Genomic DNA, 57,671 nt, shown 5'->3' with positions numbered 1-57,671 from the left:
TGTGCTGAACATGACGGTGGAGGAGGCGCTGGATTTCTTCCGGAATGTGCCCTCGATTACGCGGAAGATCCAAACGCTCTATGATGTCGGACTCGGCTATGTCCGGCTCGGCCAGCCCAGCACGGAGCTCTCCGGCGGAGAGGCACAGCGCATCAAGCTCGCGACGGAGCTCTCCCGCCGCGGTACCGGCAGAACCATCTACATTCTGGACGAGCCGACGACAGGGCTTCATTTTGAGGATGTGCGGCGTCTGGTGGCAATGCTGCAGCAGCTCGCGGAGAACGGCAATACCGTCGTTGTCATCGAGCATAATCTGGATGTTATCAAGTGCGCGGACTATATCATTGATATGGGTCCGGAGGGCGGAGACGGCGGCGGAACGGTAATTTGCACCGGCACGCCGGAGGAGGTTGCGCGCTGTGAGAGCTCCTATACAGGGAAATATGTAGCGCGCTATCTGCGTTAAGGAAGCATTGCATTACTCGTAGTGTATGTGCCATGGAGGAATTGATATTTCCCTAAGCTTACGTTTTTCTGAAATCCACCGTCGGCTTATTTACAGGAGACAGTTTTTTCGATAGAATGAAGATGCTCGGAGGACACTTTCTCTGAGTATCTTCTATATCGTATGGGCTTGTACCGGTTTCGACGGGGACGATGCAGCTTTAGAAGCTATCCGAAAGACAGTTGCGTTAAACTTCAAACTTAAATACAAACGCTAACGACAATAGTTACGCATTGGCAGCCTAAGCGCTGCCGGCCAGTTCCGGATCACTCACAGCCCGGGGTACTGACCTCATCTATGTGAGAAACGACGCATCCGGTTCCTCCCGGCTGCGGGCGTATCAGAGGATACCGGCTGTGTGGAGACGTGCACATCTTCTCACAGTGGGGAATCTCCAAAGTGTACTATGATAGTAGAAGGAAAGGGAATTTGTTTTCGGACATGGGTTCGACTCCCATCAGGTCCACGTTTTGAGTCTTAAACGAACAACTCGGAGATATGATTTCAGGATGGGACGTTTGTTTTGACTGTATTGCATCCGGATAATCGATTAGGACAGTAAGATCGAGAGTGATGTTAAAAATGAAGCGTATCTTCAAATGCCGGACTGGGTTTGGCGTTTAAGGATGCGCTTTATTTAATCTTCAGGACTTTATTATAGGGGGCGCACGCATTTTTGCAGGATGCAGAGAAACAGGGGACAGATCAGGAGAGCAGGAGACAGAATATGAGAATCGAGCATATTGCAATGTATGTGAAGGATCTGGAAAGAGCCAGAGTGTTTTTCGTGAAGTATCTCGGAGCGACATCAAATGAGGGTTACCATAATGAAAAGACGGATTTTCGGTCTTATTTCCTTTCCTTTGACGGCGGTGCACGGATGGAAATTATGAATCGACCGGGGATGGAGGATCCGGAAAAACCCCTGATGAGGACTGGCTTTATTCATGTTGCGTTCAGTCTGGGAAGCGCGGAAAGGGTGGATCAGCTGACGGCGCGGCTGAAGGAGGACGGCTATGCGGTGATTTCCGGGCCGAGAACGACCGGAGACGGGTATTATGAAAGCTGTGTCCTTTCGATCGAGGGAAATCAGATCGAGCTGACGGTGTGAAATCCGATCCGCATACTCCTCTTTGCACCACGGGTAGGATTTTATCCTCTTCGTTAAAATTTATACAAATTTTCGGAGTTTTCACCGTTTAGACATTGCTTTTTCCTTCACAATTCGCTATTATCTACATTGTTCGGATATTCATACAAAGCTGCTTGCAAAAGCAGGTATTTTAAGAAAAGAGGTTTAATCTTATGGCAAAGGTGGATTTGACAAAGTATGGCATCACTGGTACGACCGAGATCGTACACAATCCCTCCTATGACGAGCTCTTCGCAGAGGAGATGAAGAAGGATCTGGAAGGCTATGAGAAGGGGCAGGAGACAGAGCTCGGCGCGGTCAACGTAATGACAGGCATCTATACAGGGCGTTCCCCCAAGGACAAGTACATTGTAATGGATGAGAATTCCAAGGATACCGTATGGTGGACCTCTGAAGAATATAAGAATGACAATCACCCGGCTGCCAGGGAGGCATGGGATGCGGTGAAGGAGATCGCGAAGAAGGAGCTTTCCAACAAGCGTCTCTTCGTTGTGGATGCCTTCTGCGGTGCCAATGCCGATACCCGTATGGCAGTACGCTTCATTGTCGAGGTAGCATGGCAGGCGCATTTCGTAACCAATATGTTCATTCAGCCGACAAAGGAAGAGCTGGAGAGCTTCGAGCCGGATTTCGTCGTATACAATGCTTCCAAGGCGAAGGTAGAGAACTATAAGGAGCTCGGGCTCAACTCTGAGACGGCGGTACTCTTCAACATTACCAGCCGCGAGCAGGTTATCGTGAATACCTGGTACGGCGGAGAGATGAAGAAGGGTATTTTTTCCATGATGAACTACTACCTCCCGCTGAAGGGCATCGCTTCCATGCACTGCTCTGCCAATACCGATATGGAGGGCAAAAATACCGCGATTTTCTTCGGTCTTTCCGGAACCGGAAAGACGACGCTCTCTACCGATCCGAAGAGACTGCTGATCGGCGACGACGAGCACGGCTGGGATGATAACGGCATCTTCAATTTCGAGGGCGGCTGCTATGCCAAGGTAATCAATCTTGACAAGGAATCGGAGCCGGACATCTACGGCGCGATCCGGAGGGATGCGCTGCTTGAGAATGTTACGGTGGACGGAAACGGCAAGATCGACTTCAATGATAAGTCCGTAACCGAGAATACCCGTGTATCCTATCCGATTGACCATATCGAGAAGATCGCTTCCAAGGTAAACGGCGTGTCCTCCGGGCCGGATGCGAAGAACGTGATCTTCCTTTCCGCAGATGCGTTCGGTGTGCTCCCGCCGGTATCTATCCTTACCCCGGAGCAGACGCAGTACTACTTCCTTTCCGGCTTCACGGCAAAGCTCGCCGGTACGGAGCGCGGCATCACGGAGCCGACGCCGACCTTCTCCGCATGCTTCGGACAGGCATTCCTCGAGCTGCATCCGACGAAGTACGCGCAGGAGCTCGTGAAGAAGATGAAGAAGAGCGGCGCGAAGGCGTACCTTGTAAATACTGGCTGGAACGGCACCGGCAAGCGGATCTCCATCAAGGATACCCGCGGCATCATTGACGCGATCCTGAACGGCGCGATCAATAAGGCTCCGACGAAGAAGATCGCATACTTCGACTTCGAGGTTCCGACGGAGCTCGAGGGCGTGGCGACCGAGATCCTCGATCCGAGAGATACCTATGCGGACGCTTCCGAGTGGGATGCAAAGGCGAAGGATCTCGCAGCGCGTTTCGTAAAGAATTTCAAGAAGTATGAGAATAACGAGGCAGGCAAGGCGCTGGTAGCAGCAGGGCCGAAGGCATAAATACTGCGGAGTGCAGGAACGTCTGTCATTTGATCTTGTTTCGATGAAGAGCAAATGATTCGGCAGGACGGCTGCGGCTTTTATCAGAAAGGGAGATTTTCACGGATTTTTGTGGAAATCTCCCTTTTGTTATGGTAATATTTCCAAAACAATCGATTTCAAAAAAGAAAATTTGGTAATTTGGTAGAGAGTGCTGCTGTGAGGATAAGGGTAGGATTATGACGATTTATGATATTGCCAGAGAAGCGGGTGTGGCGGCAAGCACGGTTTCCCGCGTAGTGAATGCGAAGCCCGGGGTCAAGGAAGAAACGCGGCGGCGGATTCAGGCGCTGCTGGAGAAGTATGATTACAGTCCGAATGCCGCAGCGCGGGGACTTGTGAAGCGGTCAACGCGAATGGTCGGCATTCTGATTGAGGACATTCGCGTGAGTCATCATATCGAGAGCGCCTTCGTAATCGAGCAGGAGCTGACGCGGCGCGGCTACTGCTCGATCATTATGGGGGCAGGGATGGGGGAGCAGCAGAAGCTGGAGTGCATCCGTCTGGTGGAGCAGCGTCGGGTGGAGGGGGTGGTCTTTATCGGCTCTAAATTCACCGGAGAGCTGGTACGGCAGGGAATAAAGAAGTATCTCTCTGCAATTCCGGTGGTGGTGGTAAACGGCTTTATAGAGCTGCCCAATGTCTCCGGTGTGGTGATCGATGAGAAGAAGGGAGTGGAGAGCTGCATGGAGCTGCTTCGCAGGAAGGGAAAAAGGAACATTGCCTTCCTTCTGGATCAGCAGTCTCCCTCCAATCTTCTGAAGATACAGGGCTATCAGAAGAAGCGCAGGGAGTATGGAGAGGATCCGGAGACGCTTCTCTACCAAGCGGCGGAGAGCTCGGTGGAGGAGGGCTATCGCGCCACCGGAAGACTGCTTTCAGAGCATCCGGAGACGGACGGGATCGTATATTCCGTGGATCTTATTGCGGTCGGAGGCGTTCGCGCCGCACTGGATTCCGGCTATAGGATCCCGGAGGAGCTGGCACTGATTGGCATTGACAACAGCATCTATGGAGAGATCTGCAACCCGAAGCTGTCTACATTGGACAATCGGATGTTCGACTCCAGCGTCATTGCCGCGGAGATGCTGAGAGTGGGAATGGAGGAGGGGATTTGCAGCCAGAAGCATGTGCTTTCCGCCAATATTCTGGAGCGGGAAAGCACCTGAGGAGGTACTGCTTCCCTCATGCCGAAGGCTTCGGCAGCACTCGTCATGTTTGTGACAAGTCTCTGGATGTCGAGAAATGACACCTATGAGAAACATACAATAAATATCGAGTATATTTGTGCATATCGACAAATGAAATCGATTGCTAAAATATCGACACTATGCTATTATGCAATCACAATCGATTGCAAAGATTGTGGAATGGGAAAAATGCTGATGGTTCGGCTGGGCCATTTTCTATTTGCCCTTCGCTATTTGCCCTTCGCAATTCGTCAGAGCAGGAACGAGGGCTGAGAGTTTGAGGCGGAATTCCGGCGAGCTGTTCATGATGCTGTCCGCACAATCATTTTTTACGCCGGATATTCCTCTTGAGAATGTGCCTTTAAGGGTCACATCGGTGATAAAGAGCTGTAGTCCGAACAGTTGCCGGAATTTGAGCCGGAAGCTGTGAGGCACAGGAGAAGAGGTGGGAAAATGCTGAGAATACGCTTTCAGGAGCTGAAGGATACGTTTCGAAGGATACTGCTGAGCCGCGGCTTCTCAGAGGAGAATGCTGAGAGTGCCGCAGAGGTTTTTGCGCAGAATAGTCTGGACGGGGTTTACAGCCACGGCGTCAACCGCTTCCCGAGGGTGATTTCGTATCTGGATAAGGGGGAGATCGATCCGCAGGCGGTGGCAAGCTGTGTAATGCGCTTCGGCGCGATGGAGCGATGGGACGGACACCGCGGCTTCGGGCCGCTGAACGCGAAGCTGGCGATGGATCGGGCCTGTGCGCTTGCGAAGGAATACGGCATCGGTATGGTCGCACTCGGCAACAATAATCATTGGATGCGGGGCGGCAGCTATGGCTGGCAGGCGGCAGAGGCAGGCTTCATCGGGATCTGCTGGTCGAACACGATGCCGAATATGCCGGCATGGGGCGGCGTGGAGCGGAAAATCGGGAATAATCCGCTGATCCTCGCCGTGCCGCGGAGCGACGGCGCACATATCGTCGTGGACTGCGCGCTTTCACAATTCTCCTACGGCAAGATCGAGGAGACGATACTGAAGGGACAGCAGCTTCCGGTTCCGGGCGGCTATGATGAGGAGGGAAATCTCACGACCGATCCGGCGAAGATCGAGAAGACATGGAGAGTGCTTCCGATGGGCTACTGGAAGGGCTCGGGGCTTTCGATCCTGCTGGATCTGATCGCGACGATGATGACCGATGCGAATTCGGTGCAAAAGATCGGAACCTTCTCCTCGGAGGTGGGGCTTTCCCAGATTCTGATCGCGATGGATCCCCGCAGATTCAGCGGCGTGGAAACCACGGATCGGATCGTGGAGGAGCTGATAGCGGATCTTCGCAGCTCGACGCCGGTTGAATCCGGCGGAGAAATCCGACACCCGGGAGAGCGGGAGCGGAATACCCGCAGAGAGAATCTCGAGCACGGCATTCCGGTGGTCGAGGAGGTCTGGGAGCAGATCAGGGCAATGTAGCTTGTTTATACAGCTATACAGGGAGCAAACGTCATGGAGCTGCTGTGAGGTGCTCCGGACAGGGAAACGTTGACTGACCGCGGCCATAGCGGCGGCGGTACACATACAAAGGGGTAAAACTATGAAAAAAAGCTTATCACTCGTATTGGCAGGGATTTTGGCAGCAGTATCGCTTGCCGCCTGCGGCAGCGCCGCGCCGGCAGGCGGGACGACCGGCAGCAGCGCAGCGGCAGGCAGCTCGGCTCCGGCAGCAGCATCCGCATCCGCAGGGAACGGGGCAGCGGAGCTGAACCTGATCGTCGCTTCGAACCAGACCTCTGAGGAAAATCCGTATTCCTATGGACTGGATAAGTTCAAGGAGGTAGTAGAGGAGAAGTCCGGCGGCAAAATTTCCGTAACGGTGCACAAGGGAACGCTCGGAGAGAACGAGTCCGAGCTGGTTGAAAAGCTTGAGATGGGGGCGGCAAATATGATCGTCGCATCTCCGGGATTCATGACCGGGATCGGTGTTCCGCAGGTTGATATCTTCTCCCTGAACTACCTTTTCAACAGCTTTGACCATTGGGAGGCGGCGCTTGACGGAGAGTTCGGCGCGAAGATGAAGGATGTTGTGAAGGAGAAGACCGGAAACAATTTTAAGATCATGTCCTACTGGAGCTCTTCTGTCCGCGATTACTATGGCAAGAAGCCGATCAAGACGCCGGCAGATCTGAAGGGCATGACGATCCGTACCCAGTCCTCACAGGTGCAGCAGGAGTTCTGGAAGGGCTGCGGTGCCGTTCCGACCTCGGTAGCATGGGGCGAGCTCTATCAGGCGCTTCAGCAGGGCGTCGTAGATTCTGCAGAGAATGATTACACCTCTCTGATGCTGAAGGAGCACCACAAGACCGGCAACGGGCACTATATCTGTGAGACGCATCATGACTATACTACCCGTCTCCTGCTGATGAATGGAAACTTCTATGACGGTCTGACTGACGAGCAGAAGGGCTGGATCGACGAGGGCGTCGAGGCCTGCACCAAGGAGGAACGTGAGGTCGTTTACCGGATGTTCAAGGAGTCCAAGGAGAAGGTCATTGCAGACGGTGCAGAGGTAACCAATTTCGAGGATATGGACATCGATGCCTTCAAGGCGATTGCACTTCCGATTCAGGACAAGTTTGCGGCAGACAATAACATGACCGAAGAACTCGAAATGATCCGTGCGGCAGCGAAGTAATTACAGCTTTTTCGGGACAGCGGCTCTTGGCTGCTGTCCTTATACTTAGAAGAGGAATGAGATGAAAAAAGCAATTCAGACTATACAGAGAATCCAGATCGGTATCGGTGCGGGCTTCCTCTTTATCTTCCTGATTACCGTGGTTATACAGATGCTCTCCCGGTATCTGGGGATTGCGGCGACCTGGACGGAGGATGTCTCCATGTATTCCTTCATCTGGGCTGTATTTATGGGGGCGGGCGCGATGGTCTATGAGAGAAGGCATTTTGCCTTCACCTCGCTCTATGACACACTGAAGAATGAGCGTGCCAGACTGATACTGGAGATCGTGATCGCAGTGGTTGTACTGATCTTTTCTGTGCTGATGGTGTACTACGGCGTTCTGATCACAAAGCAGTTCTGGAATTATACCTGGGTCAATATTCCGTCCTTTAAGAGAGGGCCGACCTGGCTCTGTCTGCCGCTCTCCGGACTGAGCGCGGCGATTTACACTGCGGCACAGATTGCAGAGGATCTTGAGAAGCTCGCGAAAGGAGAGAATTAAATGGCAGCCTTACTGGTAATTATCTTTGTCGCGAGCATCGCGATCGGTGTTCCGATCTGCTACGGACTGGGGCTGGTTTCCTTCATTGGGATTCATTCTCTTTCCGCGATCCCCAATACCGTTGTATTCACCAAGATGTTCAACGGGCTGAACAGCTTCACGCTGCTCGCTGTACCGCTCTTCATTTTGGCGGCGAATCTGATGAATGAGGGCGAGATCACCGAGAAGCTGATTGACTGCTGCAATGCGCTGGTCGGGCATTTTCAGGGCGGACTTGCGTATTCCAATATTCTCGTTTCCATGATCTTTGCCGGGATCTCCGGATCCTCTCAGGCGGATACCGCCGGCGTCGGCAAGATCTTCATTCCGGCAATGGAGAAGCAGGGCTATGATAAGGGGACTTCGGTCGGTGTTACGGCAGCCTCTTCGACGCTTGGCTCCATTATCCCGCCCAGCATCACGATGGTCGTCTATGCCGGCATTGCGAATGTGAGCACCGGCGCACTGTTCATGACCGGTATCGTACCGGGTATCCTGCTGGGGCTCGCAATGATGGCTGTGGTGAAGTTCTACGCGAAGAAAAAGAATTTCCCGAAGTGCAAGAGAGTGCCGATCCGGGAGGCATTGAAGCTGGTGTATCGTTCCATGCCGGCGCTGCTGACCCCGATCATCCTGATCGGCGGCATCGTTTCCGGAATGTTCACACCGACGGAGTCGGCGGCGTTTGCCTGTATGTATGCTCTGCTTGTGGGAATCTTCTTTTACAGGACGATCAAGGTCGGAAATCTTCCGCGCATCCTCATAGAGACTATGAAGATGTCATCCCTCTCCCTCTTCGCACTGGCGACTGCCAATGCGCTGGGTGAGCTGCTCAGCTACTATCAGCTGAATGTTCTGGTGCAGAACTTCTTCCTGGGGCTCGCCGGCGGAAGACTGGTATTCCTGCTTGTGGTGGTGGCGTTCTTCCTTTTCGTAGGCACCTTTATGGATGCGGTGCCGGCGATGATTCTCTTCGTGCCGATCATTCTGCCGTCTGCCGTGGCACTTGGGATCAGCCCGGTTATTCTCGGACTCATCATCGTAGTGACACTGGCGCTCGGACTGGTGACACCGCCGTACGGTCTCTGTCTCCTGCTCGCCTCCTCCATCAGCGGAATCACGATAGAGGATGCCTTCAAGGGGACACTCCCATATTTCCTGTCCTCGCTGGTGGTGCTGCTGTTAATGCTGCTGTTCCCGAATCTCTGGCTTGCGATTCCATCAGCACTGTTTCCGGGACTCTTCTAAGCGAGGCAGAGAATGGGGATAGGCGCTGTATTGACGCAGGCGCTGTGCTTTATCGGCATTATCCTGCTGGGAAATGTGCTCCGGCAGCTGGGATTCTTCCGCGAGGAAGACTTCCCGGTGCTGTCGAAGATTGTGCTGAAGATCTCGCTTCCGGCAGCGATTGTATCGAGCTTTGCCAATAAGGAGGTTTCGGCAGGGATGCTGGGGCTCAGTCTGCTGGGATTTCTGAGCGGTGCGCTCTACATTCTGCTCGCTTTCCTGATGAGTGCTGGCAGGGATCGGGAAAGCAGAGCCTTTGCAGTGATGAACCTGCCCGGATACAACATCGGGAACTTCACGCTGCCGTTTGTCCAGGGATTTCTGGGACCGGCGGGCGTCATCGCGACGAGCCTCTTCGATGCGGGAAATGCGGTGATCTGTCTGGGCGCTTCCTACAGCATGGCGAGCTTCGCATTGAACGGAGAAGGGAGGTTTTCCGTGCGGGAGCTTTTCCGGAAGCTGCTCCGCTCCCTGCCGTTTGATGTGTACCTGCTGATGACCGTACTGGCGCTTCTGCATATCCATGTCCCGCCTGCAGTGACGGATTTTGCGGGCATCATCGGAAACAGCAATGCTTTTCTGGCGATGCTGATGATCGGTGTGGGCTTTCATCTTTCCGGAAGCCGGGAGCAGACGGCAGCGATCGTCCGTGTGATCGCAGTACGCTACGGGACAGCGCTGCTGCTGGCGATCGGCTTCTGTTATCTGCTTCCGTTCGCGCAGGAGGTACGGCAGACGCTGTGCATTCTGGTGTTCGCGCCGCTCGGCTCTGCCGCACCCGCCTTCACCTCGGAGCTCGGACTGGATGTGGGACTTGCCAGTGCGATCAACTCGATTTCCATTTTTGTGAGCATCTGCTGCATCGTGGGAGCGCTGCTTGTTGTATTATAATTGCTGTAAGCGCGTCACACAAAGCGATGTGTAAACATCGCGAAGGTGCGAATGGCTGTGGATACAAAAATATAATTCATTTTAAAAGGAGGAATGTATGCAGACGGTTTATGATTTGGGAAACGGATTACGACTTGTGGATCTTTCCAAGCTGGTGGATCCTGCAACGGAGACCAGAAGATGTAAGCTGGACCGCTTCAATACCGGAGGACTGATCCCGGATTTTCACACCAACTTCGACATTATGTCCCACCTCGGCACGCATGCGGAGTGTCCCTATCATCACGACGATAACTGGCCGGATGTGACGGAGGTTCCGCTCAGCACCTTCCTGGGACGCGGCGTCTATGTGGATTTCAAGGACAGCATCGCACCGAACGGACATATCACTGCGGCGGATCTGGATCGCTGCGCAGGAAAGGTACGGGAGGGGGATATCGTCATTATCGACTCCTCCTATAAGCTGAATCCGTTCACGAAGGACACGAATACCGAGATCGACAAGCGGCTCTTCGTCAATGCGGAAACGGCGGAGTGGTTTCGTGCGAAGAAGGTGAAGGCGGTCGGCTTCGGCGACGGTGTTTCCATCGAGAACTGCAATGAGGATGTGAAGCCGTTCCATGATATCCTGCTCGCGGAGAACATCATTTTCATCGAGGTACTGAAGAATCTGGAGGCGCTTCAGAAGGACGTCTTCTTTATTTCCTTCGCAGGACTTCCGATCAAGGGACTGGATTCCAGCCCGGTTCATGCCTATGCCATTGAGGGGCTTGCTGAGTTTTCATAAGGAGAGGACGGCGCTATGAGGATAGCGGTAATCGGTGCGGGGGCGATGGGCTCGATTTACGGGGGCCATCTGTCGCAGCACAATGAGGTATATCTGATCGATACCTATGACAAGCTGGTACAGCAGATCAATGCGGAGGGCCTCGTGCTCGAGGAGGACGGCGGCAGCAATGTCTACCATCCGAGGGCAGTGCAGAGCGCAGAGGGGCTGCCGGAGATGGATCTCGTGATCCTCTTCGTGAAGGCGCTTTATTCCAGAGCGGCGCTGGAGGGAAACAGGGCGATGCTTGGGAAAAACACCCGTATTCTGACCCTGCAGAACGGCTCCGGACATGAGGACATCCTCGGAGAGTTTGTAGATCGTGAGCATATCATTATCGGAACGACAGAAGACAATGGCGCGGTGCTCGGGCTCGGACATGTCCGCCGCGGCGGTGTCGGGAATACCAATGTCGGGATGCTCTGCGAGGATAGAGAGGGCTTCCTTCTGAAGCTGAAGGAAAGCTTCGAGACCTGTGGCTTCCATGTCCGAATCCATGAAAATATTCAGCAGCTGATCTGGGATAAGCTCTTCACCAATGTTTCTCTGAGTGCTGTGACAGGGATTCTGCAGGTGAAGATGGGCTATATCAGCCGGAACGAGAGCGCATGGCAGCTGACTTCTGCGCTGCTTCATGAAGCGGTTGAGGTCGCGCATGCCATGGGACTTTTGGCGGATGAGGCGGCGCTTGCGGAGAAGATCCGCCAGACCTCTGTGAATTCTCCGGAGGGGATTACCTCTATCTGCGCGGATCTCCGAAGCGGCAGAAGAACCGAGGTGGATACCATCAGCGGCTCTGTCGTGCGTGCCGCAGAGAGGCTCGGCATCGAGGTTCCGAGCCACCGCTTCGTCGTAAACATGGTGCACGCCATGGAGAGAAGGGACGAAGAAAGCAGAGCGTAGAGAGAAGAAAGGATAGAGAGCAGAGGAAAGAAAAGAGAAAAGAGAGTAGAAGAATATTTGAGGGCAGTGGAGGCTTCCCCCTTTGGATATGACAGACAGGAAGCCGGTCTGTGGAGAAAACGTAAGGTTTTCGTCGCTTGCATAAAAGCGTCGGAGACCTTATTTTTATATGTGAATGAATGCTTTGAAAGAGACGGCAGGGAGTCGGAACGGCTCTGCACTTTGCCGAAGACAGCGGAGCTGCACGTGCGGCTTGCAGCCGGCTGAGGTGCAGCCCGGTCGTCGGCTGATGAAAAAGTAAGCTGACGACGGGAAATGGATTCAAGAAATACTGCTGGCACGATTCGTGGACAGTGTTAAATAAGCTATGAAAAACCAGAGCCAAAAAGAAAGGCGCCACGGATTCGAGAGAGGGGCGGAAAAATGAAATGGTTTAAAAGAAGCGGGAAACTTGCGGCGGCAGTAGGGATGAGTCTGTGCCTTTCTCTCGGCTTCGGTACAGTGCTGCCAGGAGCTGCGGCGGATGCGTATGCGGAGGAGAGGCTGCTGGGGATCAGCGAATACGGGCCGGTGCAGGATATAGGGGAGAGACAGAACGCCGCTTCTGAGACTGCCGCAGAGTCTGTACCGGAAACGACGGCAGCCGCGGCACAGAACAGCGCAGCGTTTTCCGCGGCGAGCGGGAATCTGTCGAAGCTTACGGCAGACAGTGCGACGCAGGCGATCGGGGATGCCGTCAACAGCAGATACGCGGCAGTCTACGATCTGGATCAGAACAGGCTGGTCGCGGCGAAGAACGCCTCGCAGGTTATCTATCCCGCCTCTATGACGAAGATCATGACGGTGCTGGTCTGTGCGGAGCGGGTTTCGAATCTGGAGGAGAAGCTGACCGTCACGCAGGATATCGTGGACTATATCCATGCGCACGATGCCAGTAACTGCGGCTTTACGGCGGGAGAGCAGGTGCGGGTGAAGGATCTGCTGTATGGAATCGTCCTCCCCTCCGGCGCGGATGCAGTGATGGTGCTGACGCGGCATATCGCAGGATCGGACGAGGCCTTTGTGAAGCTGATGAACCAGAAGGCGCAGGAGCTGGGGCTTTCCGCGAACACGCATTTTACCAATGCGACCGGGCTCTACCATGCAGAGCACAGGACGACGCTCGGAGATATGGCGGAGATTCTGAACGCAGCGATGAAGAACCCGCTGGCGCGGGAGGTGCTCTCTGCGCACAAATATACGACGGCAGCGACCAACAAGCACGCGAGCGGCTTGAGCTTCTCCAATCTCTTCCTGCGGCGGATCGAGGATCAGAAGCTGGGCGGTGCTGCGGTGCGGATGGCGAAGACAGGCTATGTGCGGCAGTCCATGTTCTGTGCGGCGAGCTACGGAACCTCCGCCTCCGGGAAGCACTATATCGTCGTGACGGCGTACGGCTCCGGGACATGGCAGTGCATTTACGATCAGGCAGCGCTGTATCGGAGCTTCACAGCCTGAAGAGCCTGCTTTCCGTAACGGATATCTGCTTTCCATGCTTGCTACCTGTTTTCCGTGCTCGATACCTGTTTTCTGCAGCTGATATCTGTTTTTCGTGCTTTACACCTGCCTTCCGCGGCGTATGCCTGCGGGAGGTTTTTTATGTACAGGGCATGTGGGCATTCCGGCACAGAAAACACATCAGACAGGCGGGGGACTTTAGCAGTCCCCCAGAAATTGCATCAGCTGCTGACGCGTGTGTTGGGGCGTCGTGGCATAGCGCTGCTTCATTGCGGAGAAGTATTCCTGAAATGCGTGTATCATGCGAGGATCCGTAAAGAAGAAGGTACGGCGCGGGTTCTCTGTGAGAATGACATCGAGCTGCGTATTCGTCACGGCGATCTGTATTCTGGAGAAGGGGAGCTCCGGGAGAAGTATGAGCTCGTAGCCGCCGTCTTTGCCGTCCAGCAGATGAAGCAGCTCATGTATGTGCGCGGCATATTCCTCAGCGGTGTAGAAGAGCATGCGCTTTGAGAGCGCGTAGGGAAGATTGATTCTCACCTGTGCTGAAAAGAGTGCTTCATCGCTGGGCAGTGCCAGGTATTCGCTGCACATTCCCTTTTTTATGACAGACTGGAAGAGGGTTCGCTGATGCGAGTGAAAAGCGATGATATTTTTCCGCTCTGTGTCATGGATTTCATTGCGCGCCAGAATGTCAGCGAGCAGCTTTTTCGGCATGGTTCCGAAGGAGAGTGAGGAGAGCAGGCACTGAAGGCTCGATTCCTCCGGGCTTATGGTGAGCCGTGTACGGTAGTCGTCCGTATAAACGCGAAGCAGCGCGCGGGAATTTGCCATCAATCCTTCATACTGGGCGGCCGCAAACTCCAGCATCCTCGTGTCGGTCAGATATTCATAGCGTCCCACATCCTCACTGCCGCGGAGAACGGAAGCGAGAATGCAGGAGCCGCCGCAGCGCAGAAAGATGGTCTTTGCAAAGCGGTGATCCGGTTCCAAGCGGCATACATAAGGTTCAATCAGTCCGGAGAGATAGAGGGGAACCCATTTCTGTATCGCGGGCAATAGTTCCTCTGTGCTGCGATCGACATTGTGTATGATACGCATTTTCACACCGCGGCGCAGGCAGGCTACCATCAGAGCTGTCCACGCGGTGCAGAAGGAGGAATCCCCTACCATCCATTCCATATTCTGGTCAGAGTAGAGCCAAAGCTCGCCGCCCTCCTGCGCGGCGGAGCCCAGAAAGCGTATGACGGCCTCCCGCAGTCCTTCTGTACCCCAGTAGACCTTTTTGGGGCTGTTTATAATTGACGCGGTGGCGATGGCTTCCGGGGCGGGAAGCTTTGGTATATGCTGCTGTGAGAAGTACTCTATGCTGTCCAGCATGCTGTCTACGGCGCTGCGGACAGAACTCATGCTGCCGTTGTAGAGCCAGGCGGAAAACTTTGTGGTATCGTGGATAAGCTCCTTTTCGGGGATGCCGCAGAGGAGCGACAGCTCTCGTAGCTTTGCCTGCTTTTGTGCGCGCTGGAGAAGGGTGGAGACGATCAGCTCGGAGATCGGAGGCTTTGGATAGCGCAGACCGTTCCGGAAGCGGCTGACTGCAGATGCGTCGATGCTGATTTTCAGTGCGAGTCGCATATTGGAGCATGAGAGGAGCCGCATGACATCGTCCAGACGCTCCCCGAAGCAGCGGCCTTTTTGTTTGCCTACAGTGGCTTTCTGCGATACGGGCAGCGGATTAAGGCTTGCCCTTTCAACTTCACAGATCCAGGAGATCAGCGACGGAATCAGGAGCTCGCGTGCCTCGCCGTCTGCGCCGCAGAGCCTGACAAGTGCAGGAAGCGCGTTGTGATTCCTTGCATAGAGGTATACTCCCTCTGCAAAGCGCAGCATGGGGCGGGAGCTGGGGGTGTAGTGGCGGCTTCCGCTGTGGACGCGGCTGATACTGGACGGTGCGCAGCCGAGGAGACGGGCCAGATCTGAGTTCGTGCAGTTCAGCAGTTCAAATAGAATATCGATTTTTTCTTTTCGCATAGTCGTAGTCTCCTTTTATTGTATAAGTCTGCTGCCAATGGAGAAGTTTCCATCAGAAAACTGCGAAACGACCTGGCACAGACGAAGTCTGTGTCCGGCGAAGCCGGATTCACCGAGTTTTACAAGATCGAAGTGGGACACGGCAATAAGCAGTACGTGGATCTTATTGGCGCCGAAGCTTTCGGCATAGGGATTGCAACGGCAGGAGGACGCTCCCGGTCAGGACAGTGCTTCAGCTTTTTCTGCACCTTTGCGGGAGATGTTTTTCTATAAAGCCAAGAACAAAATCAAAATCCTCCGGAGCGGTGTAGACCTGATTCCGCTCCAGAGCCATATTCAGCTTTATGGTGTTAAAATGGCGCAGCACCCGGATGCTGCGGAGCTTTGAAAACTCGCTGCTGGAGCTCTGCTTTGCAGCGGCGAGAAGACCGGTGCCGACAGTGCCGAGATGTCCGGTGGCAAGACCGGCTGCAACGGTGAGAACTGCCACCCGCTGTGCTGCCCGGAAGCTCCTCGGAAGCTCTGTGTGGGAGATGCCCAGCTCATTCATCTCAAACAGAACGCAGTAGCGAAAGCGCTTCAGAGCTGCCAAAACAAAATAGGCGAGCAGCCCCAGCAGCAGAAAAAAGACTGTAAGCAGGAGGAAGACCTTTGCTTCCCCGGGAGAGGGAACGGGCGCCTCTCCGTCGAGGAGATGTAACGAGAGCAGGAAGCAGAACAGGATGAGCAGGGGGAGGAGAAGCACCTTCAGGACGGTGAGCAGAATGACGGGATTCCTCAGCATGGGAAATTCATAGATCCAGCGGTAGCTTCCGTCACGGCAGAGGATGATATTCTCGCTGATCTGCCGGCTCTCTGCCGGCTGTGTGCCGCCTGCGGAATCCGTGAAATTTTTTTCCTGTTTCATACTTCCCTCCCTCGTGCCTTGTATTTTGCCTTATGCTATGCCTTCCTGCTTTTTCAGGGTGAACTCATATTGCGCATCATCCGCGAAGTAACACAGAGAGATGCACTCCTCGCTGGCAGAGAGCACCTGAAATTCACAGAGCGTATCCCCGCTGTTCTCCTCTGCCAGTACGAGGAGAGAGGCGACGTCATAGCGGCAGACACCGTGATGCTCCCACTGGAAGCGGTAATACATATCGCCGCTCAGTTCATGCCCGTCGGGCAGCAGAAGCGCTGCCGTGAGATGACTCCCATCGCCGTGAAAACGAAAATTTCCGTATTCCGATACGTAGCATCCGCTGTGCGCGGGCGGTTCCTCTGTGTCTGGGGAAGGGGGCGCATCGTTGGAACGTACGCAGGCGGCAGAAAGACTGCTGAGCAAGAGGAGCAGGAGCAGACATCTGCGCAGCGCGGCAGGCAGCGTGCCCCGCGTCTTTTCCCTGCGGCTTTCCGGCGTTCTCTGCGGCATGGCGCTCCTTTCTTCTGTAAAAATCCCTAAGAAAATACTGATTTATTCATGTTGCTCGTGCTATGGGTGTGTGCCGCAAAAGACACTCTCGTTCGGGGCTCTACGCAACGGTACTAAATTCACACTTTGTTGTACTTATGTTCATTAAGTACCGGCGTTCCGCACGCTTTTGCGGCATCACGCCCGTTGGCACGTAAGTCATGGATAAATCAGTGCTTCCCTAAAATAACCCCTGAATACCTCTGTTATTTTACTATAAAATAACAGCTAAAGAGACGCAACACAAGAATGGCACAGGAAATGGCACTGACAATTGCTGTGCCAAGCAAGCATTTCGAATCTTATTCTGTATAATGGAAGTAGGAAAAATGAAAGTAAGAAAACAGCAGGGAAAATGTCGCAGGAAAACACAGTACATACAGTACAGGAAAGGCAGGAAAGGAGAAGGGGTATGAAAATAATTATGATTGTAGCGGTTTTGGCAATTCTCGTGCTGCTTCTGGCAGCCTGGTTCATTTCCACGCAGCGAAGGCTGGTGCGGATCGATGAGAACCTGACCAATGCGCTGAAGCAGATCGATGTGCAGGCGCAGTCGAGATTTGATTCCCTCACGGCGATCAATCATCTCGTGAAGCGCTACGACAGCCATGAGGCAGAGACACTGGAGAAGATCATCAGCGCGAGAAGCAGGGGTAGTGGTACGGCTATGGCTGCGGAGGAGATGCAGACCGCCTTCGACACGGCGCTGGGGCGGATCAATGCGCTCGTGGAGCAGTACCCGCAGCTCAAGGCGGACGGCAACTATCAGCGTGCCATGGCAGCGGTAAACGAGCGTGAGGATCAGGTGCGGACGGCAAGAATGGTCTACAATGACTGTGCGACAAAGCTGAATCGTGAGTTGAAAATGTTCCCGACCTCTCTCATTGCGGGGATGCTGGGCTTCTCCGAGCGCGGGTATCTCATGATGGAGGCAGGGAAAATGGGCGCAGTGACGATGGAATGAGGTGCGTATGAAAAAGAGCTTCCGACTGCTGCTGTGCGCTGGCGCTGTCTCTGCTTTTGGCTGTGCGCACTGAGGCGGCCAACCATCTGCTTTCGGATGAGATTACAGCTGTGATCGAGCGGGATGGCGATGTGCAGGTCACAGAGGTCTGGACAGGGATGTTCAACGACAGAGATACCACGGAAAACTATATCACAAAGCTTTCGGAGACCGAAATCGAGAACTTCACGGTATCCATGGACGGCGCGCCGCTGGAATGGCTCGATGACTGGGATGTGCAGGCATCCTTTGCAGAAAAGGCAGGATATTACGGGATTCATTATGGCGAGGATACCGAACTCTGCTGGGGTATCACAGACTATGGGAGCCACAGCTATACGGTCAGCTACACGATGAAGGGGCTTGCGCACAGATACAGGAACAAATCCGGCGATTATGAATGCGACGGCTTCCATATCCGCTTTTTTAATGACGGGATGACGACGGGACCCACGGAGCTCAGACTGACAGTTTCCGTCGAGGGAGAGGCGCTCTCCGAGGAGAATGCAAGCATATGGAGCTTCGGCTTTCACGGGAGACAGAAAATAGAAGACGGGTTGATCTGCGTCGCCACGGAGAAGGATATCGACAGGCACGGTTATCTCACGGTGCTGGCGGCAATCGAAGCCGGAACGCTGTACGACGCACCCTGGGCAGAGAAAAGCTGGGAGAAGACGTATCAGGAGGCGCTGAAGGGCAGTGATTACAGCAAGGGACTGCCGATCAAAGAGCTGCTGCGCTATACGCCGACGCTGCTGCTTCTGCTCGCATTTCTTCTCTTTCAGATCAGAATGCTGCGCCGCAGAAAGCGCTATCTCGCTGATCTCAATTATGTGCGGGATGTGCCGCTTCCCTACAGCTTCGGGGAGAGCACGTTTTACAGCGGGGCTGTTTCCCGGGGGCAGGCGTGCGGCAACTTCGCGCTGGCGGGGACGCTGGAGCTCATTTTTTCAGGCTGTATCGAGCCGATGCAGACGGGAGGGAAAAATGATATGGAGCTCCGTCTGAAGAATGCGCCGGAGGGAGATCCTGTGCTGCGGAGTCTCTACGATCTTTTTCGGCTGGCGGATACCGACCATGACGGCGTGCTGGCAGCAAAGGAGATGCGGCACCGCTCCTTCGGAGAGTCCATATACAAGCTGCATCAGAACACAGAGCTTGAGACGCGGCATAAGCTGAGGCAGCGCGGTCTGAAGGGTGCAGGCAGACCGTGGAAGCAGTCGGGAGAGATCCGGGAGGCCTTTGACCGGCATGCGGGACTCATGCAGTTTCTGAAGGACATGACGCTCATCGACGAGCGCAGCAGCAAGGAGCTCCCGATCTGGCACTGGTATCTGGTCTATGGAGGCTTCTTTGGCATATCGGATACGGTGGAGAAGGAATTTGCCGCGCTGCGTCATATCTCCCCGCAGTACGAGAGAGAGGTGCGCGTGGTGACAGGGTATTCAAGCTTTTACAGGAACAGCATAGGCCGGAGCGTGAGCTCTGCGGTTTCGCAGCACTCCTCCTCGAGCTCCTCCTCAGGCGGCGGAGGAGGCTCCTCGGGCGGCAGCAGCGGCGGAGGCTCAAGGTGAACGGGACAGGTGGCACCTGCGTCATGAATAAATCAGCGTTTCTCTAATGTTTGTTATCGAATTCTGAAAAAGAGGGAGGGAGAAAATGAGTCAGTTTTGCACAAACTGTGGGGCACCGATGCCGGAGGACGCGAATTTCTGTGAAGTCTGCGGAGCCGGGAAGACTCCGGCGTCCGCAGCACCCGCCCATGGGAATCTGCATGTCGAGACTGAGGATATGGGAGCTCGCGCGGGACAGAGAGCTGTAAAACCAGTGGCATCCGGTCATATATTTAAGGCGGTGCTGATAGGCGGAGCTGTTATTCTTGTCGCAGTGCTCGGCGCTCTGATCGTTCCTGTGCTGAAGAACAGAGGGGACAGGGACGCGGGAACGAAGCGTGCGCAGTCTGAGACGCAAAGGCAGAAGCCCGGCGCAGGCATGGGCGGGCGGGCAGAAAGTGCCGGTACAGATGCTTTGTCGAAGATTCAGATTCCGGCAGGATACCAGATCAAAAGCGATGCAGGGATTTCGGATCTGATCGGCGAATATGAAGGCGAGATTCAGCTGACCGTAATGGACGGCTTTGAAAAAATGAAAGGCGTGCCTGCGGATTTTGCCGATGAAAAGGCACGCTTGCTCCGCGAACCTATCGACTGCAGTCTGGAGGTGGAGGAGGACGGTCACTGGACGATTGAATGGCCGATAATGGGGCATGATATGACATTCTCCAGCAGGGATTATGACGATCCGGAAGAGCTTACGGCTGCCGAAATCGCAGCGCTGAAGATCACGGAGATATCGGAGGGCACGTATCAGGCGAAGCTTGATATGCAGCAGGAAGAGAAAACAGGAAGTCGGGGACATGCCTCTCTCGATCACCGAGGCGCATACTGTACAGACGGAAGCGACCGAATCGTTGCCGGAAACATCCGGGTGCGTATGTCCGGGAATGGGATGGATGTGACGCTTCAGGGAGATTTCACGGTGCACAAGCTTACGGAGGATCTCTCAAAGGACGAAAGAGGCAGCGCATCTGCCGTTTCCGGGACGATCGACGGCGTAAAGATCGATGCGCTGGGACGGAAGGCAGAGGAGCTGGCAGGAAAGACCGGATCGGCCACGACGGATATCCGTGAATCCGGGGCGTCTGCTCCGACAGCTACCGGGGGCAGCTGGGTTCAGTCCGGAGACAGCTGGTACTATGAGAAGGGCGGAGCTTCGGTTCGAAACAGCTGGATCGAGGATGCGGGCCGCTACTATTATGTAGGAGAAGACGGACGTATGCTGCGCAATGCCTGTACGCCGGATGGTTATTATGTCGGCGCGGACGGAAGCTATGATCCGTCAGCTTCGAGAGTTGCGCCGGATCGTGAAAGCGGCAGGGGCGTTATTTCCCGGGGGGATGCCTCGGCAGTGAATCCCGCAGACTTTTCGACGGAGGAGATCGCATACGCGACAGAGTTTGACTGGTTTATGGACTATATCATAAGCGGCGGACAGGAAAACGGCAGAGTGATTACCGACCCGGCGCTGGCCATCCGGATTACCGACCGGCCGGCGGCATTAAACGGCGGCTGGAAGGCATTTATGTTTCACGAGGAAGGCGTCTATGGCTATGATGCCGAGCGGTATTTCAATGCCGACATTCAGGCAGAGAAGGGACGCTTCAATATAAGTATGAACTGGAAATACCTGTATGATAAGAATGAGGGAAGCACTGTAGAGGAGTCCGGGAGCGATGTGTTCAGCGGTACATACGACGAGACCGGAGGAACGGCGAGCGCGCAGTCGTCTTATGCAAAGGTGGATTTTGATGCGTTCTACCTTTCCACGGATGGAATGACGGAATATGCAGTGGGGACCTTTTACTGGATATCCGGAGAGACAGACAGGATCGCACTGATGCGGAGGGCACACTGATATTCGTAAAAGAGGAGCTTTGCCATGGGAAAATATTGCAGATACTGCGGAAGAGAGCTCTCGGAGCACAGCGCCTTTTGCGGCGGCTGCGGCAAAGCAGTGCCGGTGCAGGCGGCTCCGGAGACAGAGGGCAGGCGGACGAGATTCTGCCGTAACTGCGGACAGCCGCTGGGGCAGGGAGAGATGGTTTGCGCCAGCTGCGGACAGCCGGTTGAAGCTGCCGCGCGGCAGGGGAAAATGAAAGCAACCGGACAAGGCGGAAAAAGAACGAGATCTGCCCGCAGCCTCCGTTCTTTGAAGCCTGTGATTGCCGTGGGGCTGGTCATTGCGGTTTTCGTGAGCTTCGCGTATCCCGGCTTCGTTCGCGTGAAGCTGTCGGACACTGTCCTGGGACAGCTCGCAGCAGGCGGGAACAGGGGAGAGATATCGGATTCCTTCGCGCTGTCACCGGAAGAGCTGGAAGCGGAGTATGCCGCGATTGATGCGGCCTATGCTGCGGGAACCCTGTTTCCGGAAGCTGCGGCGGAGAGGGGGTCCCATGGCCATTACAGCTGGCTCTATGGAGAGGAAAGCGGCTGGGAGGCCACGGAGGAAGGGGAGGAAATCGGCGCGGCGACGGTGTTGCCGGAGGGGAAGAGCAAGGCGTTTCGTATGAAAACGCCGTATGGCATTACGATCTCTGCGGAGAAAAACGCCCTTGACCGCGATAGAACATTTTCGGTGGAGCCTGCAGATGCGGCACAATATGATGCCGTTACGGCTGCGATCCCGGAGGCTGTCGGAGCGCCGGCTCTTTTACTGGGGCTGTGGGAGCTGGATGCAGGCATGGCAGATGATGAGCTGCTGCCCGGCCACTATACGGTTGAGATCGAGCTGGAGAAGCTGGGGCTGGAGAAGGAGGACTTCGACCTCCTGCGGGTCTATCGCATCGATTCCGCCGGAAAATGGTACGAGTATCCTGTCGGTCGGAACGGCGGCAATGCGACGATAGAGGCGAAGCAGAACAGCCTTCTGGTCGCAATTGCTTCAGGGGCGATATGGCTGGGTGTAGGGCTAGGGTTAGGTAGTCTTGTCCATGATACATTGCTTGGAATAAAAAGTGGCGCTTATTTTAACCCCCTCACCGGAACCTTTGACATAAAGTACAAGGACAAGGCTGTTATGGAGATCAGACTGGATCGGAAAAGCCTTATAAAGGAACTGCTGAGTATCAATAAACAGCACTATTTGGAGCTGGAAAAAAGAGCAGAGCAGGAAGCCTTTGAGCAGATCAAGAAGGAAGAAGCTCCGCTGCTGAGGGATTTTAATAATCGTAATGAAATGTACAAGGAGTTTGCACGGTGGAAGAATGATGGAGATCCCGAACTGACTCGCACTGCAAACAGAATTTCGAAAAAATTTCAGGCCAGGATTAAGAAATTAACTGCACAAAAGGTGGAAGCAGATCCGGATTATAAACGGGTCAAGAGAAATCTGGAGGAGTATCAGGATGCACCGCTCGTCATGCGCGATGTGAGGCAGGAGCTGGAGGCAGTGGAAAAGGTCTGCGAAGCGGCACTGCGGGCGTGGAAATGGATGAAGGAGGAGCTGAATTTGAGAATGCCCAGCTATAAATTCCGAATCGAGCTGAGCACGGATGACAAGGGGGCCTACGGCGCGACACAGACTCCTATCCTGTCGAATCCCTATATGGTCCTCTCCATGGAGCGGGTGTTCCGGGGAGATAAGCTCACTTATGACCGCCTGCTCTGCACGGTCTGCCATGAGCTGTTCCATGCAGTGCAAAGGGGATACAAGTCAAATGCAACCGGGAACTATAAGTTTGACGAAATGAGCGCACAGGATCTGGAGACCATGGCCTACGATCACTTTAAGGAGGCGGCAGAAAACCCGATTACCTCACCCAGAGAAGCGATTCTGGAGAATCTTAAAGATGTATATTGGTTCGCGGTTCCGCTGGACGATGTGGAAACAAGCTATCCGGAAGGGAAGCTCGTTCCTCCGAAAAAATTGTACATACTAGCGGATAAGGCAACCGTCTCGTATCCGGTCGCCCCGTTCCTGACCTATCTGCGGGAGAAAAAGATGCAAAGATACTCGATGATACTGCTGAGCTACAGAGGACTCTGTGGGCATAGAGCGGTGTCAACCATCCTGAAGAAGGCGTTTTCTCTGGATGAGAAGGGGCTGACAGAGGCCTATCATCAGTTTGCGGAGAGCTACCAGACAAATTTTTACAGAGAGGCTCTCGGGAGCAATCCGGTTTTTTCGCCCTTGACGGAGCTGCGCATCAGCAGCGGTAAGACAGAGGTCAAGCTGCTGAATAAGAATTATACGACACGGGTGAGACGAGTTGGTCTGGTCAGAGGGGATACTTCGCCGACAGAATATGCCATGGTTCTCAAGTATGATGACGATTTCAAAGAAAAAATGTCTGATTTCAGGATCACGCCTCTTAATAAGAAAAAGAATGAGGATTACCGGGAGTGTGAGGGCGGTGTGTTTTTTATGCCAAGAGTCTGGGCGGAGAAGGAAACCGTTTATCTGATGGAGGCGGATGGCGGAACTGCCGAAAAGACGGAGGGGATTTTCTGGGACGGCAATAAGAGCGGCTATACACTCTACCTTATGAAAAAGCCCGGGGCGCCGGAGCTTGCGCGTTCCGGCTCCGCACTCTCCGTAAAGCTGCCTGTCTCCGATGCCTGGCCGGGGAATGAAATCGTCGGCGCTTATGTCATCACGCTCCGTACCGGTCAAAAAGAGCTTCACAAAGAAGAACTGTCAAAAAAGGATCTCGCAGCGGGAGCGGTTCAAATTGACATTTCGGAAATAGAAAAAAAGCTGAGTCAGGAGGAGCGAAACAATCTGGTTCTCACCCTGCAGGAGTCCGTCGGTGACAGCATCCGGAGCGAAAAGCCCTGTCTGGGACCGGAATCTGACGCGGTTCCTGTGCCCCTTTCCGATGAGATCTGCGGGACATGGGAGATTCAGGCAGAACTGGAGAACTACAGCAGTCCGATGCTGGATCAGTATATTGAAATGATGAGAGAGGCGGCGGGAAATGACGCTTCCGGGGACATCAGCCGGTATATAGAGGAATACAACAGAGCGATGGGGGAACAGTCAAAGACCGTCAGCAGGGGAAGACTGGTGCTTCGCCCGTCTCCACGGGAGGGAATCATGGAGGCAGTGCTTCACTTTGAAGGAGCCCCGGAGCAGATTTATGAGGGAAGCTATGACAGAGACGGGAAGGAGCTTCGCTTAAGGCCCCAAAACACCCTGTACACGGATTCGCAGGGAAATCAGTACAATCTTGCGGAATACGGATTGTCGGCAGAGCTGAAGCTTCAGTTTTCAGGGGATGGAAGTGCAGGGGCTCGGAATGGGGCGGTGAATCGCTTCACCGGAGAGAGCGCCATGGACAACCAGTTCGCATCCTTCCGGACCATATATACCGGAACGAAGCTCTCGGATGCGTATTGAAGCGCAGGATGGCAGGGGAAGGGAAGCGGATGGCGCCCGGTCTGAGACGGCGCCGGCAGAAAGGGAGGTTCAGAATGAGAAAATTATGGAAACGAAGCCGCCGTGGGTATTTTATCGCAGCGGTACTGCTTCTTGCTGCGGGATGGACACTTGGCGCCTGCGGCAAGAGCGGGAAAGCCGCGTCTGCCGGAGGGACGGGCGGCTCCGGCTCCGGCGTTTCGGGCGGTGCAAATCAGGCAGATATTCAGAGCGCGAAGGAATTCGCCGCCCAATATGGGATCGACATGCCGGATGGGCTCATATCTTTGGCCGATCCGGAGGCGGTCTATGTGTCAGGGAATCTGATTCAGCTAGGGAAGCTCGAAGCCTTCATCAGCATGGAAAACGCATCGGACTGGATTGATTCTGCGTATCAGCTCTCCGAGGGTATGAAGTATATCTCTGTGCCGGTCAATATGACCGACTATGGCTGGGGAAGGGTAAAAGAATTTCCGGATCCGGAGCATTTTTACCTGATCGAGTGCAGAGATGAGAGCGGGAATCTGCTGGATTCGGTGCAGCCCCGACAGAAACCGGTGACGGATATGCCGCTCACAGAGATTCTGTGGGATGCAGAAAACTACTATAACGGTCCGAAAGCCAATGAGACCGGGGAAGTGAAGGCCTGGCTTCTCTATGAGGTTCCGGCGGAGTGCAGAGAGATCGTGCTTGCCTGCTGGATGGAGGATCAGTTTTCGGAGCCCCACGATGCGGCGTTCCGCTTAAAGGTAATCGAAAAATCCCCTACGCATACCCTTGAACATATGGAGGGGGAGGAACTGCAGAAGCTTCTGGATACCTCGGAACGCCCGACGCTGGAGGATTTTGCCTGGTTCTGTCCCAGTCTTCGCGATGGATATGACTGGGGAGTGGAGAACAGAGATCCGGCCTATGACGTCCGCGAATACCTGGGCGGCTGGAAATGCTATCTGCTCCGGGACGGCAGGGCGTACGGAGAGGGGCTGGACGCCCATCTCTGCAATGTATATGTGGAAAATTACCAGTCGGAGGAGGGGTACGAGAAGGGCCGGGTCGATGTGCGCATCGACTGGTATCTCGCCTTTGACGAGGCAGGAGGCGTGAGAGATGAGAGTGCGCTCCCGGATACCGTGATAGGTCATGAGCGATTCTATTATAATCGCATGGAAAATGAGGATGGGGTATATCCCTTCCTGGGCTTCGGCTTTTATTATGCGCTCGACAGGGCGTTTGGCAGCGGGTCCTATTACGACGGGAACGGCAGAGAGTATTATGCGAAGCTCGTGCGGAGAGACGGTATCGGCGCATGGATTCAGAATGAAGCGCAGGGGAGCTTTACGACTCTGCCGGGGACAGATAATGTACCGCTTCCGGCAGACATGATTTCGAGACCGTCTGCCGCAGACAGCGCCTCCGATTCTCCGGCTCCGGGCAGGTCACAGAGTGCAGGAGGCGCTGCGGCGGCCTCGCAGACCCGATCAGAGCAAAGGCAGGGAGCTGCCGCAGGGCATACGGAGCTGAAGGACTTTGACTGGTACTTCGAGGACAGGCTTCCAAGCGGCGGAACGCGTCTCCGCGAGCTGCAAAGCCTGGGCGGGAGCTGGAAGGCGCTGATCAATGTCGTGACAGCGGAAGAGGGGACGAATCAGTGCCGCATCCTGCTCTGTGATGCCGAGCTGCAGTATATGGGCTACAAGCTCACCCTGCCGATGGAGGTGCTCAGGCGGTATCAGTTCCCAGTAAATGCACCGGACAGCATCAGGGTATTGGAATCCGGAGCCGGCGCCATGAACCTCACGGGGGATTGGGTCGAGGATTCCGGATCGATGGAATTGGGGAGCGCGGAGAGCGGATTTGATTTCCTGCTGAATGACTTCATGGAGGCGGACGGCCGGCAGTATGCCCGCGGCGCGGTCTACAGCAGAGGCTCTGAAGTCGGTGAGATCATTATGATCCGTCCCTGATTCCTCTCCGATTCTCTCTCCGCCGTTTTTATGTCCTTAGGATTTTATGGTGACAGTTCGGGCAGGGAGATCTTTATGGCAAACGGTTCTGTTTCAACGAACTGTGAATGCTTTGCCTGAGCTGCTGTCATTGCTTTGGAAATCATGCAGAAAGCCGGTGGAAAATCCGCCGGCTTTCTGCTACAATGGGACAGATACAAGCGGGGACGCTGCTTGTATCAAATGAAAAGCGGAAACGTATGCGGGAGCATGTGGCAGCAGAAAAAGGCGAACCGGAGAATGAGCGGGGGAGCGATGAATTCGGGGAAATGGAAAGAGGATGAGCTGATACAGCAGATGCTGAGGATTGCAGTGCCGATCGCGCTGCAATTTTTTATGCTGGCATGCGTCAGCGCTACGGACGCGGTGATGCTGGGCTTCGTGGATCAGACGGCGCTGTCGTCAGTTTCTTTGGCGGGGCAGATTCAGTTCGTGCTGAACCTCTTCGTTTCGGGAATCGCGATCGGCTGCGGCATCATGATCGCGCAGTACTGGGGCAAGAATGATCCGAAGTCCATTGAGCAGCTGATGCCGGTCGCACTCTATGCAAATGTGCTGTTCGGGGGCGTTTTCACCCTGCTCGCGCTGCTGCTTCCGGAGCAGCTGATGCGGATCTTCGCGAAGGATGCGGCGCTGATCTCCGGCGGGGCAGCCTATCTTCGCGCTGTCGCCCTTTCCTACCTCTTCTGTGGTATTTCACAGGTTTATCTCACGCTTCTGAAGAATACGGAGCGCGTGCTGCTCAGCTCGAAGATCAGCTCCGTCGCTGTCGTACTGAATATTCTTTTGAATGCGATTCTGATTTTCGGCTTTTTGGGATTTCCTGCGATGGGGATCACCGGGGCGGCGATTGCGACGGTTTTCGCGCGGGCGGTTGAGCTGATTTGGGCATATCTCGCGGTGAAGCAGGAGAGGACGGGGATATAGATCCGCTGGGCAGGCATTGTCCGCATGAATCGGGTGCTCCGGCAGGACTTCTGGAGATATACCACGCCGGTGCTGGGAGCATCTTTGGTATGGGGAATCGCCTTTGTGTCCTATTCCGTGATCCTGGGACATCTCGGGAGTGACCCGGTCGCGGCGAACTCGATCGCGAGTATCGTGAAGAGCATGCTGCAATGCGTGATCCGCGGCGTGAGCGCCGGCGCGGGTATCATTGTGGGGAATCTGCTGGGAGCGAATGAGCTGGAGAAGGCGGAGCGCTATGGGGCGAGGATTACGCATATTTCCATTCTGATCGGTGTCGTGACGGGGCTTCTGCTGATTCTGCTCTCCCCGGTCATTTCAGCGCTTGCACCGGTCACGGAGACGGCGAAGGGCTATCTTCGCTTCATGATGTGGATTCTCGGCTTCAATATGATGGGGCAGGCGGTCAATACGACTGTGCTGGACGGGATTTTCTGCGCAGGCGGGGATTCCAAATTTGATATGAAGGGGAACGTCGGCGCGATGTGGTGCTTTGCCGTACCCTTCGGCTTTCTGTCCGCTTTCGTGCTGGGTGCGCCGGTCTGGCTGGTTTACCTCATCATCAGCCTGGATGAGATCGTGAAGCTTCCGGCAGTTTATCTGCATTACCGGAAACGGATCTGGGTACGGAATATTACGAGGTAGGGGATTCAGCCCCGCAGGAAGATCTTCACGCCGATGCCGATGAGCAGGAGACCGCCGAAAATACCTGCGCGGTCGGCAAGCAGCAGGCTGCAGCGTTTCCCGAGGCGAATGCCGGAGAAGCAGAGCAGCCAGGTAACGGCGGCGATGATGAAAGAGGCGAGCAGCGCCATCGCGGTATGGTAGGAGGCAATCGTGAAGCCGACGGACAGCGCGTCGATGGAGGTTGCGATCCCCTGCAGGAGCAGGAAGCGCAGGCTCAGCCTGCAGTCGGGGGCGTCGGTTTCCGCCTTCCTCCGGAGTCCCTCCGTGAGCAGTGTGCCGCCGATGTAGAGCAGCAGGAGAAGGGAAGTCCAAGGGATGAGCGGCCGAATGACGGCGAAGCGGCATGCGGCGTTGTGGACACAGAACCAGCCGAGCAGCGGCATGAGGAACTGAAAGACGGCATAGGTTCCGGAGACGCCGAGCTCCTTCTCCGGGCGCATGGAGGGCTCGTGGAGCCCGTTTGCCATAGAAACCGAAAAGGCATCCATGGCGAGTCCGATGCCCAGCACCGCGCTGTTCAGAATAAAACCGAAATCCATCACCCCATCTCTCCTTTGTCAAGATAATATGAAGTTATACCATTTTGAGGGAAAGGGATGCGGTTAGTCAATGGTAACGCCTGCACAGCGGATGCGCCGCCTGCCGGAGCGGCAGCAGGATGCCGGCAGCAGGCGGCGTGGGAGATCAAAGCGGCAGCGCAGGGAAGCTGTTCGCGATTTGCCGAGATATAAAATATAGGGAAGCACTGTAATATAATAAAAAATCAGAGGAAACAACGATGAATGCAAGATACAGGATTCCCGGGATGCTGCTGACGATGCTGGGAGGCATCTGCTGGGGCTTTTCCGGATCGGTGGGGCAATATCTCTTTACTGTGGAGCAGATGGACAGCCGCTGGCTGGTTCCGATCCGGCTGGGCGCGGCAGGTATTCTCATGTTGCTGCTTTATACATGGAAATTCGGGAGGGCAGTGCTGGAGCCGTGGAGAGACAGGGCGGAGATCCGGGAGCTTCTGGTCTACGGACTGCTCGGTATCAGCGGCTGTCAGTTCACCTATTTCCTGACGATACAGCTCTCCACTGCCGCGATTGCGACGATCCTGCAGGATCTCGCGCCGGTCTGGATTCTGCTCTACAGCTGCCTTGCCGTGAAACGTCTGCCTCGTCTCTCGGAGCTTTTCAGCATCTGCCTCGCGCTGTTGGGTGTCGCATTGATTGCGAGCCACGGGGAGCTTCGGAATCTGGCAGCCTCCTCTTCGGCGCTCCTTACGGGGGTGATCTGTGCGTTCTGCGTTCTAATCTATAATGTAGTGCCGGGAAGGCTTATGCGGAAGTACCCGGTTTTTCTCTTGCAGGGCTGGGCATTTCTGCTGGGCGGTATCGTGCTGGCGCTTCTTTTCCGCCCATGGAGCTACCATTATGTGCCGAGCCTCTGCGGACTGCTCGGGATCGCCTTCGTGGTGCTGATCGGCAATGTTGCTGCGTTCACGGCGTATATGACGGGGGTGAAGATGATCGGGCCGGAAAAGGCGGTGCTCTATGGTTTTTCGGAGCCGATCAGCGCGGCGGTCATCGGGACGCTGTGCTTCCGAAATCCCTTTACGTCGGCGGATGTACTGGGCTTCCTCTGCGTGTTTTTGATGCTGGCATTGATTTCGACAAAAAAAGAGGCTTAGGGAAGTGCAGCTCCCCCGATCTTTGATCGGGGGAGCTGCATGGAGCATCGCAGGCCTTGTCCCTGCGATGCTCCTTTGGCGAAGATTGCGCACGGTTCGAAGGTCTGTGCTGCCCCTCCGGCGAGGAGAGCTTAGAACGGTTGCTTCTGATTCAAAGCGTGGAGCCTTCCCAGTTTACCGTACACTCCAATGTCTCCTGTACGGGGCGGTTTGTCGGTGCAGAGAGCTCCGATAGCAGGATGCGGCAGGCACTCCGACCCTCTGCGTAGGCGGGCTGTACGATGGTGGTGATGCGCGGGTCGGAAAACTGTGTCCACTCGGTATTGTCGAAGCCGATGAGACCAAGCTGCTTCGGCATTTCCGAGCGGAGCGGCTGCAGGGCGGTGAAGACGGAGGGCAGAGCCCAGCAGTTGGGGACGTAGACCAAAAGCGGCGGGACGCGGCGGAGCGCGGTCTGTACCGTGCGGTGAATTTCTCCGAGATCCAAACCGTTCTCTGCGATTTCCATGGCAGAGCAGGGAAGTCTGTGGGCATTCACCGTGTCCAGAAAGCCGGCGGAACGCTCGATCCGGGTGCTGAGCAGGCTCGGCTTCGCGCCGATCATCAGGAAGCTGCGGTAGCCGCGGGCAATGCAGGTCTCGATTGCGCGGCAGGTCGCTTCATAGTTGTCCGTCTTCACCCAGCAGGAATCTGACGCATAGAGCTTGCTGTCGAAGTAAACCAGCGGCTTTCCGGCATTCCGGATATGCTCACGAAGGTGCTGAAACTGGGAACTCGGCTGAATGATGAAGCCGTCTACCCCGAGGCGGAGCATTCGTTCTACATGACCTGTTTCGTCCTCCGGGCGATAGCTGCTGTTGCCGATCAGGATCTGATAGCCCTGCTCCCGTGCGGTATCCTCGATACCCTTGACGATTTGATTGGAGAAGCTGTTTGTGATATCGCCGATGATGACGCCGATCAGGAGCGACTGCTTCCGGTTCACCATGCGTGCGGCGACATTCGGCGTGTAATGGTATTTCTCGATAATATCGTGAAGCCGCGCTCCGGTTTCTGCGGACATTTTTTCCGTCTTCCCGTTCAAATAGAAGGAAACCGTGGTTTTCGAGACCCCGGCGAGCGCCGCGATATCCCTGATCGTCAGCTTTTTCTCTTTTTCCTTTTCCAAAGCCGATACCTCACATTCTCCGCGCGCGGCATAACCGGACGCGCTTGTTTTCTGCTTTGGTGATTTTACCATGGGATGGCACTTTCGTAAACGGCTTCCGTATGGACGGGGGAAGTTGCTGCGCTGCGTTTTGCGTTTCCACAGAACAGGGAACGGAGAAAAAGGGGAAGAAGTCGTTGACAAAACCGGTTTACTAGGCTATCATTTACACAGTGAGTGAAAGCGTTTACAGAACGGCAAGGAGGTTTTAAATATGGTTTTTGATATGAAGAGCTTTTCTCTGGAGGGAAAGATCGCACTGGTGACCGGTGCTTCCTACGGAATCGGCTTCGGCATTGCCAGCGCCTATGCGGCGGCTGGTGCAGTGATCTGCTTCAATGACATCAGCCGGGAGAAGGTGGATCTCGGTATTGCGGCGTACCGGGAGGCAGGGATCGAGGCGCACGGCTATGTTTGCAATGTCTGCGACGAATCGCAGGTGCAGGACATGGTTTCGAGAATCGAGGCAGAGGTCGGCAGCATTGACATTCTCGTAAACAATGCCGGCATTATCAAGCGGATTCCGATGACGGAAATGAGCGCGGAGGATTTCCGCCAGGTCATCGATGTGGATCTCAACGCGCCGTTTATTGTTTCCAAGGCAGTGATTCCTTCTATGATTCAAAAGGGACATGGCAAGATCATCAATATCTGTTCCATGATGTCCGAGCTCGGGCGGGAGACCGTCTCCGCCTATGCAGCGGCGAAGGGCGGACTGAAGATGCTGACGAAGAATATCTGTTCCGAGTATGGGCAGCACAATATCCAGTGCAACGGCATCGGACCGGGCTACATCGCGACGCCGCAGACCGCGCCGCTTCGGGAGAAGCAGGCAGACGGCAGTCGTCATCCCTTCGACCAGTTCATCTGTGCGAAGACGCCGGCGAACCGCTGGGGCACTCCGGAGGATCTGCAGGGGCCTGCCGTATTCCTTGCATCGGACGCATCGGATTTCGTGAATGGACATATCCTCTATGTAGACGGCGGAATCCTCGCCTATATCGGCAAGCAGCCGCAGTAAGACGCCGAGCGCATGAGCTCATGGTCTGCGGCGCCTGATAAATAATCCTATCATCCTGATCAGATAAAAGAGCGCGCCTCTCCGGGGGATGCGCTTTTTTGCGTATATCTGTTGTCCTGTCAAATGCCCGAATGCGGGGCATGCGAGTATGGCATCCTGCAACACATACTGTATAAGTCCTGCGCGGCACTTTGCTGCTTCGCAGCTTTCGTGCTGCTAACAGATATTCGCAAAACGCGCTGTTCACTTTGTTCGCATCGCTTTTTTGCTCATATTTGTTGTCCTGTGCAATGCCGGAGCAAGCGCTCATGCAAGCATGGCGTTTGCTCCGGCGCTGCACAGGGACTTATACAGTATAGATTGCCAGAAGACGATGCGGATGATAAGGTATGGGGAAGAAAAGCAGTGCTGTCAGAAGCAGAGGGGAGGCAATATGATACAGGACATTCATCCGCATCGTCTGGACAACCGATACCGTCCGAGAGAGAAGCCGACAGAGGAGAGCCGCATCCTCTCTTTCACGAAGGAGGGGGTAGTGGTTCGTGTTCTCGAGGGGGCGGAGATCCGCTTTCCGGAGGAGCAGCTTCTGCGCGGGGATCAGTCCGCACTGATGCTCCGGGATGCACGGGAGATCCAGCTCCCGAAGAGAGCGGAGCTTCCGGCGCTGCCGGAGGAGGCATTTCGCTATCTGTTCTCGGTGGATGGGCGGGGATATTTTTTATATGACAGGGAGCTGAATCTGGCGGGGCGCGGATATCGCTGCATTCCGGTGAAGGAGCTTCGGCGGGAGGGCTTCGGCCCGAAGTCCGAGATCTTCGCGGTGGTGACAGGCCTGCAGCTCTTTAACTGGTACCGAAGGAACCGTTACTGTGGCTGCTGCGGCACGGAAACGCTTCCTGATGAGCTGGAGCGGGCAATCCGCTGTCCGGCCTGCGGGAATCTGATCTATCCGCGGATCGTACCGGCGGTGATCGTCGGCGTCATCCATGAGGACAAACTGCTGCTGACGAAGTATGCGAGAGGGTTCCGACCGTATGCGCTGGTCGCGGGCTTTACGGAGATCGGGGAGACGCTGGAGCAGACGGTGGAAAGAGAGGTCATGGAGGAGGCAGGACTCCGTGTGAAGAACATCCGCTACTACAAGTCCCAGCCCTGGGGGATCGTGGACGACATTCTCATGGGCTATTTCTGTGAGGTTGATGGCAGCCCCGAGATCCGCATGGATCGCCTCGAGCTGAGCGTTGCGGAATGGAAGACGCGGGAGGAGATCGAGCTTCAGCCCGACGACTTCTCCCTCACCAATGAGATGATGCTGCGATTTAAGAGAGGGGAGATATAAGCCTGCATCGGGTTCCCTTCGGGCTTGCAGTGCTCCGCGAATCCGTCTTCGCCGGACGCAGATAAAGCCTGCGCCGAGTCGCTCCGGCGTTTCCCCGATGGCAGCTTCTACAATCCTAAGATCAGCTCCCGCGCATAGGGCAGGGTTTCGATCCAGTCGCAGAAATCATGCCATTCGGCGAGCTTGTGATTTTTCCGCGCAAAGTAAATATTGATCAGCGTCTCATAATTCAGGCTCAGAGTCCGGAGCTGCTGATAGGAGCTCGGGAGGAGCTGGATCAGGTCATACCAGTCCTCCTTTTTTTTGCCGTTTTCCAGATAACGGAGCCGGATCTTCTCAAGCTCGGAGACGATATGCCGAAGCAGTGCGAGTCCGTCCGGCGTGAGGTGGTCATGGGAAAAATCCGCGAGCTCGAAGGGCTTCGCATGGATTTTATGCATCGTTGAGGTAGAGTTTGCGACTGTCGCGACCTTGTAGGTGTCATATTCCTTCCACCAATACATCGGCGCGGTGACATCGACGGAGACGAAGACCTGCCGGAGATATTTACGGTGATCCGGGCCGGCGATGCGAAGCCGTTTCGCAAGTGAGAGATCATTCTCTCCGAGTATGTAGTTTCCCTCCGCATCGTAGGCGGAATCCATCCGCGCCCAGGAGTTCATCGGGTTTCGTGCGCCCCGGATCGCATTTTCCAGATTCATCACAGCGGCTTTTTCGATCTTTATCATCAGAAAACTCCTTTTCTCAACGTTTGACTATAGATAAAAACATGATACAGAAAAAAGGAGGAAATGTAAATGCGGGAGGCTCTTATGAAAGTGCATAAAAGAAATTACAGGGCACCGGATACGTCCCGCTGCGGTTTCGTTTTTTCGAACTTCGTACAGCACAGACAGGAAAGCTCTTGTATTGAGATAAATACATGATAATGTCAAAAATATTACAAAAACTATTAACAAAATTATGGGTTAATGCTATAATCTACACAAATGTTAAAAAAATAACATTAAAATCAAAGTGGGTCTTAAAGGACGGCAGGCGCTCTGTCGGCCGTGGAAGAAAGGAGAAATGGATGGCTAGGTTTACATTACCGAGAGATCTGTATCATGGGAAGGGATCCCTTTCCGCATTGAAGGAGCTGAAGGGAAAAAAGGCGATGATCTGTGTCGGCGGCGGCTCGATGAAGCGCTTCGGTTTCCTGGATAGAGCGGAGCAGTATCTGCGTGAGGCCGGTATGGAGGTCGAGCTCTTCGAGGGCATCGAGTCTGATCCGTCCGTTGAGACCGTGATGCGCGGTGCAGAGGCGATGAAGAGGTTTGAGCCGGACTGGATCGTAGCGATCGGCGGCGGTTCCCCGATCGACGCAGCAAAGGCGATGTGGATCAAGTATGAGTATCCGGACTGCACCTTTGAGGATATGTGCAAGGTGTTCGGGATTCCGGAGCTTCGGAAGAAGGCACATTTCTGTGCGGTCTCCTCTACCTCCGGCACGGCTACCGAGGTGACGGCATTCTCCATTATCACTGACTATGCGCAGGGGACAAAGTACCCGATCGCTGATTTCGAGATCACGCCGGATGTCGCGATCGTAGATCCGGAGCTTGCAGAGACGATGCCGAGGAAGCTTGTGGCGCAGACCGGTATGGATGCGATGACGCATGCAATCGAGGCGTATGTATCCACGGCGAATAACGACTTCACGGATCCGCTGGCGATCCATGCGATTGAGATGATTCAGCAGTATCTGGTTCGTTCCTATAATGAGGATATGACGGCGCGGGATGCCATGCACAATGCACAGTGCCTTGCAGGCATGGCATTTTCCAATGCACTTCTCGGCATCGTGCATTCCATGGCGCATAAGACCGGTGCGGTTTTTGCAGATTGCGGCGCACATATCGTACATGGCTCGGCAAACGCGATGTACCTCCCGAAGGTAATCGCCTTCAATGCGAAGGACGAGACCGCGAAGAAGAGATACGGCGTGATCGCCGACTATATGCACCTAGGCGGGGAGACGGACGACGAGAAGGTACAGCTTCTGATCAAGGAGCTTCGTCGTATGAACGACGAGCTGAATATTCCGCACTGCATCCGGCACTACGGTAAGGATGCACTGCCGACAGAGACCGGCTTTGTTCCGGAGGAGGTATTCCTGGAGAGACTTCCGGGTATCGCGGAGAGGGCGATCGCGGATGCCTGCACCGGTTCCAACCCGCGGATCCCGACGCAGGAGGAGATGGAGAAGCTGCTGAAGGCATGCTACTATGATACGGATGTGGATTTCTGAAAACCATAAATAAATCAAAATCAGCGCTGCTCTAAAAGAACGAGAAGTCATGCCGGAGACAGAAATGCCGCCGGCATGACTTTTTTTGTAAAATCAATAAGTATTCCCGCTGTCTCTTATCCGATACAGGGAGCTTGGAAAGAAGGATTGAAGATATCCTGAAATCCTATTATAATGATTCCAGTCAGACACCTATGCCCTGCTGCGTAGGAAGAGCATTTCAACCGCAGGAGTTGTCAATTCATTTTCGTATGGAGGACGAGATGTATAAAATCACAAAAGTTGAGCACTTGGTGGACAAGGACTGGCTCATGGTAGTGGAAGCGCCGTTCGTTGCCAGAAAGGCGGAGCCGGGACAGTTCATGATCGCGAAGCTGGGGGAGCTGGGGGAGAGAATCCCGCTCACGATCGCGGATTATGACAGAGAGGCAGGGACGATCACGATCGTCTTCCAGGTGGTCGGCGTGTCTACCGAGAAGATGAGCAGACTTCGGACAGGGGATTTTTTCACAGATATTGTGGGGCCGCTGGGGATGCCGTCCGAGCTCGTGGAGACGCCGCTCTCGGAGCTTCGGAAGGAGAGCATCCTATTCATTGCCGGCGGTGTCGGTGCAGCACCGGTTTATCCGCAGGTGAAATGGCTGCATGAGCATGGGATCGAAGCGGATGTAATCCTCGGCGCGAGAAGCAAGGATCTCCTGATTATGGAGGAGGATCTCCGGAGGGTCGCGAAGAATGTTTATGTGACAACGGACGACGGCTCTCACGGTGCGAAGGGTGTCGTGACCGATGTGCTGAAGAGACTGGTCAATGAGGACGGAAAGAAATATACGAGGTGTATCGCGATCGGGCCGGTCATCATGATGAAGTTTGCCTGTATTGCAACGAAGGAGCTGGGTATCCCTACGGTGGTTTCCATGAATCCCATTATGATCGACGGTACCGGAATGTGCGGCGCCTGCCGTCTGCTCGTGGGCGATGAAATCAAGTTTGCCTGCGTAGACGGGCCGGAGTTCGACGGACACAAGGTGGACTTCGACCTCGCGATGAAGCGGCAGCGCACCTACAGGGACGAGGAGGGGAAGGCGATGCTGGAGTTCCTCGAGGCGGAGAAGTCCCATGGCGGCTGCGGCAACTGTAACTGATCGGAACTTTGGCTAAGGAGAAGAGAAAATGGCAGGTGTATTAGAGAGAGTTCCTGTTCGTGAGCAGGAGCCGAAGGTGAGAGCGACAAACTTCGAGGAGGTTTGCTTAGGATATAATGACGAAGAGGCAAAGGCAGAGGCGGAGCGCTGTCTGAACTGCAAGAACCCGAAGTGTGTGCAGGGCTGTCCGGTGTCCATTCATATCAATGACTTCATTACCGAGATCAAGAAGGGCGATATAAAGGCGGCTGCCGATGTCATCGCGCTTTCCTCCGCCCTGCCGGCGGTCTGCGGACGTGTCTGCCCGCAGGAGTCCCAGTGCGAGGGGCAGTGCATTCGCGGTATCAAGGGGGAGCCGGTTTCAATCGGCAAGCTCGAGAGATACGTCGCGGATTGGGCGAGAGAGCATGACTATGTCGCTGCGAAGGCGGGCGAGCCGAACGGCAGGAGGGTTGCGGTCATCGGCTCCGGACCGTCCGGGCTGACCTGTGCGGGGGATCTCGCGAAGCTGGGCTATGAGGTGACGATTTTCGAGGCGTTCCATGAGCCGGGCGGCGTACTGATCTATGGCATTCCGGAATTCCGTCTCCCGAAGGACAGGGTCGTGATTCCTGAGATCGAGAATGTCAAGAAGCTCGGCGTGAAGATCGAGACCAATGTGATCGTCGGACGTTCCATCACGGTGGATGAGCTGCTCACGGAGGAGGGCTATGACGCCGTATTCCTCGGAACCGGAGCGGGACTTCCGAAGTTCATGGGGATCCCGGGCGAGCAGGCGAACGGCGTATACTCCGCCAATGAGTTTCTGACCAGAAACAACCTGATGAAGGCATATCGTGAGGATTCCGATACGCCGATCAAGGCAGGCAGGAAGGTAGTCGTGGTCGGCGGCGGAAACGTGGCGATGGACGCGGCGAGAACCGCGCTTCGTCTGGGCGCGGAGGTGCATGTGGTTTACCGTCGTTCCGAGGCGGAGCTTCCGGCGAGACAGGAGGAGGTACATCACGCGAAGCAGGAGGGCATTATTTTTGATCTGCTTCAGAATCCGGTAGAGATTCTCGTGGATGAGGATGACTGGGTGCGGGGGGTGAAGATCGTCCGTATGGAGCTGGGAGAGCCGGATGCCTCCGGACGGAAAAGACCGGTGGAGGTGCCGGGCTCGGAATATGTGCTGGACTGCGACACCGTCATCATGTCTCTCGGCACCTCTCCGAATCCGCTGATCCGGGCGACGACAGAGGGGCTGGAGACCAACAAGTACGGCTGCATTATTGCGAAGGAGGAGAATGGCGAGACCACGAAGCAGGGCGTGTACGCCGGAGGCGACGCGGTGACCGGTGCGGCGACGGTAATTCTGGCGATGGGTGCGGGAAAGGCAGCCGCGCAGGGCATCGACGAATATCTGCGGAGCAGGTAAGCATAGGTGCCGCGCTTTCCAGCGGGAGGCATCAGCATTTATATCGGTACGATACGGCAGAGGGACGGTCTTTCGGGGCTGTCCCTTTTCTTTTGCAAAATCGTTAAAAAAATAGCAATGTTGTTAATTTTTCCGCAAAATCCCCTTGCAAGAATGGAGGACTTGTGGGAAAATATAGGTGCATTTCTGTGGGCGCAGATATCCCCTGCGCCGCCGGAATCAGGACTCCGGCTGCAGGAAGGCAGAGGTTGAGTCATTCATGCCCCGGCATGAAATCGAAAGGAGATTCTTATGACCTATACAAATGAGGTTGAGAACATGTGCCCTGTCGCACAGGGAGTTCATCACGGAGCCGCCCCGATTCCTGAGGAGGGAAAGTGGGTTCAGTCGAAGGAAGTGAAGGACATTTCCGGCTTCACGCACGGCGTGGGCTGGTGCGCGCCGCAGCAGGGCGCCTGCAAGCTTTCTCTGAATGTCAAGGAAGGCGTGATCCAGGAGGCACTCGTGGAGACCATCGGCTGCTCCGGCATGACGCATTCCGCGGCGATGGCGGCAGAGATTCTTCCGGGACTCACGGTTCTCGAGGCGCTGAATACGGATCTGGTATGCGACGCGATCAACACGGCAATGAGAGAGCTGTTCCTCCAGATCGCATACGGCCGCACCCAGTCTGCATTCTCGGATGACGGTCTTTCCGTAGGTGCGGGGCTGGAGGATCTCGGAAAGGGACTTCGCTCGCAGGTCGGCACGATGTACGGCACGCTGAAGAAGGGGCCGAGATACCTCGAAATGGCAGAGGGCTATGTCACCGGTATCGCGCTCGACGAGCAGGATCAGATCATCGGCTATCAGTTCGTAAATCTCGGAAAGATGACCGACTTCATCAAGAAGGGTGACGACCCGACTACCGCATGGGAGAAGTCCAAGGGACAGTACGGCAGAGTCGCAGAGGCTGCGAAGATCATCGACCCGCGCAAAGAGTGATAGGTCAGAAGGAGGAAAAGGATATGGCATTATTTGAAGGATACGAGAGACGTATTGCCCAGATCAATGAAGCTCTCAACAAGTATGGCATTAAGGACATCGAGGAGGCGGAGAAGCTCACGAAGGATGCCGGACTCGATGTATACAATATGGTCAAGGGAATCCAGCCGATCTGCTTCGAGAATGCGGGCTGGGCGTACACCGTGGGCGCAGCCATTGCCATCAGGAAGGGCTGCCGGAATGCCGCAGATGCCGCAGCGGCGATCGGAGAGGGCTTACAGTCCTTCTGCATCCCCGGCTCTGTCGCAGACAACCGCAAGGTTGGACTCGGACATGGCAACCTCGGTAAGATGCTCCTCTCCGAGGACACCGAGTGCTTCTGCTTCCTCGCAGGACATGAGTCCTTCGCAGCCGCAGAGGGTGCGATCGGCATTGCCAACAATGCGAACAAGGTTCGGAAGAACCCGCTCCGCGTCATCCTGAACGGCCTCGGCAAGGATGCCGCGAAGATTATTTCCAGAATCAACGGCTTCACCTTCGTGGAGACCGAGTATGATCCGTATACCAATACCGTCACGGAGACCGGGCGCATCGCATATTCCGACGGGCCGCGTGCCAAGGTCAACTGCTATGGCGCGAACTCCGTTTCCGAGGGTGTTGCGATCATGTGGAAGGAGAACGTCGACGTTTCCATCACCGGAAACTCCACGAACCCGACCCGTTTCCAGCATCCGGTAGCAGGCACCTACAAGAAGGAACGCCTCGAGAACGGCAAGAAGTATTTCTCGGTAGCCTCCGGCGGCGGCACGGGCAGAACCCTGCACCCGGACAATATGGCGGCAGGCCCGGCTTCCTACGGCATGACCGATACCATGGGCCGCATGCATTCCGATGCGCAGTTCGCAGGCTCCTCCTCCGTACCGGCGCATGTAGAGATGATGGGACTGATCGGCATGGGCAATAACCCGATGGTCGGTGCGACCGTGTCGGTGGCGGTTTCGATCGAGGAAGCGGCGAAGGCAGGGAAGTTCTAAAAATATCCTGTAAATAGAAAATGCTGAGAAGCTGAAAGGTACCGTAATCACAGCGATTGCGGTACTTTTTTGGTGTATGGAAGCAGAAAAATGAAATTGGGTGTGGAGCGGCGTGGAAAGCGGTGATTCTGCGTCTGACAAGCGCTATCCCCTGACTTACGCTGTTCCCGGCTGTTCGGCTGTAATCGAGCCTGAATGGGTCTGAAATATGGGAACTAAGTTTGAAATATCGGGATTTATAGTTGATATTACAGGACCCTATACTATAATATAAGATATACTTTAGCACTTACTCGCAGGTTGAGAGAAAGGAATGATACGATGGCTGTAAGCTATAAGAAGCTGTGGCACATTCTGCTTGATCGAGATATGAAGAAAAGGGATTTGCAGGAAGCTGCCGGACTCACAAAATACGCAATCAATAAGCTCAGTCGTGATGAAAATGTAAGCACTGAAGTGCTGGGGAAAATCTGCTCGGCTTTGAATTGCACGACTGACGACATTATGGAGTTTGTTCCCTACGAGAAGTGAGTCCGTTTTATGGGACACTAATCGTTGTATCATAACAGTGGGGTAGTATATCGCCCTTAGAAAAAGAAAAAGGATGGGTTCACAGGATGAATAAGCAACAGCTTGCTCAGAAAATATGGGCTTCTGCAAACCAAATGCGTTCCAAAATCGAAGCGAATGAATATAAGGATTACATACTTGGCTTTATTTTTTACAAGTATCTTTCCGATAAAGAAGTCAAGTTTTTGAAGGAGAACGACTATGACGATGAACTTCTGAAAACTGTATCGGAAGAAGATGATGAAACGCTTAAGTGGGTTCAGGAGAATATCGGTTACTTTATTGCCTATAGAGACCTCTTTTCTACTTGGCTTTCGATGGGTAAGGACTTTGATGTTTCAAATGTCCGAGATGCTCTTTCTGCGTTTAGCCGGTTGATCTCTAATACGCACAAGAAGGTGTTTGATAAAGTATTTGAAACGTTGCAGACAGGGCTTTCCAAATTTGGCGATAGCTCCGGCTCACAAACCAAAACGATCAGCGGGTTACTGACGCTGATAGAAGAATATTTAAATGATGTGGTTGAAAGCCAAGGTAAGCTCTTCGATCTTGTGGCACAGGAGTATCCTGATAAGGATACTGAGGAGTTTATTAACACCTATATGGCAAGCAAGACAAGAAAGAGCATTGACGAGGCAAAAGCCTATGTTAATACAATGGACGCAAAAGAACTTTGGGCGTATTTCACCGAAACAGAAAACTACCTCCTGAAGGAAGGCAAGGCTTTGGAAGGGTTTATGCCGTCTTGGATTGGAGAATTTTACGCTTACTACCAGTGGTACTACAATCTGCCGAGTGCAGAGCTTGTCGAGAAAATCCCCGTGTCCTTTTTGAAAAAGGCGTATGCCGGACTTCACGACTTGGAACTTGATTTGGCAGTGAAAAAAGTGGGTGAAGTGTGATGGCTGTTACTTGCTTTCACAATCCGAATGAAGAAAACGGATATTTAAGCAACTGGTATCCCTCCACATTTACGTTGGATGGCATCACTTTTTCCTCAATGGAGCAGTATATGATGTACCGTAAGGCGGTCTGCTTTGGCGATGATAAAGTTGCCGCACAGATTCTCGCCACGGATAATGTTGCCGAAATCAAAACTCTTGGACGGCTTGTGTCCGGCTATGATGAGAACCTATGGAACGGTGTCCGGCAGATCGTTGTCTATGAGGGGCTTTTGGCAAAGTTTTCGCAGAATTCCGAGTTGAGAGAGCAACTGAAAGGTACGGGAAAGGCATTTCTTGCAGAATGTGCGGTGAAAGACCAGATATGGGGCATCGGTCTGTCAATGCACGACCCTAACAGGCTTGATCGGATAAAATGGCGGGGGCAAAATCTGCTGGGTTATGCCCTTATGATGGTGCGTGAAAGGCTGTAATCAACATATTCTTGGGAACAGCGTAAGTTGTCAGATCTTGCAGAGATAGTCGGTGGCGGAACCCCTGATACGAACAACCCTGCATATTGGGACGGTGATATCGATTGGTATGCTCCAGCAGAAATGGAGGGTCAAAGATATGCTGTTGGTAGTGCTCGGAAGATAACAGAATTGGGTCTGCAAAAGAGTTCAGCGAAGATGCTTCCAGCTCATAGAACTGTGCTCTTCATGAGCCGTGCGGGAATCGGGAAAATGGCTATTTTACAGAGGTCTGCGGCTACAAATCAGGGTTTCCAGTCATTAGTTCTAAGGGGAGGAACAGACCCATATTTCATCTATTCTATGGGAGATAAAATCAAGGATATGGCAGAAGGCGTTGCCTCTGGATTGCCCTTTCTTGAAATCTCCGGGAAGATGCTTGGTAACCTTGAAGTCATGATTCCCGAACTAGATGAACAGAGAGAAATTTCTTCATTCTTCCGTGGTATAGATGATCTTATCACCCTTCATCAGCGTAAGCCATTTTTAATGAAATGGAGGACTTTTGATGCTGACAGAAAGCAAAAGCACAGACTCGTTCTGTGAATATTATGCAAAATGGATTACGGTGTACAAGAAAGGGGCAATCAGAAAAGTGACGATGGATAAGTACCTGATGACTCAAAAATGGCTCGTCAGGCTCATTCCGACTTTGAGAGTATGTGATATGAATCGGATCGCTTATCAGCAGTTGCTGAACGACTATGCTGAGTTTCACGAGCTCCAAACAACGATGGATTTCCATCACCAGCTCAAGGGAGCTATCCTTGACGCTGTTGATGAAGGCTTGATTGAAAGAGATCCTACCCGCAAGGCAATCATCAAGGGAAAGCCGCCGGTTGCTAAGAAAAACAAGTATCTCAATCAGTTTGAGTTGCATACGCTTCTGACCTCACTTAATCTGAAGGATAAGGTGAATTGGGACTACTTTATCCTGCTGGTAGCAAAGACGGGGATGCGCTTTTCTGAAGCATTGGCACTAACCCCCAAAGACTTCGACTTTGCACATCAAACGCTGTTCATAAGTAAGACTTGGGACTACAAGAGAAAGGGTGGCTTCCAGCCTACAAAGAATAAGTCATCCGTGCGGAAAAAACAAATCGACTGGCAAACCGTCATTCAATTCTCTGAATTGGTCAAGCACCTTCCCGAAGACAAGCCCATCTTTGTCAATTCCGCTGTTTATAATTCGACAGTGAATGGCATTCTCAGCAGGCATTGCAAAGCCTGCAACATCCCTGTCATCTCTGTCCACGGATTACGCCATACGCACGCCTCTTTGCTGTTGTTTACAGGTGTTTCCATTGCGAGCGTTGCCCGTCGCCTTGGGCATTCGAGTATGACTACTACGCAAAAAACCTATCTGCACATTATTCAGGAACTTGAAAACAAAGACATTGACTTGGTAATGCGCTCTCTTTCGGGTTTGAGCTAAAATACAAAACCGGCTTGCGCTGATTAAAGGTGATAAAAAAGATGCCATCCGAAAGGGTGGCATCGATTACGAGGTCAAGATACCGGATTCTAAGGCTTCCTCCTTTATCAACAGTATTCCGGGGGATCAGTGTATTGCCTTCCGGAATGAATGGAACAGCAGGCATGGGCAGGAGATTGCCGTGCTTCCGAAAAACACATAAGCTGCTTCATAATGATTTCTCCGCCGCACTGTGACGCTTCCTCCATTTAAGGGGAGTAGAGCCGAATTCACGCAGGAACATGCGGTTGTAGTAGCTCTGCTCCGAGAAGCCGCAGGACAGAGCGATCTGAGAGATGGGCTCTCCCGTATTTTCCAGCAGCTTCCTGCTCATTTCGAGCCGGAAGCTGTTTAGGAATGCAATCGGTGTCTTCTGCGTATAAATGCGGAAGAGAGAGGCGCATTTCGATCGGCTGATGCCGGCGGCAGCTGCGATATCGTCCAGAGAGATTCTTTCCCTATAATGCTCGTAGATGTAAGCCGACATCCTGCGCTGCAGGGAAATGTCGCTTCCATAGGAGGTGAGCGGCTCGTCGCTTGCGATGTAGACCAGATAAAGACGGCGGAAGATCATATGAATATAGGCGATCACGTCCAGCTCATAGCCTGCAGGCTTCTCGCGGATTAGCTCGTAGAGAGAATCAAAGATATCGGAGATAAGCTTCGCATAGCTGTTCCTGCCGTCCATCTGAACATGCGCGAAGTTCTTGTTGCCGATCACCGGCTTTATGTAATGCTCATAGATTTTCTTATTCTGCGAAAGCATTTCCGGATTGATCGTGAGGACATCCAGATCACAGACTGCTTTTTCACTGTTATAGATCCGGTGCAGCTGCTCGAAATTGATGAAGCAGAGCTCTCCGGGATGCAGCAGGAGATCGGAATCATTGACATGACAATGAATGTTCCCGCGGTTGATCCGGATCAGCTCGACCTCGTCGTGCCAATGCAGGAGCTCCTCATGGCTGTTTTCCGCGTCAACGGTTTCTCGTTCCAGCGTGATCGGAAGAAGCTCGAAGCTGTATTTATGCGGACTGACGCTCTTGTTGTGTTCGCCGCTTTTTTTGTGTTCAAAGGAAGAGACCTGCATTTCCGCCCTCCTGTTTATTTCAGCTCTGGATACATGGATCTGCCTCTATCTATAACATAAGGTGACAAATAATACAATATTTCCTATAAAAATAAAATAATATAAAAAATTTGGTAAATAATCCAATATTTATCAATAAAAAGATTATATTATATAAATAAAGTTAGCAATAGCTAATTCTTGCGGCGACAAAGAAGGAAATAAGGAGATTGTCGGGGAGGCAGGGAAAAACAAAGAAAACACAGAAAACAAAGGAGGACTGCAAGATGTCACTGATTAACAAGGAAGTAGCGGATTTCAAGGTACAGGCTTACCAGAATAATGATTTCAAGACGGTCACAAAGGCGGATATCATGGGGAAGTGGAGCGTTTTCTTCTTCTATCCGGCGGACTTCACCTTTGTGTGTCCGACAGAGCTGGAGGATCTCCAGAACAATTACGCGAAGTTCAAGGCGGTGGGCTGCGAAATTTATTCGGTATCCTGCGACACACATTTCGTACATAAGGCATGGCACGACCATTCGGAAAGAATTTCCAAAATAGAATATCCGATGCTGGCAGATCCCACGCAGGCGCTGGCGAAGGATTTCGAGGTGCTGATCGAGGACAGCGGACTGGCAGAGCGGGGCACCTTCGTTGTGAATCCCGAGGGCAGGATCGCAGCGTATGAGATCAATGCGGGGAATGTGGGAAGGAATGCCGACGAGCTGCTGAGAAAGGTAGAGGCGTGCCGGTTTGTGCATGAGCATGGAGATGAGGTGTGCCCTGCGAAGTGGCAGCCAGGCGCGAAGACGCTGAAGCCCAGCCTGGATCTTGTCGGCGCGCTTTGATGGTACGGTAGAGATCAGAGATCGGAGGCAACAAAGAAGCAATCGTGAACGATTGCCTTGAGCTGCTCAAAGCCGCAGGGCTCCCCCGATCTTCGATCGGGGGCAACAATCAGAAAGCCGCGCTGACAGGGAAGCTCAGCGCGGCTTTCTGCGGAGGGAAGCATTATGATAGACAAAAATTTATATGACGCCGTGATAGTGGGCGGAGGACCTGCGGGACTCACTGCCGCGCTCTATCTCGCGAGGGCATGCTATCGCGTGCTCGTCATTGAAAAGGAGAAATTTGGCGGACAGATCACGATTACTGCCGAGGTCGTCAATTATCCCGGCGCGGAGCCGCAGAGCGGCACAGAGCTTACGGAGAAGATGAGAAAACAGGCGGAGAGCTTCGGTGCGGAGTTTCTGCTGGCGGAGGTACAGGGGCTGGACTTCTCGGAGGAGGTAAAGCGGGTCAGGACGACGCGGGGGGAGGTCAGAGCGCTGGGGGTAATGCTCGCGACGGGTGCGCATCCCAGAATGATCGGTTTCCGGGGTGAGTCCGAGTTTAAGGGGCACGGTGTGGCATACTGCGCGACCTGTGACGGAGAATTCTTCTCGGGCAAGGAGGTATTTGTCGTGGGCGGCGGCTTCGCGGCAGCGGAGGAGGCGGTCTTCCTCACGAGGTATGCACGCCATGTGACCGTACTTGTCCGGGAGGAGGACTTCACCTGCGCGAGAGAGGTCGCGGAGGAAACGAGGGCAAATCCCGATATTACCGTCCTGACCAATACGGAGGTGGTTTCGGTCGAGGGCGATTCCATGCTCAGAAGCATCTGCTACAGGAACAACAAAACAGGAGAGGAGACACACTTCCGGCCGGAAAACGGAGATACCTTCGGCGTGTTCGTATTCGCCGGCTATGAGCCCTCCACGGAGCTTGTGAAGGGGCTCGCGGAGCTGGATGCGCAGGGCTATGTGCGCACGGATTTTTCGAATCAGACCAGCAGAGAGGGGCTTTTGCGGCAGGCGACGTGTGCATAAAGCCGCTCAGACAGGTCGTGACCGCTACGGGCGAGGCGGCGCTTGCGGCGACAGAGATGGAGAAATATCTTTCGAAGCAGCGCAGGAAAACGGGGCTGGAAACGGAGATGACGGCGCATCGTGCGAAGGCGCATAAGACGCAGGACAGCGGAAACATCGCCGGCATATCGGAGAACGCAGGACTGCTGGATGAGAAGATGAAGGGGCAGCTCTCGGCAGTGTTTGAAAGGATGAACGGAAAGCTCATCCTCGAGATTCACCCGGATCAGCGGGACATTTCCACAGAGCTAAGGGAATATATGAGGGCGCTGTCGGGTCTGACGGATAAGCTGCGCGTGAGGGAGCTGCCGGTATCGGAGGAGGCAGGGCTCCCCTATGTCAGGGTACTCCATGAGGACGGCAGTCCCTCGGGCATCACCTTCCACGGCGTGCCGGGCGGGCATGAATTCACTTCCTTTGTACTGGGGCTGTACAATGCCGCCGGACCGGGGCAGGCTGTACCGGATGAGGTGAAGGAGAAAATAGGAGGAATCGATGCCGGGATACCGATCACGATCATGGTGAGTCTCAGCTGTACGATGTGCCCGGAGCTTGTGACCGCGGCGGGAAGAATCGCGACGCTGAATCCCGAGGTTAAGGTGGATATCTATGATCTGAACCATTTTCCCGAGCTGAAGGACAGGTATAATGTCATGAGCGTTCCCTGCTTCGTGATCGGAGAGCAGGCGCCGGAATTCGGGAAAAAGAATGTGGAGGAGCTTACGGAGCTGCTTCTGAAGCGGTAGAGAGACGCAGAGGGCGCATCGAAGCCGCCGGATTTTCGGCGGCGGAAACCTTGCAATATAGCACTTGCTGTGCTAACATAATTAGTGTTAACTAATCAAGATATCGAGCTGTCCGGCTCGATATCTTTTGGGGAATTTAGTTAGCTTAGACTAACTAAAAGAAACCCGGGAAACGGATATTCGCAGCATAGTGCGGGAAGGAATCGCAGGATCCGCATCATGGAAAGCACGGAGAAGGGCGTTTCTCATGCGTATTGGGGATGCCTTGTCCGAGGAGAGGGGAATGCTTATGGAAAAGGGAGAGAGAAAAGAGCGAAAACGGTCGGTGCTTTCGGAGCTGCTGGGCTACGCGGGGCATTACAGGAGGCTGACGTATCTGGGAATGACGCTTTCCGGGATTGCGATGCTTCTCGGAATGGCACCGTATATCTGCATCTGGCTTGTGGCGAGGGATCTGATCGCGGCAGCGCCGGACTGGACTGCGGCAAGGCATATTGCAGCATACGGCTGGGCGGCATTTGCCTTCGCGGCAGGCGGAATCGTCGTCTATTTCATGGCGCTGATGTGTACGCATCTCGCGGCGTTTCGAACCGCCGCCAATATTCGGAAGCAGGGGATGGCGCGCCTGATGCAGGCGCCGCTCGGCTTCTTCGACAGCAATGCCTCGGGACTGCTCCGGAACCGCCTGGACGGCGCGGCGGCAGAGACGGAGACCATGCTCGCGCACAATCTGGCGGACATCGCCGGGACAGCGGCGATGCTTGTGGGAATGCTGGCGCTGATGCTGCTCTTTGACTGGAGAATGGGAGCTGCCTGCCTCCTCGCCGCGGTGGTTTCCTTCGCCGCCATGTTTTCCATGATGGGCGGGAAGAACGCCGGGCTGATCGCGGAGTATCAGGCGGCGCAGGATCGCATCAGCAAGGCGGGTACCGAGTATGTCCGCGGCATTCCGGTGGTCAAGATCTTCCAGCAGACGGTATATTCCTTCAAGGCATTCCGGAGGGCGATCGAGGATTACAGTGAGAAAACAGAGTATTATCAGGGAAAGATCTGCCGTCTGCCGCAGTCGATCAATCTGACGGCGACGGAGGGCGCATTCGTCTTTCTGGTTCCGGCGGTGCTGCTGCTCGCTCCGGGGACAGCGGAGGGCAGCTTCCGCATCTTCATCACGAATTTTGTTTTCTATGCGGTATTCTCCGCAATCATTTCGACTGCGCTGGCACGCATCATGTTTGCGGCGGGAGAGTCCATGCTGGCAGGTACGGCGCTTGACAGGATCGATACAGTGATGTCCGCGCCGCGTCTGCAGGAACCTGCTGCGCCGCAGGTGCCGACAGGACATGACATCCGCTTCCGGGACGTCAGCTTCCGCTACGAGGGAGCGGAAGAGCCTGCGCTGCGCGAGGTTTCCTTTCATGTCGAAGCGGGGCAGACTGTGGCGCTGGTCGGGCCGTCCGGCGGCGGCAAGACGACCGCAGCCAGCCTGATTCCCCGTTTCTGGGATGTGACATCCGGCGCGGTGGAGCTCGGCGGCGTGGATGTCCGAAACATCGCACACGAGGTGCTGATGCGGCAGATTGCCTTTGTATTTCAGAATGATCACCTGTTCAGAACCAGCATTCTGGAGAATGTAAGGCTTGCCCGTCCGACCGCCGGCCGTGCGGAGGTGGAGGCGGCACTTGCCGCTGCGCAGTGCGGGGATATTATTGCGAAGCTGCCCGAGGGGATCGATACGCGGATCGGCTCTGAGGGGACCTATCTCTCCGGCGGTGAACGGCAGCGCATCGCGCTCGCCCGCGCGATCCTGAAGGACGCGCCGATCGTAGTGCTGGATGAAGCGACTGCCTTTGCGGATCCGGAAAATGAGGCGCTGATACAGCGGGCGCTTTCGGAGCTGACGAAGGGAAAGACTGTCCTGATGATCGCGCACCGCCTCTCCACTGTCGTCGGCGCGGATCGGATCTTCGTGCTGGACAAGGGACGGCTCACAGAGCAGGGAACGCATGCGGAGCTGCTGGAGAGGGCAGGGCTGTACGCACGGCTGTGGGAGGACTATAGGCGTGCGGTAAGCTGGCATATTTCGACGCAGCCCTCGATCAAAGATCGGGGGAGCCACGCGGCTTTGAACGGTTCAGGGCAATCGCAGGCGATTGCTTCTCTGGGGGAGGTGTGAGGATGTTTGGTGAGAAATTCCGGCGCAGGTATGCGCTCAGCGCCCGGGGCGTACATAATGTAAAGCTGGGGATGTTTTGGACGGTGATTGTAAATCTGGTCGTCATGGGAGGCATGGGGATTCTTTACCTCCTGATGTCCGGACTTATGAATCGGCTTCTGCATGGTGCGTCCCTGCCGGGGCTCCTGTATTTCATGGGGCTGACGGCGGCCTTCCTTCTCCTCTCTCTGCTGACGCATCTCGAGCAGTACAAGGCGACCTACGGGCTGGTGTACGGGGAGGTGAAGACGATGCGAATCGGACTCGCGGAGCGGCTCCGGAAGCTTCCTCTCGGCTACTTCGGCAAGCGGGATCTGGCAGATCTGACCGAGACAATCATGGGGGATGTGAACCGTATGGAGCATGTCTGGTCGCATGTGCTGGGCTATCTTTACGGTTCTTACGTCTCTACCGCGGCGATTGCGATTATCCTCTGCTTCTATGACTGGAGGCTCGCGATCGCCTGTCTCTGGGGCGTGCCGGTAGCGTTTATGCTGCTTTTCGGTTCCCGGCATATCGCGGAGCGAAATGCCGGCAGAACCAAGGCTGCGGCGGTCGCAGTCTCGGACGGCATCCAGGAGACGTTGGAGAATATCCGGGAGATCCATGCTTCGAATCAGGAGGAGAATTATCTCATGAAGCTCTATGAGAAGGTCGACCGCCATGAGAAAATCATGATACACGGAGAGCTTATGACGGGAATTTTCGTCAATGCGGCGAGTACGATCATGCGCCTCGGCGTGGCGACAACCATACTCGCAGGGGCATCGCGTATTCTCTCCGGGCAGGTGGGATTCCTGCTGCTGTTTTCCTTCCTTCTGGTGATCACCCGGATTTATGCGCCCTTTGACCAGAGCCTTGCGCTGATCGCGGAGCTGTTTCTCTCGCAGATTTCCGCGAACCGTCTGATGGAGATCCATGATGCGCCGACCATGGAGGGGGCGGAACGGTTTTCGCCGAAGGGGCACGAGATCGCCTTTCGGAATGTCGGCTTCTCCTATGATGACAAGGAGGTGCTGCACGGCGTGAGCTTCACGGCGAAGGAAGGGGAGGTGACGGCACTGGTCGGGCCCTCCGGCTCCGGTAAGAGTACCTGCGCGCGGCTTGCCGCGCGGCTCTGGGATGTTTCGGAGGGCAGCATTACCGTCGGCGGCATCGATATTTCCACGGTGGATCCGGAGGTGCTGCTGGGCGACTATTCTATGGTTTTTCAGGATGTGGTGCTTTTTGACGATACGGTAATGGAAAACATTCGTCTCGGCAGGCGTGATGCGAGCGATGCGGAGGTGCTCGCCGCCGCGGCTGCCGCGAACTGCGACGAGTTTGTCGGCAAGCTGCCGAAGGGCTATGAGACGGCGATCGGAGAGAATGGAGCGAAGCTCTCCGGCGGCGAACGGCAGCGCATCTCGATCGCCCGCGCGCTCCTGAAGGATGCGCCGATCGTGCTGCTGGACGAGGCGACAGCCTCTCTGGATGTGGAAAATGAGACCAAGGTGCAGGCTGCGCTCTCCCGCCTGCTGACCGGGAAGACCGTGCTCGTGATCGCGCACCGGATGCGCACCGTGGAGGGCGCGGACAAGGTGGTCGTGCTGAAGGAGGGAAGCGTCGTAGAGGAGGGCAGCCCGGCAGAGCTGCTTTCGAGAGAGGACGGTATTTTCCGTCGTATGGCTGAGCTGCAGAAGCTGAGCGCCGGATGGCAGATCGGGGATGAGGAGAGCCTTCTCCCAGTATAGGACTTCTCCGTAAGGATATATAACTTTTAAATTTAATGAAGGTATTTTGGAAAGGGACAAGCTGGTTTATGGCATTGTCCCCTTTTTTATGAGGAAAGATGTTGTATACAAATATTCATAATTTGTGTACAAATAATTGACATAATGTATTCTTGATGCTATAGTGATTTTGGTGATAAAAAGAGGGATTTCATTTAATAAATAGTTGATTCTGTCTTTTTGAGATGTGCTTGGCGGTGATTTTGCCGTTAAAATTAAAGGAGGTAGCATATGAAAAAATTATTAACATGGGTCACTTGCGCAGCAGTAGCTTTAGGAGTTATGGCATGTGGGGGAACCGCGGAAGCAGTGAAGGAAAGCGTGCCTGAAACCACGGCTTCAAAAACAGAAGAGGCATCAGATGCAGATAAGGAAAATAAATATGAAAAAACGGGCATTCCGGTCAAGCTTCGGCTCGGGCATGCGCAGCCGTCGGATTCTATAACCAATAAGGCAGCAAATGACTTTGCAAAACTGGTAGATCAAGCAACAGAAGGGGAGCTGAGTATCCAGGTATATCCTGATAGTACATTTGGTGCAAATGCAGATATGGTATCTGGCGTGGAGAGTGGAGATTTGGATTTTTTTGTCAGTGCTACTGCACAGTTTGCAACGCAATATAAGCCGATTTCTGTGGTGGATGCATGGTATATGTTTAAAGATACGGATCATCTTCTAAGGTTTTATTCGCCGGAATGTGAAGTATACAATCGGCTTATGAATGGAATGAGGGACGCAGTAGGAGTGGATACGTTAGCAAGCTTCTATTATGGGGCACGTCAGATGACGGCGAATAGGACGATAAAGCAAGTTTCTGATTTGAACGGTATGAAGATGAGAGTGGCAAGCGACCCGATGCCTACAGCGTTTTTTAAAGCTCTTGGGGCGGTGCCGACTCCAGTGGCCTATAATGAGACGTATCTGGCATTGCAGCAGAAGGTAGCAGATGGAGAAGAAAATCCTATTATATCCATTCAATCCATGAAGTTTGACGAAGTACAGTCAGATCTGGCGCTTACTTATCATCAGCATCAGATGTTTAATTTTTTTCTGAGTGTAGCAACGGAAAAGGAAAAGCTGAATGAGAACCAGCTTGCCGTATTGAGAATGTGTGCGCAAACCGTAGCGGAGCAGGCAAATATGGATGCTATAGCGGCGGAGAAATCAATGATTGAAGCAGAGAGGTCAAAGCTTACGGTTACAGAACCGGATTTAGAGGAATTCCGCACGGTTTGTCAGTCGATTTATCCGGAATTTGAAGAAATCTGGGGACAGGGGGTTGCGGATTCGATTCAGAAGCTCGCGGAGTAGGAACAGTGCGGGATATTTCGCTCTTTCCCTGAAATGCAGAAAGGATGATGCATGCTTGAAAAAAATGGATCTATTTGAAGAACATCTTACGGTGATACAAAAATATTTTCTGGTTATATGCCTTGCGTTTATGGCAATATCTATGTTTCTGGCAGTGATATTTCGTTATTGTTTTAATTCACCGCTGGCATGGACAGAGGAAGTGCTGAGCCAGATGCAGGGAGCGCTTGCTTTTCTGGGGATTGGGTACTGCTGGCATTACAAGGCGCATACCCGCGTACTGATTTTACATGACAAACTTCCCTTAAAGGTACAGTATTGGCTTGACTTTATTTCAAATGGGTTTATTGTCTATTGCCTTTTTCGACTGCTGTTTATCCTGCCGAAATATATGAAAACCAAGAATGCTTCTCTGACAAGTCTGCCGTGGATGAATTACAATGTGTTTAATTGCTTTATTCTATTTGGTTTTTTGCTTGCTGTGCTGTATATCGGGATGGATGAGGTGCGTTTGTTGAATCGGATTCTGAACAAGAGTACATCCAATACAATTTAGGAGGATGTGTATGCTGATACTATTTGGAGCTTTTTTTGTCCTGCTCATGATTGGTATGCCGGTGGCATTTAGCATGCTGTGCAGTGCGGTTCTGTATTCTACAATTTATGGGGAAAGCATCAGTATGGTATTCACCAGAGTAGCAGCCGGCCCGGCTTCATTTACTCTGATGGCGTTGGCATTCTTTATTCTTGCGGGAAATATTATGAATAATGGAGGTGTAACAGATCAGATTTTCGGGTTTTGCAAAAAACTGATAGGATGGGTTCCGGGGGGATTGGCGCATGCAAATGTATTGGCTTCTGTGATTTTTGCGGGAATGTCGGGAGCTGCGGTGGCAGATGCCGGAGGCTTGGGTGCGATCGAGGTGAAGGCAATGCGGGATGATGGGTTTGATGATGAGTTCAGTGTTGCAGTCACAGGGGCATCCTCTATCATCGGGCCGATTATTCCTCCCAGCATTCCTGCTGTGGTATTTGCGGTGGCAGCGGGTATCTCGGTTGGAAAATTGCTGATTGGGGGGATTTTGCCGGGGCTGCTGCTTGCACTGGTTATGATGATTTATATCTATTTTGTGAGTAAAAGGAGGAACTACGTAAAACATCGATTCGAGGGATTTCGTTCACTTGGAAGTGCATTTATGCGTTCGCTGCCGGCCTTGCTTACACCGGTCATTATTTTGGGCGGAATCATGTCCGGAGTTTGTACCCCCACAGAGGCTTCTGCGATTGCGGTTTTCTATGCGCTTGTTTTGAGCTTGACAACCAGGAATTTGAGTATAAGGGATTTGCCTGAAATTCTGGATGAGACAATTCTGACTACAATGTCGGTTTTGTTTATTGTCGGCTGTGCAAATGCGCTGGCATATCTGGTGACAATAGCGCAGCTGCCGCAGACTTTGCTGAGATTTTTCGGGACATTTATCACAAATAAATATACTTTTTTACTGCTTATCAATTTATTTCTCCTGATTGTCGGGATGCTGATGGAATCTCTTTCCGCACTTACGCTTCTGACGCCGATCCTTGTTCCTTTGGCCAATATTTATGGGATTGATACGATTCACTTTGGCATCATAATGATTCTGAATCTGATGCTGGGGATGCTGACACCTCCTGTAGGAATGGTGCTGTTTGTATTGGCAAGAATGACTGCGGTTCCGTTTGAGAAGATCTGTAGGGCGATGATGCCGTTTATTGTGATGTGTTTGATTGCGTTACTGATCATTGCGGTTTTCCCGCCGATAGTACTGCTGCTTCCCAATATAATGATTAAATAGGAGAGAAGAAATGGCATTGTTTGAATTTCATAAGGAAGAACTGGATGGAGAGATCAGAGAGGGTGTAAGAAAAACGCTGAAGTATTTGGATGAAAAAATGAAAGATAGAGGCTTGTTCGAAAAGGTTCTTGATGCTTGGACATTTTCGCTACAGCTGAATGGATGGCGTGCGATTGAAGAAATGCCGGGATCCGGTATGCCGGAAGCTTCGGCACTGGGAGATCAATCCATGCACATTCGGGTCGTGATTCTGACCGCGATGGATATATATAAAAATCTGAAGAAGGCATACGATATGGACTTTGGGTTAAATGAGGACATGCTGATGGCGTGTGCCGCGCTTCATGATGTGGGAAAGCCGTATGAATATAATAGGGATCTTAGGCTGAAATGGGAGGAAAATGACAAGGAGTATGGACTTCCGAATTTACGGCATCCTTCATACGGAGTCTTTGTTGCGGCTGTGTGCGGACTTCCGGAGGAGGTTTTGAATGTGTGCGGCTATCATAGCCCGGAGGGGCGCTTTATAAAAAGGAGCGCATATGGAGAAATCATACATTATGCTGATGATGGAAGCTGGTTTTCGTTGGCAAGGCTTTGCAGCCTGAATATCCCCAGGCTGTAAAGAAAAGAAGGAAGACTGCGGGTTCGCGAAGAGACAGTGCGATCCAAAGCATTGAAAGATAATTTTGACACTCCTGTTATAGGAGTATTATACTTAAATGGTTTGGAGGAAAATGAGGATACGGGGAGAAGCGGATGGCTGAGAGTCAAAAAAAAACCAGCTTAAAGGATCAGGCATATAAAATTATCAAAGATAGAATTGTGAATTGCCAGTATGCGCCGGGGGTGATTCTGAATGAGGCGGAGCTTGCGGATGGATTGGAGCTGAGCAGGACACCTCTTAGGGAGGCGATCAACAAATTAGAATCGGAGAGATTTGTGAGTACGATCCCTAAGAGAGGGATTCTTGTAGCTCCCGTTACGCTGAACGATGTTCTGCAGGTTTTTCAAACAAGAGTGGTGACAGAGCCGATTACCTTGAAGATGGCCGCCCCTTATCTGGAGAAGACAGAGGTACAGCGATTTTATGATAAGTTTCAGAATACGAAGGAGGTTTTGAATAGCTTTCGTCTCGATACGGCAATGCATCTATTCATCATCGAGAATTGCGGAAATCAATATTTGATCGATATGATGCATAGAGTTTTTGAAGAAAACACCAGGATTATCCTTTCCAGTAAGCAGAACCAACTTCATATACATGATGCCAGGCAGGAGCATTGTGAGATTCTCCGGCTTATTTTGCAAGATAGCTTGGAGGAGGCCTGCAATGCCCTGAGACAACATGTGGAATCCTGCCGTAACGCCGCGCTTGACTTTTTCTGTAATATTCAGAATAAGGGGGCGTTTAATGAAAAACAGGAGCTATCCTATAAAAATGAAATTAAGTTATATGAGAAGAGCATTCATTGAAAATGGAATGTCAGTCGTTTTCTTTGGGATATCCGGGGGGGGGAACGGAGGGGGATGAGAATATAAAATATTGATTCCCGTTTCGATGGAGGTCTGTATGGTAAGATTACATAGCGAATTGGATGTGATAACGAAAGAATCGCCGTTTAATGGTGTCGGTAGAATAACGGTAAAAGAGATTTTGAGCGGCTCGGAAGAGATGTATGGAAAAGGTCGGGTTTTTGCCCATACGAAAGTATATCCGGGTAGCAGGATCGGGCTGCATAGGCATGTAGGGGATGCCGAAGTGTATTATATCCTCTCCGGATCAGGAAGGTATAATGATAACGGAAAAATCATTGAAGTACATCCCGGGGATGTGTGTTATTGCAGAGATGGGGAAGCGCATTCCATAGAAGCAATGGAGGAGCCTGTTGAGATGATTGCTCTGATATTGTATCATTGATCTTCGGCAAAATTTTACGAGTTAAAAAAATTATATGTTAATAAATTATAAATAAAAAATATTTATTATACATATAAAAAATAATGTGATAGAATGAGCGGCAGGTTATTCAAAAAACCTGCCGTCTTTTTTGCGGGGAATGGGAAATAGGAGGAGAGAATATGAGCAGAGTCTATAATTTCAGCGCGGGACCGGCAGTGCTGCCGGAGGAGGTTCTGAGAACCGCGGCGGCGGAGATGCTGGAATACGGAAGCTCCGGGATGTCTGTGATGGAGATGTCGCACAGATCAAAGGACTTCACCGATATCATAGAGGAGGCGGAGCGGGATCTTCGGGAACTGATGGCGATCCCGTCCGATTACAAGGTGCTGTTTTTGCAGGGGGGCGGCAACACCCAGTTTGCGATGGTGCCGATGAATCTGATGAAAAACAGAGTGGCGGATTATATCGTGACGGGGCAGTGGGCGAAGAAGGCGGCGAAGGAGGCGGAGCTTTACGGCAGAGTGAATGTCGTGGCGAGCTCCGCGGACAAGACCTTTTCCTACATTCCGGATCTCTCCGACCTCGCGATCAGTGAGGATGCGGACTACGTATATATTTGCCAGAATAATACGATTTACGGAACGACGATCAAAACGCTTCCGAATACGAAGGGAAAGACGCTGGTTTCGGACATTTCCTCGATGTTCCTCTCTGAGCCGATGGAGGTATCGAGATACGGAGTGCTCTGGGGCGGCGTGCAGAAGAATGTCGGTCCTGCGGGCGTGACGATCGTCATTATCCGGGAGGATCTGATTACAGAGGAGGTGCTTCCGTACACGCCGACGATGCTTCGCTACAAGACGCACGCTGACAACGCATCTCTCTACAATACGCCGCCCTGCTATAAT

50 protein-coding genes, 1 other RNA gene and 2 pseudogenes (2 of these 53 only partly in view) are annotated in these 57,671 nt (G+C 53.5%); 46 read left to right on the top strand and 7 right to left on the bottom strand.

The window, feature by feature from the left end:
• The 13 genes from uvrA to HW273_RS09105 form a co-directional block, all read left to right on the top strand.
• On the top strand, positions 1-466 hold the 3' portion of the coding sequence (gene uvrA, locus HW273_RS09165) for an excinuclease ABC subunit UvrA (RefSeq protein WP_179011730.1). Its footprint begins 2,363 nt before the window's first position; 466 of the gene's 2,829 nt are visible here — the last part of the coding sequence; the start codon falls outside the window, past its left edge; the stop codon is at positions 464-466.
• Between the two features lie 164 nt (positions 467-630).
• Positions 631-974: a transfer-messenger RNA gene (gene ssrA, locus HW273_RS09160) on the top strand.
• Positions 975-1,232: 258 nt separating this feature from the next.
• Positions 1,233-1,616, top strand: a complete 384-nt coding sequence (locus HW273_RS09155) for a VOC family protein (RefSeq protein ID WP_179011728.1) — start codon at positions 1,233-1,235, stop codon at positions 1,614-1,616.
• 194 nt (positions 1,617-1,810) lie between these two features.
• The gene (gene pckA / locus HW273_RS09150; RefSeq protein ID WP_179011726.1) at positions 1,811-3,424 is read left to right on the top strand and encodes a phosphoenolpyruvate carboxykinase (ATP); all 1,614 of its coding nucleotides are present in this window, start codon (positions 1,811-1,813) and stop codon (positions 3,422-3,424) included.
• 218 nt (positions 3,425-3,642) lie between these two features.
• Positions 3,643-4,632, top strand: a complete 990-nt coding sequence (locus HW273_RS09145; protein ID WP_207718941.1) for a LacI family DNA-binding transcriptional regulator — start codon at positions 3,643-3,645, stop codon at positions 4,630-4,632.
• A gap of 474 nt (positions 4,633-5,106) precedes the next feature.
• The gene (gene yiaK, locus HW273_RS09140; protein ID WP_330603990.1) at positions 5,107-6,111 is read left to right on the top strand and encodes a 3-dehydro-L-gulonate 2-dehydrogenase; all 1,005 of its coding nucleotides are present in this window, start codon (positions 5,107-5,109) and stop codon (positions 6,109-6,111) included.
• A 121-nt stretch (positions 6,112-6,232) separates the two neighbouring features.
• A complete protein-coding gene (locus HW273_RS09135; protein ID WP_179011724.1) occupies positions 6,233-7,330 on the top strand; it encodes a TRAP transporter substrate-binding protein in 1,098 nt (365 codons plus the stop codon).
• A 61-nt stretch (positions 7,331-7,391) separates the two neighbouring features.
• Positions 7,392-7,874, top strand: coding sequence for a TRAP transporter small permease (locus tag HW273_RS09130; RefSeq protein ID WP_179011722.1), 483 nt, complete (start codon positions 7,392-7,394; stop codon positions 7,872-7,874).
• Positions 7,875-9,161: a TRAP transporter large permease gene (locus HW273_RS09125; protein WP_179011720.1), complete on the top strand. Its 1,287-nt coding sequence runs from the start codon at positions 7,875-7,877 to the stop codon at positions 9,159-9,161.
• Between the two features lie 18 nt (positions 9,162-9,179).
• A complete protein-coding gene (locus tag HW273_RS09120; RefSeq protein ID WP_179012515.1) occupies positions 9,180-10,091 on the top strand; it encodes an AEC family transporter in 912 nt (303 codons plus the stop codon).
• A 97-nt stretch (positions 10,092-10,188) separates the two neighbouring features.
• Positions 10,189-10,878, top strand: coding sequence for a cyclase family protein (locus tag HW273_RS09115; RefSeq protein WP_179011718.1), 690 nt, complete (start codon positions 10,189-10,191; stop codon positions 10,876-10,878).
• Between the two features lie 15 nt (positions 10,879-10,893).
• Positions 10,894-11,820: a ketopantoate reductase family protein gene (locus HW273_RS09110; protein ID WP_179011716.1), complete on the top strand. Its 927-nt coding sequence runs from the start codon at positions 10,894-10,896 to the stop codon at positions 11,818-11,820.
• Positions 11,821-12,243: 423 nt separating this feature from the next.
• Positions 12,244-13,317 carry a D-alanyl-D-alanine carboxypeptidase family protein gene (locus tag HW273_RS09105; RefSeq protein WP_243206779.1) on the top strand — a complete coding sequence of 358 codons (1,074 nt, stop codon included), beginning with the start codon at positions 12,244-12,246 and terminating at the stop codon, positions 13,315-13,317.
• A 198-nt stretch (positions 13,318-13,515) separates the two neighbouring features.
• Here HW273_RS09105 and HW273_RS09100 read toward each other — a convergent pair whose 3' ends face one another.
• The 3 genes from HW273_RS09100 to HW273_RS09090 form a co-directional block, all read right to left on the bottom strand.
• The gene (locus HW273_RS09100; RefSeq protein ID WP_179011714.1) at positions 13,516-15,348 is read right to left on the bottom strand and encodes a hypothetical protein; all 1,833 of its coding nucleotides are present in this window, start codon (positions 15,346-15,348) and stop codon (positions 13,516-13,518) included.
• 232 nt (positions 15,349-15,580) lie between these two features.
• Positions 15,581-16,255: a hypothetical protein gene (locus tag HW273_RS09095; RefSeq protein ID WP_179011712.1), complete on the bottom strand. Its 675-nt coding sequence runs from the start codon at positions 16,253-16,255 to the stop codon at positions 15,581-15,583.
• A 30-nt stretch (positions 16,256-16,285) separates the two neighbouring features.
• Positions 16,286-16,762 (bottom strand): hypothetical protein, encoded by a 477-nt coding sequence (locus HW273_RS09090; protein WP_179011710.1) that lies wholly within the window; start codon positions 16,760-16,762, stop codon positions 16,286-16,288.
• 451 nt (positions 16,763-17,213) lie between these two features.
• Between HW273_RS09090 and HW273_RS09085 the strand changes: the two genes are divergently transcribed.
• From HW273_RS09085 to HW273_RS11560, 7 genes are all read left to right on the top strand, one after another.
• Positions 17,214-17,765 (top strand): LemA family protein, encoded by a 552-nt coding sequence (locus tag HW273_RS09085; protein WP_243206778.1) that lies wholly within the window; start codon positions 17,214-17,216, stop codon positions 17,763-17,765.
• A gap of 62 nt (positions 17,766-17,827) precedes the next feature.
• Complete coding sequence (locus HW273_RS09080; RefSeq protein ID WP_330604035.1) at positions 17,828-19,378, top strand: DUF2207 domain-containing protein; 1,551 nt, start codon at positions 17,828-17,830, stop codon at positions 19,376-19,378.
• 85 nt (positions 19,379-19,463) lie between these two features.
• On the top strand, positions 19,464-21,278 hold the full coding sequence (locus HW273_RS09075) for a zinc-ribbon domain-containing protein (protein ID WP_179011706.1): 1,815 nt from the start codon (positions 19,464-19,466) through the stop codon (positions 21,276-21,278).
• Between the two features lie 24 nt (positions 21,279-21,302).
• A complete protein-coding gene (locus HW273_RS09070; RefSeq protein ID WP_179011704.1) occupies positions 21,303-24,761 on the top strand; it encodes a zinc ribbon domain-containing protein in 3,459 nt (1,152 codons plus the stop codon).
• A 74-nt stretch (positions 24,762-24,835) separates the two neighbouring features.
• Positions 24,836-26,743 (top strand): hypothetical protein, encoded by a 1,908-nt coding sequence (locus tag HW273_RS09065; protein ID WP_179011702.1) that lies wholly within the window; start codon positions 24,836-24,838, stop codon positions 26,741-26,743.
• Positions 26,744-26,992: 249 nt separating this feature from the next.
• Entirely contained in the window at positions 26,993-27,709 is a 717-nt protein-coding gene (locus HW273_RS11565) for an MATE family efflux transporter (protein WP_243206777.1), read from the top strand.
• Positions 27,710-27,733: 24 nt separating this feature from the next.
• Positions 27,734-28,393: an MATE family efflux transporter gene (locus HW273_RS11560; protein WP_243206776.1), complete on the top strand. Its 660-nt coding sequence runs from the start codon at positions 27,734-27,736 to the stop codon at positions 28,391-28,393.
• A 5-nt stretch (positions 28,394-28,398) separates the two neighbouring features.
• Here HW273_RS11560 and HW273_RS09055 read toward each other — a convergent pair whose 3' ends face one another.
• Positions 28,399-28,974, bottom strand: a complete 576-nt coding sequence (locus HW273_RS09055; protein WP_179011700.1) for a manganese efflux pump MntP — start codon at positions 28,972-28,974, stop codon at positions 28,399-28,401.
• Positions 28,975-29,213: 239 nt separating this feature from the next.
• On the opposite strand from HW273_RS09055, the gene HW273_RS09050 reads away from it, so the two are divergent.
• Positions 29,214-30,110 (top strand): DMT family transporter, encoded by an 897-nt coding sequence (locus HW273_RS09050; RefSeq protein ID WP_179011698.1) that lies wholly within the window; start codon positions 29,214-29,216, stop codon positions 30,108-30,110.
• A gap of 151 nt (positions 30,111-30,261) precedes the next feature.
• Here the strand turns inward: HW273_RS09050 and HW273_RS09045 are convergent, their stop codons facing one another.
• Positions 30,262-31,278 (bottom strand): LacI family DNA-binding transcriptional regulator, encoded by a 1,017-nt coding sequence (locus tag HW273_RS09045; protein WP_207718939.1) that lies wholly within the window; start codon positions 31,276-31,278, stop codon positions 30,262-30,264.
• A 265-nt stretch (positions 31,279-31,543) separates the two neighbouring features.
• Here HW273_RS09045 and HW273_RS09040 point away from each other — a divergent pair, with 265 nt between their 5' ends.
• Both HW273_RS09040 and nudC read left to right on the top strand, forming a co-directional pair.
• Complete coding sequence (locus HW273_RS09040; protein WP_179012510.1) at positions 31,544-32,338, top strand: gluconate 5-dehydrogenase; 795 nt, start codon at positions 31,544-31,546, stop codon at positions 32,336-32,338.
• 433 nt (positions 32,339-32,771) lie between these two features.
• On the top strand, positions 32,772-33,677 hold the full coding sequence (gene nudC, locus HW273_RS09035) for an NAD(+) diphosphatase (protein WP_179011694.1): 906 nt from the start codon (positions 32,772-32,774) through the stop codon (positions 33,675-33,677).
• Between the two features lie 107 nt (positions 33,678-33,784).
• Here the strand turns inward: nudC and HW273_RS09030 are convergent, their stop codons facing one another.
• Complete coding sequence (locus HW273_RS09030; protein WP_179011693.1) at positions 33,785-34,405, bottom strand: hypothetical protein; 621 nt, start codon at positions 34,403-34,405, stop codon at positions 33,785-33,787.
• Positions 34,406-34,749: 344 nt separating this feature from the next.
• On the opposite strand from HW273_RS09030, the gene HW273_RS09025 reads away from it, so the two are divergent.
• From HW273_RS09025 to HW273_RS08980, 11 genes and pseudogenes are all read left to right on the top strand, one after another.
• On the top strand, positions 34,750-35,967 hold the full coding sequence (locus HW273_RS09025) for an iron-containing alcohol dehydrogenase (protein WP_179011691.1): 1,218 nt from the start codon (positions 34,750-34,752) through the stop codon (positions 35,965-35,967).
• Positions 35,968-36,230: 263 nt separating this feature from the next.
• Entirely contained in the window at positions 36,231-37,112 is an 882-nt protein-coding gene (locus HW273_RS09020; protein WP_179011689.1) for a sulfide/dihydroorotate dehydrogenase-like FAD/NAD-binding protein, read from the top strand.
• A 28-nt stretch (positions 37,113-37,140) separates the two neighbouring features.
• Entirely contained in the window at positions 37,141-38,529 is a 1,389-nt protein-coding gene (gene gltA, locus HW273_RS09015; RefSeq protein WP_179011687.1) for an NADPH-dependent glutamate synthase, read from the top strand.
• A 291-nt stretch (positions 38,530-38,820) separates the two neighbouring features.
• Positions 38,821-39,513 carry an iron-sulfur cluster assembly scaffold protein gene (locus HW273_RS09010; protein ID WP_179011685.1) on the top strand — a complete coding sequence of 231 codons (693 nt, stop codon included), beginning with the start codon at positions 38,821-38,823 and terminating at the stop codon, positions 39,511-39,513.
• Positions 39,514-39,536: 23 nt separating this feature from the next.
• Positions 39,537-40,547, top strand: coding sequence for a GGGtGRT protein (locus HW273_RS09005; RefSeq protein WP_179011683.1), 1,011 nt, complete (start codon positions 39,537-39,539; stop codon positions 40,545-40,547).
• A gap of 321 nt (positions 40,548-40,868) precedes the next feature.
• Positions 40,869-41,078 carry a helix-turn-helix domain-containing protein gene (locus HW273_RS09000; protein ID WP_179011680.1) on the top strand — a complete coding sequence of 70 codons (210 nt, stop codon included), beginning with the start codon at positions 40,869-40,871 and terminating at the stop codon, positions 41,076-41,078.
• A gap of 86 nt (positions 41,079-41,164) precedes the next feature.
• A pseudogene (locus HW273_RS11805) lies at positions 41,165-41,515 on the top strand (type I restriction-modification system subunit M N-terminal domain-containing protein); the annotation flags it as partial.
• A gap of 78 nt (positions 41,516-41,593) precedes the next feature.
• The gene (locus HW273_RS11800; protein WP_334298221.1) at positions 41,594-42,019 is read left to right on the top strand and encodes a hypothetical protein; all 426 of its coding nucleotides are present in this window, start codon (positions 41,594-41,596) and stop codon (positions 42,017-42,019) included.
• The gene (locus tag HW273_RS08990; protein WP_179011676.1) at positions 42,019-42,492 is read left to right on the top strand and encodes an NADAR family protein; all 474 of its coding nucleotides are present in this window, start codon (positions 42,019-42,021) and stop codon (positions 42,490-42,492) included. The genes HW273_RS11800 and HW273_RS08990 overlap by 1 nt, the downstream gene beginning before the upstream one ends.
• A gap of 24 nt (positions 42,493-42,516) precedes the next feature.
• Positions 42,517-43,077: pseudogene (locus HW273_RS08985) on the top strand (restriction endonuclease subunit S); the annotation flags it as partial.
• Entirely contained in the window at positions 43,040-43,966 is a 927-nt protein-coding gene (locus tag HW273_RS08980) for a site-specific integrase (protein ID WP_179011672.1), read from the top strand. The pseudogene HW273_RS08985 and the gene HW273_RS08980, both read left to right, overlap by 38 nt.
• A gap of 208 nt (positions 43,967-44,174) precedes the next feature.
• Here the strand turns inward: HW273_RS08980 and HW273_RS08975 are convergent, their stop codons facing one another.
• Complete coding sequence (locus tag HW273_RS08975) at positions 44,175-45,095, bottom strand: AraC family transcriptional regulator (RefSeq protein ID WP_179011670.1); 921 nt, start codon at positions 45,093-45,095, stop codon at positions 44,175-44,177.
• A 266-nt stretch (positions 45,096-45,361) separates the two neighbouring features.
• On the opposite strand from HW273_RS08975, the gene ahpC reads away from it, so the two are divergent.
• The 12 genes from ahpC to serC all read left to right on the top strand — a co-directional run.
• Positions 45,362-45,925, top strand: a complete 564-nt coding sequence (gene ahpC / locus HW273_RS08970) for an alkyl hydroperoxide reductase subunit C (RefSeq protein ID WP_179011668.1) — start codon at positions 45,362-45,364, stop codon at positions 45,923-45,925.
• Positions 45,926-46,090: 165 nt separating this feature from the next.
• Positions 46,091-46,945, top strand: coding sequence for an FAD-dependent oxidoreductase (locus HW273_RS11735; protein WP_330603987.1), 855 nt, complete (start codon positions 46,091-46,093; stop codon positions 46,943-46,945).
• Positions 46,936-47,730: a thioredoxin family protein gene (locus tag HW273_RS11730; protein WP_330603986.1), complete on the top strand. Its 795-nt coding sequence runs from the start codon at positions 46,936-46,938 to the stop codon at positions 47,728-47,730. The genes HW273_RS11735 and HW273_RS11730 overlap by 10 nt, the downstream gene beginning before the upstream one ends.
• 289 nt (positions 47,731-48,019) lie before the next feature.
• Positions 48,020-49,903 carry an ABC transporter ATP-binding protein gene (locus tag HW273_RS08960; protein WP_179011666.1) on the top strand — a complete coding sequence of 628 codons (1,884 nt, stop codon included), beginning with the start codon at positions 48,020-48,022 and terminating at the stop codon, positions 49,901-49,903.
• A 2-nt stretch (positions 49,904-49,905) separates the two neighbouring features.
• Positions 49,906-51,675, top strand: a complete 1,770-nt coding sequence (locus tag HW273_RS08955; protein ID WP_179011664.1) for an ABC transporter ATP-binding protein — start codon at positions 49,906-49,908, stop codon at positions 51,673-51,675.
• 270 nt (positions 51,676-51,945) lie between these two features.
• Complete coding sequence (locus HW273_RS08950; protein ID WP_179011662.1) at positions 51,946-53,025, top strand: DctP family TRAP transporter solute-binding subunit; 1,080 nt, start codon at positions 51,946-51,948, stop codon at positions 53,023-53,025.
• 64 nt (positions 53,026-53,089) lie between these two features.
• Positions 53,090-53,581 (top strand): TRAP transporter small permease, encoded by a 492-nt coding sequence (locus HW273_RS08945; RefSeq protein WP_243206845.1) that lies wholly within the window; start codon positions 53,090-53,092, stop codon positions 53,579-53,581.
• A gap of 10 nt (positions 53,582-53,591) precedes the next feature.
• On the top strand, positions 53,592-54,860 hold the full coding sequence (locus HW273_RS08940) for a TRAP transporter large permease (RefSeq protein WP_179011659.1): 1,269 nt from the start codon (positions 53,592-53,594) through the stop codon (positions 54,858-54,860).
• 10 nt (positions 54,861-54,870) lie between these two features.
• A complete protein-coding gene (locus HW273_RS08935) occupies positions 54,871-55,485 on the top strand; it encodes an HD domain-containing protein (protein WP_179011657.1) in 615 nt (204 codons plus the stop codon).
• A 134-nt stretch (positions 55,486-55,619) separates the two neighbouring features.
• The gene (locus HW273_RS08930) at positions 55,620-56,336 is read left to right on the top strand and encodes a GntR family transcriptional regulator (protein WP_179011655.1); all 717 of its coding nucleotides are present in this window, start codon (positions 55,620-55,622) and stop codon (positions 56,334-56,336) included.
• Between the two features lie 97 nt (positions 56,337-56,433).
• Positions 56,434-56,781, top strand: a complete 348-nt coding sequence (locus HW273_RS08925; RefSeq protein WP_179011653.1) for a cupin domain-containing protein — start codon at positions 56,434-56,436, stop codon at positions 56,779-56,781.
• Positions 56,782-56,942: 161 nt separating this feature from the next.
• Positions 56,943-57,671, top strand: the 5' portion of a protein-coding gene (gene serC, locus HW273_RS08920; RefSeq protein ID WP_179011651.1) for a 3-phosphoserine/phosphohydroxythreonine transaminase. The gene runs 351 nt beyond the window's last position; 729 of the gene's 1,080 nt are visible here — the first part of the coding sequence; the start codon lies at positions 56,943-56,945; its stop codon lies beyond the right edge, outside the window.

The organism is Oribacterium sp. oral taxon 102 (assembly GCF_013394775.1).
In the GTDB taxonomy this organism is placed as follows: Bacteria; Bacillota; Clostridia; order Lachnospirales; family Lachnospiraceae; genus Oribacterium.
This window is presented reverse-complemented; position numbering and strand designations above follow the sequence as displayed.

Bases quoted from the DNA above. Each gene is read 5' to 3' on its own strand.
- HW273_RS09115 (WP_179011718.1), top strand. From the start codon at position 10,189: ATGCAGACGGTTTATGATTTGGGAAACGGATTACGACTTGTGGATCTT.
- HW273_RS09135 (WP_179011724.1), top strand. From the start codon at position 6,233: ATGAAAAAAAGCTTATCACTCGTATTGGCAGGGATTTTGGCAGCAGTA.
- HW273_RS09155 (WP_179011728.1), top strand. From the start codon at position 1,233: ATGAGAATCGAGCATATTGCAATGTATGTGAAGGATCTGGAAAGAGCC.
- HW273_RS08975 (WP_179011670.1), bottom strand. From the start codon at position 45,095: ATGCAGGTCTCTTCCTTTGAACACAAAAAAAGCGGCGAACACAACAAG.
- HW273_RS08925 (WP_179011653.1), top strand. From the start codon at position 56,434: ATGGTAAGATTACATAGCGAATTGGATGTGATAACGAAAGAATCGCCG.
- HW273_RS09125 (WP_179011720.1), top strand. From the start codon at position 7,875: ATGGCAGCCTTACTGGTAATTATCTTTGTCGCGAGCATCGCGATCGGT.
- yiaK (WP_330603990.1), top strand. From the start codon at position 5,107: ATGCTGAGAATACGCTTTCAGGAGCTGAAGGATACGTTTCGAAGGATA.
- pckA (WP_179011726.1), top strand. From the start codon at position 1,811: ATGGCAAAGGTGGATTTGACAAAGTATGGCATCACTGGTACGACCGAG.
- HW273_RS09005 (WP_179011683.1), top strand. From the start codon at position 39,537: ATGGCATTATTTGAAGGATACGAGAGACGTATTGCCCAGATCAATGAA.
- HW273_RS09075 (WP_179011706.1), top strand. From the start codon at position 19,464: ATGAGTCAGTTTTGCACAAACTGTGGGGCACCGATGCCGGAGGACGCG.
- HW273_RS09055 (WP_179011700.1), bottom strand. From the start codon at position 28,974: ATGGATTTCGGTTTTATTCTGAACAGCGCGGTGCTGGGCATCGGACTC.
- HW273_RS09020 (WP_179011689.1), top strand. From the start codon at position 36,231: ATGTATAAAATCACAAAAGTTGAGCACTTGGTGGACAAGGACTGGCTC.
- HW273_RS08955 (WP_179011664.1), top strand. From the start codon at position 49,906: ATGTTTGGTGAGAAATTCCGGCGCAGGTATGCGCTCAGCGCCCGGGGC.
- HW273_RS09085 (WP_243206778.1), top strand. From the start codon at position 17,214: ATGAAAATAATTATGATTGTAGCGGTTTTGGCAATTCTCGTGCTGCTT.
- HW273_RS09090 (WP_179011710.1), bottom strand. From the start codon at position 16,762: ATGCCGCAGAGAACGCCGGAAAGCCGCAGGGAAAAGACGCGGGGCACG.
- HW273_RS09070 (WP_179011704.1), top strand. From the start codon at position 21,303: ATGGGAAAATATTGCAGATACTGCGGAAGAGAGCTCTCGGAGCACAGC.
- HW273_RS08980 (WP_179011672.1), top strand. From the start codon at position 43,040: ATGCTGACAGAAAGCAAAAGCACAGACTCGTTCTGTGAATATTATGCA.
- HW273_RS08950 (WP_179011662.1), top strand. From the start codon at position 51,946: ATGAAAAAATTATTAACATGGGTCACTTGCGCAGCAGTAGCTTTAGGA.
- gltA (WP_179011687.1), top strand. From the start codon at position 37,141: ATGGCAGGTGTATTAGAGAGAGTTCCTGTTCGTGAGCAGGAGCCGAAG.
- HW273_RS09105 (WP_243206779.1), top strand. From the start codon at position 12,244: ATGAAATGGTTTAAAAGAAGCGGGAAACTTGCGGCGGCAGTAGGGATG.
- HW273_RS09030 (WP_179011693.1), bottom strand. From the start codon at position 34,405: ATGATAAAGATCGAAAAAGCCGCTGTGATGAATCTGGAAAATGCGATC.
- HW273_RS08990 (WP_179011676.1), top strand. From the start codon at position 42,019: ATGGCTGTTACTTGCTTTCACAATCCGAATGAAGAAAACGGATATTTA.
- HW273_RS08930 (WP_179011655.1), top strand. From the start codon at position 55,620: ATGGCTGAGAGTCAAAAAAAAACCAGCTTAAAGGATCAGGCATATAAA.
- HW273_RS08940 (WP_179011659.1), top strand. From the start codon at position 53,592: ATGCTGATACTATTTGGAGCTTTTTTTGTCCTGCTCATGATTGGTATG.
- HW273_RS09040 (WP_179012510.1), top strand. From the start codon at position 31,544: ATGAAGAGCTTTTCTCTGGAGGGAAAGATCGCACTGGTGACCGGTGCT.
- HW273_RS09025 (WP_179011691.1), top strand. From the start codon at position 34,750: ATGGCTAGGTTTACATTACCGAGAGATCTGTATCATGGGAAGGGATCC.
- HW273_RS09145 (WP_207718941.1), top strand. From the start codon at position 3,643: ATGACGATTTATGATATTGCCAGAGAAGCGGGTGTGGCGGCAAGCACG.
- HW273_RS11735 (WP_330603987.1), top strand. From the start codon at position 46,091: ATGATAGACAAAAATTTATATGACGCCGTGATAGTGGGCGGAGGACCT.
- HW273_RS09050 (WP_179011698.1), top strand. From the start codon at position 29,214: ATGAATGCAAGATACAGGATTCCCGGGATGCTGCTGACGATGCTGGGA.
- HW273_RS09130 (WP_179011722.1), top strand. From the start codon at position 7,392: ATGAAAAAAGCAATTCAGACTATACAGAGAATCCAGATCGGTATCGGT.
- HW273_RS09110 (WP_179011716.1), top strand. From the start codon at position 10,894: ATGAGGATAGCGGTAATCGGTGCGGGGGCGATGGGCTCGATTTACGGG.
- nudC (WP_179011694.1), top strand. From the start codon at position 32,772: ATGATACAGGACATTCATCCGCATCGTCTGGACAACCGATACCGTCCG.
- HW273_RS11565 (WP_243206777.1), top strand. From the start codon at position 26,993: ATGTGGCAGCAGAAAAAGGCGAACCGGAGAATGAGCGGGGGAGCGATG.
- HW273_RS09095 (WP_179011712.1), bottom strand. From the start codon at position 16,255: ATGAAACAGGAAAAAAATTTCACGGATTCCGCAGGCGGCACACAGCCG.
- HW273_RS09100 (WP_179011714.1), bottom strand. From the start codon at position 15,348: ATGCGAAAAGAAAAAATCGATATTCTATTTGAACTGCTGAACTGCACG.
- HW273_RS09065 (WP_179011702.1), top strand. From the start codon at position 24,836: ATGAGAAAATTATGGAAACGAAGCCGCCGTGGGTATTTTATCGCAGCG.
- HW273_RS09000 (WP_179011680.1), top strand. From the start codon at position 40,869: ATGGCTGTAAGCTATAAGAAGCTGTGGCACATTCTGCTTGATCGAGAT.
- HW273_RS08945 (WP_243206845.1), top strand. From the start codon at position 53,090: ATGGATCTATTTGAAGAACATCTTACGGTGATACAAAAATATTTTCTG.
- HW273_RS11560 (WP_243206776.1), top strand. From the start codon at position 27,734: ATGAATCGGGTGCTCCGGCAGGACTTCTGGAGATATACCACGCCGGTG.
- ahpC (WP_179011668.1), top strand. From the start codon at position 45,362: ATGTCACTGATTAACAAGGAAGTAGCGGATTTCAAGGTACAGGCTTAC.
- HW273_RS09010 (WP_179011685.1), top strand. From the start codon at position 38,821: ATGACCTATACAAATGAGGTTGAGAACATGTGCCCTGTCGCACAGGGA.
- HW273_RS08960 (WP_179011666.1), top strand. From the start codon at position 48,020: ATGGAAAAGGGAGAGAGAAAAGAGCGAAAACGGTCGGTGCTTTCGGAG.
- HW273_RS08935 (WP_179011657.1), top strand. From the start codon at position 54,871: ATGGCATTGTTTGAATTTCATAAGGAAGAACTGGATGGAGAGATCAGA.